49 protein-coding genes and 3 pseudogenes (1 of these 52 running past the window's edge) are annotated in these 57,299 nt (G+C 64.3%); 18 read left to right on the top strand and 34 right to left on the bottom strand.

Annotated features, from left to right (window positions below; translation table 11 throughout):
- Both AC1RQC_RS29225 and AC1RQC_RS29220 read left to right on the top strand, forming a co-directional pair.
- Positions 1-73, top strand: partial view of an MFS transporter gene (locus tag AC1RQC_RS29225; protein ID WP_492885407.1) — the 3' end only. The gene continues 1,145 nt to the left of window position 1, outside the view; the window shows 73 of its 1,218 coding nt (coding positions 1,146-1,218); its start codon lies beyond the left edge, outside the window; its stop codon occupies positions 71-73.
- A 49-nt stretch (positions 74-122) separates the two neighbouring features.
- On the top strand, positions 123-722 hold the full coding sequence (locus AC1RQC_RS29220; RefSeq protein ID WP_492808907.1) for a nitroreductase family protein: 600 nt from the start codon (positions 123-125) through the stop codon (positions 720-722).
- A 54-nt stretch (positions 723-776) separates the two neighbouring features.
- On the opposite strand, the gene AC1RQC_RS29215 is transcribed toward AC1RQC_RS29220, so the two are convergent.
- From AC1RQC_RS29215 to AC1RQC_RS29200, 4 genes are all read right to left on the bottom strand, one after another.
- Complete coding sequence (locus AC1RQC_RS29215) at positions 777-2,141, bottom strand: LLM class flavin-dependent oxidoreductase (RefSeq protein ID WP_492808905.1); 1,365 nt, start codon at positions 2,139-2,141, stop codon at positions 777-779.
- Between the two features lie 148 nt (positions 2,142-2,289).
- On the bottom strand, positions 2,290-2,859 hold the full coding sequence (locus AC1RQC_RS29210; protein ID WP_492885405.1) for a hypothetical protein: 570 nt from the start codon (positions 2,857-2,859) through the stop codon (positions 2,290-2,292).
- Between the two features lie 70 nt (positions 2,860-2,929).
- Positions 2,930-3,247 carry a 4Fe-4S dicluster domain-containing protein gene (locus tag AC1RQC_RS29205; RefSeq protein WP_492808902.1) on the bottom strand — a complete coding sequence of 106 codons (318 nt, stop codon included), beginning with the start codon at positions 3,245-3,247 and terminating at the stop codon, positions 2,930-2,932.
- Positions 3,244-4,863: an FAD-dependent oxidoreductase gene (locus AC1RQC_RS29200; RefSeq protein WP_492885403.1), complete on the bottom strand. Its 1,620-nt coding sequence runs from the start codon at positions 4,861-4,863 to the stop codon at positions 3,244-3,246. The genes AC1RQC_RS29205 and AC1RQC_RS29200 overlap by 4 nt, the downstream gene beginning before the upstream one ends.
- A 240-nt stretch (positions 4,864-5,103) precedes the next feature.
- Here AC1RQC_RS29200 and AC1RQC_RS29195 point away from each other — a divergent pair, with 240 nt between their 5' ends.
- Entirely contained in the window at positions 5,104-6,180 is a 1,077-nt protein-coding gene (locus tag AC1RQC_RS29195) for an ABC transporter substrate-binding protein (RefSeq protein WP_492885401.1), read from the top strand.
- Positions 6,181-6,226: 46 nt separating this feature from the next.
- Here the strand turns inward: AC1RQC_RS29195 and AC1RQC_RS29190 are convergent, their stop codons facing one another.
- On the bottom strand, positions 6,227-6,694 hold the full coding sequence (locus AC1RQC_RS29190; protein ID WP_492808897.1) for a dienelactone hydrolase family protein: 468 nt from the start codon (positions 6,692-6,694) through the stop codon (positions 6,227-6,229).
- 40 nt (positions 6,695-6,734) lie between these two features.
- On the opposite strand from AC1RQC_RS29190, the gene AC1RQC_RS29185 reads away from it, so the two are divergent.
- Positions 6,735-7,025, top strand: coding sequence for a hypothetical protein (locus AC1RQC_RS29185; protein WP_492809103.1), 291 nt, complete (start codon positions 6,735-6,737; stop codon positions 7,023-7,025).
- Here AC1RQC_RS29185 and AC1RQC_RS29180 read toward each other — a convergent pair.
- The 17 genes and pseudogenes from AC1RQC_RS29180 to AC1RQC_RS29100 form a co-directional block, all read right to left on the bottom strand.
- Positions 6,923-7,138 (bottom strand): annotated as a pseudogene (locus AC1RQC_RS29180) (TOBE domain-containing protein). The gene AC1RQC_RS29185 and the pseudogene AC1RQC_RS29180 overlap by 103 nt on opposite strands.
- A gap of 201 nt (positions 7,139-7,339) precedes the next feature.
- Positions 7,340-9,286, bottom strand: a complete 1,947-nt coding sequence (locus AC1RQC_RS29175) for an ABC transporter ATP-binding protein (protein WP_492808896.1) — start codon at positions 9,284-9,286, stop codon at positions 7,340-7,342.
- 78 nt (positions 9,287-9,364) lie between these two features.
- A complete protein-coding gene (locus tag AC1RQC_RS29170) occupies positions 9,365-10,015 on the bottom strand; it encodes a hypothetical protein (protein WP_492808894.1) in 651 nt (216 codons plus the stop codon).
- On the bottom strand, positions 10,012-10,983 hold the full coding sequence (locus AC1RQC_RS29165) for an aldo/keto reductase (protein ID WP_492808892.1): 972 nt from the start codon (positions 10,981-10,983) through the stop codon (positions 10,012-10,014). The genes AC1RQC_RS29170 and AC1RQC_RS29165 overlap by 4 nt, the downstream gene beginning before the upstream one ends.
- Positions 10,984-11,045: 62 nt before the next feature.
- Positions 11,046-12,137: an LLM class flavin-dependent oxidoreductase gene (locus tag AC1RQC_RS29160; RefSeq protein ID WP_492808891.1), complete on the bottom strand. Its 1,092-nt coding sequence runs from the start codon at positions 12,135-12,137 to the stop codon at positions 11,046-11,048.
- 25 nt (positions 12,138-12,162) lie between these two features.
- The gene (locus tag AC1RQC_RS29155; protein ID WP_492808889.1) at positions 12,163-13,089 is read right to left on the bottom strand and encodes an LLM class flavin-dependent oxidoreductase; all 927 of its coding nucleotides are present in this window, start codon (positions 13,087-13,089) and stop codon (positions 12,163-12,165) included.
- A gap of 27 nt (positions 13,090-13,116) precedes the next feature.
- Positions 13,117-13,953: an NADPH-dependent oxidoreductase gene (locus AC1RQC_RS29150; RefSeq protein WP_492808887.1), complete on the bottom strand. Its 837-nt coding sequence runs from the start codon at positions 13,951-13,953 to the stop codon at positions 13,117-13,119.
- 29 nt (positions 13,954-13,982) lie between these two features.
- Positions 13,983-14,804 carry an ABC transporter ATP-binding protein gene (locus AC1RQC_RS29145; protein WP_492808885.1) on the bottom strand — a complete coding sequence of 274 codons (822 nt, stop codon included), beginning with the start codon at positions 14,802-14,804 and terminating at the stop codon, positions 13,983-13,985.
- Between the two features lie 37 nt (positions 14,805-14,841).
- Complete coding sequence (locus AC1RQC_RS29140) at positions 14,842-15,687, bottom strand: ABC transporter permease (RefSeq protein ID WP_492808884.1); 846 nt, start codon at positions 15,685-15,687, stop codon at positions 14,842-14,844.
- A 10-nt stretch (positions 15,688-15,697) separates the two neighbouring features.
- Positions 15,698-16,561 carry an ABC transporter permease gene (locus AC1RQC_RS29135; protein WP_492885483.1) on the bottom strand — a complete coding sequence of 288 codons (864 nt, stop codon included), beginning with the start codon at positions 16,559-16,561 and terminating at the stop codon, positions 15,698-15,700.
- 67 nt (positions 16,562-16,628) lie between these two features.
- Positions 16,629-17,723, bottom strand: coding sequence for an ABC transporter substrate-binding protein (locus AC1RQC_RS29130; RefSeq protein ID WP_492885399.1), 1,095 nt, complete (start codon positions 17,721-17,723; stop codon positions 16,629-16,631).
- Entirely contained in the window at positions 17,720-18,511 is a 792-nt protein-coding gene (locus tag AC1RQC_RS29125; RefSeq protein ID WP_492808881.1) for an ABC transporter permease, read from the bottom strand. The genes AC1RQC_RS29130 and AC1RQC_RS29125 overlap by 4 nt, the downstream gene beginning before the upstream one ends.
- A 10-nt stretch (positions 18,512-18,521) precedes the next feature.
- Positions 18,522-19,403: an ABC transporter permease gene (locus AC1RQC_RS29120; protein ID WP_492885397.1), complete on the bottom strand. Its 882-nt coding sequence runs from the start codon at positions 19,401-19,403 to the stop codon at positions 18,522-18,524.
- A gap of 27 nt (positions 19,404-19,430) precedes the next feature.
- Positions 19,431-20,504, bottom strand: a complete 1,074-nt coding sequence (locus tag AC1RQC_RS29115) for an ABC transporter substrate-binding protein (protein WP_492808877.1) — start codon at positions 20,502-20,504, stop codon at positions 19,431-19,433.
- A 76-nt stretch (positions 20,505-20,580) separates the two neighbouring features.
- Positions 20,581-22,095 (bottom strand): porin, encoded by a 1,515-nt coding sequence (locus tag AC1RQC_RS29110; RefSeq protein WP_492808875.1) that lies wholly within the window; start codon positions 22,093-22,095, stop codon positions 20,581-20,583.
- Positions 22,096-22,413: 318 nt separating this feature from the next.
- Entirely contained in the window at positions 22,414-23,421 is a 1,008-nt protein-coding gene (locus AC1RQC_RS29105) for a sigma-54 interaction domain-containing protein (protein ID WP_492808874.1), read from the bottom strand.
- 1,320 nt (positions 23,422-24,741) lie between these two features.
- A complete protein-coding gene (locus AC1RQC_RS29100) occupies positions 24,742-26,274 on the bottom strand; it encodes an amidohydrolase family protein (protein ID WP_492885395.1) in 1,533 nt (510 codons plus the stop codon).
- A gap of 153 nt (positions 26,275-26,427) precedes the next feature.
- Here AC1RQC_RS29100 and AC1RQC_RS29095 point away from each other — a divergent pair, with 153 nt between their 5' ends.
- The gene (locus tag AC1RQC_RS29095; protein ID WP_492885393.1) at positions 26,428-27,642 is read left to right on the top strand and encodes an ABC transporter substrate-binding protein; all 1,215 of its coding nucleotides are present in this window, start codon (positions 26,428-26,430) and stop codon (positions 27,640-27,642) included.
- Between the two features lie 323 nt (positions 27,643-27,965).
- Here AC1RQC_RS29095 and AC1RQC_RS29090 read toward each other — a convergent pair whose 3' ends face one another.
- Positions 27,966-28,943 (bottom strand): Bug family tripartite tricarboxylate transporter substrate binding protein, encoded by a 978-nt coding sequence (locus AC1RQC_RS29090; RefSeq protein ID WP_492885481.1) that lies wholly within the window; start codon positions 28,941-28,943, stop codon positions 27,966-27,968.
- Between the two features lie 763 nt (positions 28,944-29,706).
- Positions 29,707-29,870 (bottom strand): annotated as a pseudogene (locus AC1RQC_RS29085) (IS6 family transposase); the annotation flags it as partial.
- Between the two features lie 2 nt (positions 29,871-29,872).
- Here AC1RQC_RS29085 and AC1RQC_RS29080 point away from each other — a divergent pair.
- Both AC1RQC_RS29080 and AC1RQC_RS29075 read left to right on the top strand, forming a co-directional pair.
- Positions 29,873-30,175, top strand: a complete 303-nt coding sequence (locus tag AC1RQC_RS29080) for a ProQ/FinO family protein (protein WP_492885391.1) — start codon at positions 29,873-29,875, stop codon at positions 30,173-30,175.
- Between the two features lie 664 nt (positions 30,176-30,839).
- Entirely contained in the window at positions 30,840-31,202 is a 363-nt protein-coding gene (locus tag AC1RQC_RS29075; protein ID WP_492808867.1) for a DUF1304 domain-containing protein, read from the top strand.
- A 25-nt stretch (positions 31,203-31,227) separates the two neighbouring features.
- On the opposite strand, the gene AC1RQC_RS29070 is transcribed toward AC1RQC_RS29075, so the two are convergent.
- Entirely contained in the window at positions 31,228-32,445 is a 1,218-nt protein-coding gene (locus tag AC1RQC_RS29070; protein ID WP_492885389.1) for an alginate lyase family protein, read from the bottom strand.
- A 702-nt stretch (positions 32,446-33,147) separates the two neighbouring features.
- Positions 33,148-33,678, bottom strand: coding sequence for a TetR/AcrR family transcriptional regulator (locus tag AC1RQC_RS29065; protein ID WP_492808862.1), 531 nt, complete (start codon positions 33,676-33,678; stop codon positions 33,148-33,150).
- A 268-nt stretch (positions 33,679-33,946) separates the two neighbouring features.
- Between AC1RQC_RS29065 and AC1RQC_RS29060 the strand changes: the two genes are divergently transcribed.
- Genes AC1RQC_RS29060 through AC1RQC_RS29050 form a run of 3 tightly spaced genes read left to right on the top strand, consistent with a single transcriptional unit; the run spans position 33,947 to position 39,760 of the window.
- Positions 33,947-35,098: an efflux RND transporter periplasmic adaptor subunit gene (locus tag AC1RQC_RS29060; protein WP_492885388.1), complete on the top strand. Its 1,152-nt coding sequence runs from the start codon at positions 33,947-33,949 to the stop codon at positions 35,096-35,098.
- Positions 35,099-35,138: 40 nt separating this feature from the next.
- Positions 35,139-38,300, top strand: a complete 3,162-nt coding sequence (locus tag AC1RQC_RS29055) for a multidrug efflux RND transporter permease subunit (protein WP_492885386.1) — start codon at positions 35,139-35,141, stop codon at positions 38,298-38,300.
- Positions 38,297-39,760, top strand: coding sequence for an efflux transporter outer membrane subunit (locus tag AC1RQC_RS29050; RefSeq protein WP_492808857.1), 1,464 nt, complete (start codon positions 38,297-38,299; stop codon positions 39,758-39,760). The genes AC1RQC_RS29055 and AC1RQC_RS29050 overlap by 4 nt, the downstream gene beginning before the upstream one ends.
- 476 nt (positions 39,761-40,236) lie before the next feature.
- Here the strand turns inward: AC1RQC_RS29050 and AC1RQC_RS29045 are convergent, their stop codons facing one another.
- The 5 genes from AC1RQC_RS29045 to AC1RQC_RS29025 form a co-directional block, all read right to left on the bottom strand.
- Positions 40,237-42,105, bottom strand: coding sequence for an ABC transporter ATP-binding protein (locus tag AC1RQC_RS29045; RefSeq protein WP_492808856.1), 1,869 nt, complete (start codon positions 42,103-42,105; stop codon positions 40,237-40,239).
- A 1-nt stretch (position 42,106) separates the two neighbouring features.
- Positions 42,107-42,985: an ABC transporter permease gene (locus tag AC1RQC_RS29040; protein ID WP_492808854.1), complete on the bottom strand. Its 879-nt coding sequence runs from the start codon at positions 42,983-42,985 to the stop codon at positions 42,107-42,109.
- Complete coding sequence (locus tag AC1RQC_RS29035) at positions 42,982-43,938, bottom strand: ABC transporter permease (RefSeq protein ID WP_174425320.1); 957 nt, start codon at positions 43,936-43,938, stop codon at positions 42,982-42,984. The genes AC1RQC_RS29040 and AC1RQC_RS29035 overlap by 4 nt, the downstream gene beginning before the upstream one ends.
- A gap of 16 nt (positions 43,939-43,954) precedes the next feature.
- The gene (locus AC1RQC_RS29030; RefSeq protein WP_492808852.1) at positions 43,955-45,577 is read right to left on the bottom strand and encodes an ABC transporter substrate-binding protein; all 1,623 of its coding nucleotides are present in this window, start codon (positions 45,575-45,577) and stop codon (positions 43,955-43,957) included.
- 92 nt (positions 45,578-45,669) lie between these two features.
- Entirely contained in the window at positions 45,670-46,950 is a 1,281-nt protein-coding gene (locus AC1RQC_RS29025) for an NAD(P)/FAD-dependent oxidoreductase (RefSeq protein ID WP_492808850.1), read from the bottom strand.
- 434 nt (positions 46,951-47,384) lie between these two features.
- On the opposite strand from AC1RQC_RS29025, the gene AC1RQC_RS29020 reads away from it, so the two are divergent.
- The 4 genes from AC1RQC_RS29020 (at position 47,385) to AC1RQC_RS29005 (ending at position 51,293) form a co-directional block, all read left to right on the top strand.
- Positions 47,385-48,239: a GNAT family N-acetyltransferase gene (locus AC1RQC_RS29020; RefSeq protein WP_492808848.1), complete on the top strand. Its 855-nt coding sequence runs from the start codon at positions 47,385-47,387 to the stop codon at positions 48,237-48,239.
- A gap of 12 nt (positions 48,240-48,251) precedes the next feature.
- A complete protein-coding gene (locus AC1RQC_RS29015) occupies positions 48,252-49,178 on the top strand; it encodes a 2-hydroxyacid dehydrogenase (RefSeq protein WP_492808846.1) in 927 nt (308 codons plus the stop codon).
- A 164-nt stretch (positions 49,179-49,342) separates the two neighbouring features.
- Entirely contained in the window at positions 49,343-50,722 is a 1,380-nt protein-coding gene (locus AC1RQC_RS29010; protein ID WP_492808844.1) for an aspartate aminotransferase family protein, read from the top strand.
- Between the two features lie 76 nt (positions 50,723-50,798).
- Positions 50,799-51,293: an Lrp/AsnC family transcriptional regulator gene (locus AC1RQC_RS29005; protein WP_492808842.1), complete on the top strand. Its 495-nt coding sequence runs from the start codon at positions 50,799-50,801 to the stop codon at positions 51,291-51,293.
- 29 nt (positions 51,294-51,322) lie between these two features.
- Here AC1RQC_RS29005 and AC1RQC_RS29000 read toward each other — a convergent pair whose 3' ends face one another.
- Positions 51,323-51,670, bottom strand: coding sequence for a cupin domain-containing protein (locus AC1RQC_RS29000; protein WP_492808841.1), 348 nt, complete (start codon positions 51,668-51,670; stop codon positions 51,323-51,325).
- A 249-nt stretch (positions 51,671-51,919) separates the two neighbouring features.
- Here AC1RQC_RS29000 and AC1RQC_RS28995 point away from each other — a divergent pair, with 249 nt between their 5' ends.
- The 4 genes from AC1RQC_RS28995 (at position 51,920) to AC1RQC_RS28980 (ending at position 55,763) form a co-directional block, all read left to right on the top strand.
- Complete coding sequence (locus AC1RQC_RS28995) at positions 51,920-52,324, top strand: helix-turn-helix domain-containing protein (protein ID WP_492808839.1); 405 nt, start codon at positions 51,920-51,922, stop codon at positions 52,322-52,324.
- 26 nt (positions 52,325-52,350) lie between these two features.
- The gene (locus AC1RQC_RS28990; RefSeq protein ID WP_492808837.1) at positions 52,351-53,064 is read left to right on the top strand and encodes an HAD-IA family hydrolase; all 714 of its coding nucleotides are present in this window, start codon (positions 52,351-52,353) and stop codon (positions 53,062-53,064) included.
- A gap of 43 nt (positions 53,065-53,107) precedes the next feature.
- Complete coding sequence (locus AC1RQC_RS28985) at positions 53,108-54,208, top strand: tartrate dehydrogenase (protein ID WP_492808835.1); 1,101 nt, start codon at positions 53,108-53,110, stop codon at positions 54,206-54,208.
- Positions 54,209-54,278: 70 nt separating this feature from the next.
- Positions 54,279-55,763, top strand: coding sequence for an NAD-dependent succinate-semialdehyde dehydrogenase (locus AC1RQC_RS28980; protein ID WP_492808833.1), 1,485 nt, complete (start codon positions 54,279-54,281; stop codon positions 55,761-55,763).
- A 39-nt stretch (positions 55,764-55,802) separates the two neighbouring features.
- On the opposite strand, the pseudogene AC1RQC_RS28975 reads toward AC1RQC_RS28980, so the two are convergent.
- Positions 55,803-56,187: pseudogene (locus AC1RQC_RS28975) on the bottom strand (hydantoinase B/oxoprolinase family protein); the annotation flags it as partial.
- Between the two features lie 11 nt (positions 56,188-56,198).
- Positions 56,199-57,299 (bottom strand): methylmalonyl-CoA mutase family protein (locus tag AC1RQC_RS28970; RefSeq protein ID WP_492885384.1); only part of this gene is annotated, 1,101 nt, incomplete at its 5' end.

Here is a 57,299-nt window from a genome sequence, read left to right as displayed (position 1 = left end):
GTTCTGGTTCCTGCGCAAAGCGGATAGCACGCCCGCCGTCGCGCCTTCGTCAAGCAACATGCCGTCGAGCTGAACGCGCCGTTTTTGTCCCTCCCTCGCACTCTTCCCGTTCAGGAGCTTCCATGTCCCAATCCCGCAGCACTGATTACGATATCCATCCGCTCTTCCTGCAGCGCTGGTCGCCGCGCGCATTTACCGGCGAGGCGATCGACGAGGCGACCTTACTGCGCTTCTTCGAGGCGGCCCGCTGGGCGCCGTCTGGCTACAACGCGCAGCCCTGGCGTTTTATCTATGGACGCCGCGACACGCCTGCCTGGCAACCGGTATTCGCGGCGCTGTCCGAATATAACCAGAGCTGGGGGGCGAGCGCCTCGGCCCTGGTGGCAATCCTGTCGCGCAAGGTGTGGACGCCGCCGGGCAAGAACGAGCCGCAGCCCATCGCCACCCATTCCTTCGACGCCGGCGCGGCTTGGGCCAGCCTTGCCTTTCAGGCCACGCTGTCGGGCTGGCATGCGCATGGCATCGGCGGCTTCGACAAGGCCCGGCTGCGCGGATCGCTGGCCGTCCCAGACGACTACGCCATCGAGGCGGTGATTGCCATCGGCAAGCAGGGCGACAAGTCGCAATTGCCGGAAGCCCTGCAGGCGCGCGAGTATCCCAACCAGCGCCATCCGCTGGAACAGCTGGTGGCCGAAGGCCGCTTCTCCTTCGCCGCGGATTGACGCATCGCGCACCGGCCTGCCCGCCGCACTACGTGGACGGGCAGGCAAGCCAGCTTAGGCGACCGAGGCCGCCGCGGCCTCGCGCCGCAACGCGAAGAGGTTGGCGGGCCGCGTCAGCCCAAGGTTCTCGCGCAGCGTGCGTCCCTCGTACTCGGTACGGAACAGGCCGCGGCGCTGCAGCTCAGGCACCACCAGGTCGACGAAGTCGTTCAGCGACTCCGGCAGAACCGGCGGCATGACATTGAAGCCATCGGCGCCTTCATTGCGGAACCAGGATTCAATCTCGTCCGCGATTCGCTCGGGCGACCCCACAACCACCCGGTGGCCGCGCGCGCCAGCCAGGCGCTCGTACAACTGCCTGAGGGAGAGCTTTTCGCGCTGCGCCAGTTCCGTGACAAGTGCCAGGCGGCTAGTATTGCCATTGGTGCTTTGGGCAAACGGCGGCGGCGGCCCGTCCAGGTCATACTGGCTCAGATCCACACCGGGGAAATAGCGCGACAGGATGCCGAGTCCAACCGACGGATGGATCAGCCCCTGCAAGGCGGCGTACTTCTCCTCCGCTTCCTCCTGCGTGCGGCCGATCACTGGCGAGATCCCAGGCATAATCTTCAGCTCGTCGGGATGGCGGCCGTACTTTGCCAGCCGCCCCTTGACGTCCCGGTAGAACTTCTGCGCTTCTTCCAGCGTCTGCCACGCGGTAAAGATCACCTCTGCCGTGCGGGCGGCCAGCTCGCGGCCGGCGTCCGACGCACCCGCCTGCACCACCACAGGATAGCCCTGCGGCGGACGCGAGATATTGAGCGGCCCCTTGACCGAGAAGTGCTTGCCCTTGTGGTTGAGCGTGTGCAGCTTGCCGTTGTCGAAGTAGACACCACCCTGCTTGTCACGCAGGAAGGCGTCGTCCTCGAAGCTGTCCCACAGACCCTTGACCACATCGAGGAATTCCTCGGCGCGCTCGTAGCGCAGCGGATGCGCCGGGTGCTCTTCCTTGCCGAAGTTGCCGGCGGCGCTCTCGTTGCCGGTGGTCACCACGTTCCAGGCGGCGCGGCCCTTGGAGATGTGGTCCAGCGAAGCGAACTTGCGCGCCAGCAGGTAGGGCTCTTCGTAGGTGGTGGAGGCGGTAGCGACAAAGCCGACATGCCGTGTCACCGCGGACAGCGAGGCGAACAGCGTGACCGGCTCGAAATGCGCGATGCGGCCATAGCGGCTGCTCGCCTCGTCGTCACCTCGCTCCACCACGCCAACGCTGTCGGCCAGGAAGACCAGGTCGAACTTGCCGCGCTCTGCCGTGCGTGCGACGTCCTGATAGTGGTCAATATTGGTCCCGGAATCTGCCTGGGAGCCGGGATGACGCCAGGCGGCGATATGGTGGCCGGTAGCCTGTATAAAGGCGCCGAGCTTGAGTTGACGTTCGCTCATGGAAATACTCGCTTGGGATGGTCTGATTGTTTGATCGGCACCACGCGTGTGGCGTGGCGACCATCCCAAAGCGCAAACTCCATGCCATCCTCCAGGACCTCGCGCTGCCGTCGCGACAGCGGAGTAGCTGCTGCGCGGCGAGCAGCGCTCAACGCAGCAACTGTCTCGCGTGTAGCAGCGCGACCACCTTGAGCACGTTATCCTGCAACGCATCTCGGCCGTCCAGCAGCAGGTCCGGCGATTGCCAGCGCAGCCGCGCGCAGCGGCAGGCATCCAGCCATGTGGCCTGCAGGTGTGGCCAGCGCCCCTGTATATTGGTACCCCACAGGCGGTCGCGCATGGCAATGCGTTCGCGCCGCAGCGCAACCGGGGCGTCGACGCGGATCAGCAGGTCGGAGCGAGGATGCGGCCGCATGGCATCGAACAACATCGCCGGGCGGATGGCGAAGCGCAGGCCGCCGCTATCGCTGCGGCGGATAAAGCTGGTGAGGTCCACATCCGGCGTCGACGCCGGGCTGCCGAGTCGGTGCGCCAGCAACCGGTCGATCAGGCCCCAATCGTAGTCCAGTGGCCTCGTCAGGAAGGTGCGCAGGGTCATGCCGGGCGGCCGGGGAAGGAAGAAGTAATCGGTCGGCACGCGCCCCACGCGCCCTTCCCCAAGCGTCTGCGCGATCGCCATGCCAAGCGCGGACTTGCCCGCCCCAGCGGGACCGACCACGGAAATGCGTAGCGGAGGGCAGGGAAGTTGCATAGGCTGACAGTGGAAGTCCAGGGACACTGCGCCGGCCTCACCCGCGCAGCAGCTTGTAGCTCTGGTCATCGTCGCGCCGCGTGCCCGGTGTCCAGCCGATAGAATGCCGGTAGCTGCCAAGCAGGGCGGCGCCGGCCAGTTCCCGTTCGTCCACCGCCTTGCGTTTGTCGGCGAACGGCGCCACGTAGAGCGCATCCGTCGGGCAATAGGCCTCGCACATGAAGCAGGTCTGGCAATCCCGCTGCCGGGCGATCGCAGGGTTCTCGCCCGGCACCGCGTCGAACACATTGGTCGGGCAGATCTTGACGCAGAGATCGCAGCCGACACAGCGATCCTGGCTGATGAGCTCGATCATGCCGCCAGCTCCAGCTGCTGTGCCTGCGGCGCGGCATGCCACGCTTCCCGTTGCGGCCGCACCCAGACTTCGTCCAGGCCGCCGCTCACCACGAAGTGCCGCTGCGCCGCGTCCGGACCGGCGAAGTCGGTGCGCTTATGCATGCCGCGTGTTTCGGTGCGAAACAATGCACTGCGGTACATCCAGCGCGCGTTCGCCAGCATCGCCACGGCTTCGCGTGTGCGCGCCGTCGTGCCCGGAGCGGGTGCCGCGGCGCCGCGCAAGGCATCCCAGCGGGCATCCAGCCGCGCCAGCGCGCTAAGCAGCCCGTCGTGGTCGCGGAAGTAATTACGCGCGTAGGGGAACATTTCGTCCTGCACCGCGCGAATCAGCGCCGCCGCTTCGATGGGTTCTCCACTCCCGCGCAAGTGCTCCGCGGCCGCCCCGCGCACCGGCCGCCCCGCCGCGTCCGCGCCCACCCCAAGCGCGAAGGCCGCGGCAGACTCGCCGGCCCAATAACCCGACGAAGTCGCCCACGCCGCATTGCGGCTGCCGCCCCCCGTAAAGCCACCGCAGATCAGTTCCCGCGTGGCCGCGTCGCCGGCCGCAAACAACCCGGCAACCGTTGTGGCGCAGCCGCGGTCGATGATGCGCAGGCCGCCGGTGCCGCGCACGGTGCCTTCCAGTCGCAGCGTCACGGGGAAAAGCTGGGTGAATGGATCCAGCCCGGTGCGATCGAACGAGAGGAAGAAGTTTGGCTGCGCGAAGCGTGCCAGCCGGCGGTCTTCGTGGGTTGCCTTGTCGAGAATAGCGTAGACCGCCCGGCCCTGCTGCAGCAGGCGCGCGATGGGGCTGCGGCTGCGCCCGCCCGCACCCGGTATCTCGGTGCCGTCCTGGTGCCGGAACGTGGCCCAACGACAGAACGCAGACTTGGTCACCGAGGAAAAGGCTGGCCCCAGTCCATAAGCATTCGAAAACTCCATGCCCGACAATTCCGCGCCCGCCTCGGCCGCCATCAGTTGGCCGTCACCTGTCAGCACGTTGCAGCCGAGCGCCTTGCTCAGGAAGGCACAACCACCGGTGGCGATGACAACGGCGCCGGCGCGTACCGTCCAGGCGCCTTCCGGCTGCCGCCGCGTGCCGCGTGCGCCAGCAACGCGGCCATCGTCATCGAGCAGCAGTTCGGTGACGGGGCTCTGGTCGAGGATCTTCACGCCGGCCTCCCGCACGACCCGCCGCATCAGCCGCATATACTCCGGCCCCTGCAGCGAGCGCCGCTGCTGCTTGCCGTCTTCGTCGACCGGGAAGGGATATCCCCATTCGGCCACCAAGTTCAGGTTGTGGTAGGTCTGGTCGAGTACCCGCGCGCTCCACCCATGATCGGCCAGGTGCCCGCCCAGCGCATCGCGCTCTCGGATAGCCGCCGCCCGCGCCTCGGGCTCCGGGGGGATGTACCAGACGCCAGTGCCGGAGGGCGCGGTGGCGCCAGATGTGCCCACATACCCCTTGTCCGCCAGCACCACGCGCGCGCCTTGCCTAGCCGCGCGCCATGCGGCCCAACATCCTGCCGGCCCGCCGCCGATCACCAGCACATCCGCCGGCTGCGCCGCCGGTCCTTCCCATCCGTTCGTGCCCATACCTTGCTCCCGTGGTTTAGCCTTGCTTGATGGGGAAAATGCACGATGCATGCCACGCGTCCGGCGCGACTTCCTCCGCGCTTGTGGCGTGATTGCATCACCAGTGTTGCTGCGCTCGCAGCAGTCAGGTGCCGCAACTGGTACGCCAGCAACACGCCGGGTGTCGGATCTCGCGGTTTTGCACGCCATTTACGGTGGCATGCGACTTGCGCCTCAGGCCCAATTTGACGAGACCTTTCCATGCGCCTCCTGCCCACCCCTCGCCGTTTGTCCGGCTCGGTTGCGTTCGCCCTGTTTGTATTCGCCATCTCCGCGCTGGCGCAGTCGCCCCAGGTCATACGCATCGGCATTGCCAATGCCCCGTCCGGCAACCCGCCACGGCTGTCCTCGGGCAGTGCCATGGCCATCGCCAACGTGCGCGGCCTGATCGAGGAGGAGTTCCACGCCGACGGCATCAAGATCGACTGGTTCTTCTTCAAGGGCACTGGCCCGGCAGTCAACGAGGCGCTCACCAACCATCAGCTCGACTTCGCGCTGCAGGGCGACCTACCCGCCATTATCGGCCGCGCCAATGGCCTCAAGACCCGCGTGCTGTTGATTCTGGGCAGCCGCACCAATGCCTACCTGCTGGTGCCGCCGCAATCCACGGTGCGCTCGGTGGCGGATATCCGCGGCAAGCGCATCGCCTTCAGCAAGGGCACCATGACTCAGCTACCGGTAAACCGCATCCTGGAAGCCAACGGCATGAATGAACGCGACATCCGCGCCGTCAACCTGGATACCGGTTCCGCGCAGGCGGCCCTGGTCAACAAGGACATCGACGGCCTGTTCGGCGGGGCTGCGCTGCTCAAGCTACGGGACCAGGGCGTGGCGCGCGTGGTGTACTCGACCAAGGTGGCACCCACCATTACCGGACAGTCGGTGATGCTGGCCACCGAGACGTTTGCCGACAAATACCCGAAGCTCACCCAGCGCACCGTCAAGGCGCTCGCCCGCGCAGCGCTGTGGGCCTCCGACGACACGAACCGCGAGGAAGTGTTCAGGATCTGGGCACTGGGCGGCACGCCGGCGTCCGTCTGGCGCGAGGAGTTCGAAGGCACTCCACTGGCGGTAAGGCTGTCGCCGCGCTTCGATCCCTTCGTGGTGGCACGGCTCAAGGACGCGGTGGCCGATGCTTACCGCTTCCGGCTGATCCGCAAGAATTTCGAGGTTACGCAGTGGATTGCACCGGCCTATCTGGATGCGGCGCTCAAAGAACTGAAGCTGGAGCAGGCCTGGCCGCAGTTCGACGCCAACGGCAAGCCGCTGGCGCCTTGATCGCACTCGCGGCAGCCCGACTGCCACCGACGTCAGGCGGCGACCTTCAGTGTCGCCTCGAACAGGCCGAGCAGCTCCTGCCAGTGGCGGGCTTCGGACTCGGCATGGAGGCCGGGTTGTCCGCCACGGCAAAGCCGTGTCTGGCGGGGTAGCGGGTGGCGGTGTGCTCCGCGCTGGCCGCGGCCAGCGCTGCCTCCAGGCGCCCGATATCGGCCACGGGCATCGAGGCGTCATCCTGCGCATGGCCGAAGTGAAGGCGCGCGCGGATCGCGGCGGCCCGCAGATGCGGGTTTTCCGCTGCCGTGGTCGCGAGATTGCCGCCATGGAAGGCTGCAACGGTGGCAATGCGCGCGGGATAGTCCGCCGCCGCATGCAGCGCGATGGCCCCGCTCAGGCAATAGCCTGCGATGCCCACCGCTTCGCCCGCCACGCGCGGGTGGGCGCCCAGCCAGGCCAACAGTGCGGCGTCGACGACGGGCGCCCGGTCCGTGCGGTAGTAGAGATTCGACAGCACCACCACGTAGCCTTGCGCGGCCAGTTGTCGGCCTTTCTCGATGAAGGCCGGGCGCGCCGCGTATGTCGGTATGGAGAATGACGGCCGGCCAGGTGCCCTCGCCGTCAGGCAGGAATACCCAGGCGTCCAGTTCGCCGTCCTGGGTGGGGAAATTGATCTGCTTCTCGCTCATGTTCGCTTCTCATCAATGCCTGCAATGAACTGGGCCATACTGCACGCCGGATTGCTCTACAGGGTCGCGAGGGAAATTTCGGTCGCCTTCACCAAGGCGATGACTTCCGTCACCACGGCCAAGCCAAGGTCGCGCACCGAGCCGGTGGCAATGACCTAGGTTACGATGCCGCCCGGCGTCTCGACATCGACCGCCGAAACGACAGGTCCTCCGATGATGTGCGAGATGCGACCGCGGAACTGGTTGCGAACGTTGATGGCTGCGATGGTCATGCTTTGCGTTTTCCCTTGATCGATAACAGGCAACTGGTGGCTGGCTTGGGCCGGTGCTTACGCCTCCCCGCCCTGCCTTGACTGGCAAGCTCCATGCCAGCCGTCCTGGCCCACGCGGGGCCGGATGGTGTCCCTCGTGCCGCTGCTGGCGCAGCAGCGCCGCGAAAAAGCTGCGCCAATGCGAGCGGTTTCCGCCCCGCCTCAGGCCACAGCAGGCAGCATATCCCCTCGCCCAGCCCGCAATCCATCCCGCACATCCTCATCGACCGCCCGCGGCTCCGGCAGCACCACCGGACCGGGCCGCTCCGCGGGCGGGTTGCGATCCGCGCGCACCCGTTCACCATCCACTTCCTCCGGCAAGAACCCGCCCGCCTGCTTGCTCCACAGCGCAAAATATGCACCGCGCCGCCGCAGCAACTCCGCATGGGTGCCGTCCTCGATAATGCGCCCTGCATCGAACACCAGGATGCGATCCAGGTGTGCAATGGTGGAAAGCCGGTGCGCCACCACGATCACGGTCTTGCCGACCATAACGTCGTCGAGCGTGTCCTGTATCGCCTTCTCGGTGATGGAATCCAAACTGGAGGTGGCTTCATCCAGGATCAACACCGGCGCGTTCTTCAGGATCACCCGGGCAATCGCAATACGCTGGCGCTGCCCGCCCGACAGCTTGACGCCGCGCTCGCCCACCATCGCGTCATAGCCCTCACTCATCTGTATGATGAAATCGTGCGCATGGGCCGCACGCGCCGCCGCCTCCACTTCGGCATCAGTCGCTTCAATGCGCCCGAAGCGGATGTTCTCGCGCAGCGAGCGGTGAAATAGGCTGGGATCCTGCGGGATCAGGCTGAGCTGCGCATGTAGGGAATCCTGCGTCAGATCGCGGATATCGATGCCGTCAATCAGGATCTGGCCACGCTGCGGATCGAACAGCCGCAACACCAAGCTGGTGAAGGTCGACTTGCCCGAGCCGGAAAAACCGACCAGGCCCACCCGCTGCCCCGACGGAATCGACAGGTTCATTTGCCGGAACACCTGCTTGCCGTCGGCGTAGGCAAAGTCCACGTCGCGAAAGGCGATGCTGCCACTTAGCAACGGCACGGCGCGCGCGCCTGGCGCATCGACCAGTTCATGCGACTGCACGACTGTGGCCACGCCGTTGGCCACGTTGCCGATGTACTCGAAGAACTCCAGAAAGCGCCGGCTGAGGTTGCGGGCTTCATTGATGATCAGTAGGGACAGACTCACCGCCATCACAAACTCGCCGACGCCGATCCCTCCCTGCCCCCACAGCGTCAGCGCGTAGTACAGCACGCCGATCTTGAGCGCGGCCGCGGCGGAGAACTGGAACCAGCGTACCCGCTCCGAGTAGCCGTTGGATTTACGGATCGCCGTCATCTCGCGGGTCAGGTACTGCTCCAGGTGTTCCCGCTCGAAGTCCAGGCGAGCAAACAGCTTGACGCTGGTCAGGTTGCTCACCGAGTCGACCACCTTGCCGGTAGTTTCGCTGCGCGCGGACGACGCCTTGAACGCGTACGGTTGGCAGCGCGTCGCCAACCAGTAGGAGCAGCCGACGAACACAACAGCCCACGCCGCCACGAACAGTCCCAGCTGTTCATGGGCCCGGTATAGCAGCGCGATCGATACGGTGAAAACGATGGTGATAGGCCAGAAATCCGTGATGATGGCCCACAGCGTCTGCGTAACGCCCTGCGAGGCTTCGCTGACGCGATGCGCGAGCGAACCTGCGAAGTTGTTGCTGATGTAGCGGTGCGAGTGGTGCTGCAGGTAGTGATAGATCTCGCGCGTGACATTCTGGCGCTGGCGTGGACCCAGCCGGATCTGGATGGCCCCGGCCAGGCGCCCGAACACCACCTCGCCCAGCGAGAACGCCACGAACAGCAGCAGCGGCTGCTGCAGCACCGCCACCAGGGCTATGGAATGGCCGGCCGCGGTGGTCACCTCCTTGATGATGCGCGCCAGCGCATAGGGGATCAGAATGCCGCTGCCAGCGGCGATCCCCTCGAACAACAGCATCATCGCGTACCAGTAGCGGTAGCGCGCCACAAAGTGACAGATAAAGCGAAAGGGCGTGGCCGGCAGGTCGGGGGTGCCCGGCGCACGCTGGAACGTTGGCGAGGAAGACATGATCGTGGTGTGATGATGTGGGGACGATGTAGGGAAAAGGGGCCGAGGTAGCTTGCGCCTCGGCCTCGGCCCCGTGCCTCATGGCTGGGCGAAAGTGAGCGAGCGAATCGCGGCAAGGCCCTCCTCCACCGGCGCGCGCAGTGCAGGGGCCCCACGCGCGCGCAGGTAACGCTCGGTGACGAAGGCCTGCACCGGCGCAGCGCCGGCGGGCAGGCAGAGATACCCCTGATGGGAAACCTCGAAGCGCGGCGCGACAGAATCCGGCGCGAAGCGGTCGACCTGGGTTGCGCGGTACTGGACGCAACGCGCCCCGCCCAGGCTGGCGGCTTGTGCCTCCAGCCCGGCAAGATCGTGGCCATGGTCGGCCAGGCGCGCCACCAGCAAGGCCCGGGCCCATTCGAGCAACACCACTTCCTGCGCAATCGGCGGAAGCGGCTTGCCCGTATCCACCACCACGGCCCCGGCAAGCACCGCGTAGGGCTCGCCGTCCGCGCCGACACGCGCGGCGGCGGCGTTATCGACGAAGACGATGGCGTCGCGCCGTTGCCGGACTACCTTCCAGCCTGCGCCGGCCGGCGCCGCCACGCTGAAACCCGCGGCCTGTAAGCGCGCAGGTGCCGCCCCAGCGGCGGCGCCTGCCGTGGCGAACACCGTCGCGGCCCCGGCTAGCAAGCCCACAAGCCGGCGGCGCGCTGGCATGACAGCCCCGGCCAGGGGGCGCGCCCTCATGGCTCCAGCCCGGCAAACAACCCTTCCAGGCGCTGCGCGATCTCGCTGTCGAGCCGCGGCAGCAGCGCCAGCGCACCGAGGTTGTCGTGCAGTTGCTCCACCCGTGAAGCCCCGGTGATAACAGTGGAGACGTGCGGGTTGCGCAAGGCCCAGGCCAGCGCCAGTTGCCCCGGCGTGGAGTCCAGCGCACGGGCGATTCCCGCCAGTTCCTCGACGGCCTGCCGCACGCCCACATCGCCAATGCGTTCGCGCAGGCGTTCGTTGCTGTTCAGCGCGGCGCGGCTGTCCGGCGCAATGCCTTCCGTGTACTTGCCCGTCAGCACGCCGCCTGCCAGCGGGCTCCAGGTGGTCAGGCCCAGGCCGATGTCCGCATAAAGCCGCGCGTAGTCCTGTTCGACGCGCCGGCGCGCCAGCAGGTTGTACTGCGGCTGCTCGGTGACCGGCTTGTGCAGGTGCGCGCGCTCGGCGAAGTCCCAGGCTGCGCGGATCGAATCGGCGTCCCACTCGGACGTCCCCCAGTAGAGTGCCTTGCCACGCGCGATGATGTCGTGGAAGGCCCAGACGGTTTCCTCGATCGGGGTGTCCGGGTCCGGCCGGTGTGCGTAGACCACGTCGACGTAGTCCAGGCCAAGCCGGGCCAGCGAGCCGTCGATCGCGCCCAGCAGGTATTTTCGGTTGAGAGTGCGCCTCTGGTTGGGGCCGTCGTTGAGGCCGCCATAAAACTTGGTGGCAATGACGAAGTTCTCGCGGGCCCAGCGCAGCTCACGCAATGCGTCTCCCATCACGCTTTCCGCCTTACCTTGGGCATAGCTCTCGGCGTTGTCCAGGAAGTTGATGCCATGATCCCGCGCGGCGGCAAGGATCTCCACCGCTTCGCGCACCCCCACCTGGCCACCGTAGGTCACCCATGCGCCCAGCGACAACGCGCTCACCTTCAGCCCGGCACGCCCCAGTCTGCGATATTCCATTTTCCTTGTTTCCTTTCGCTTCGTGATCAGTCCTGGCGCGGCCCCCTTGGCCGCGCGTAGCTTCATGCGTGCCCCACCAGCGGCACCACCTCTTGCCCCACCAGCAGCGCTTCTTCCAGGTTCGGATAACCGGAAAAAATAAAGCTGCCAATGCCAAGCGAGATGTACTCTTCGATCCGTTGCGCCACCTGCCGGTAGGAACCGATCAGTGCCGTGCCGGTACCGCCTCGCACCAGCCCCACGCCGGACCAGATGTTCGGGTAGATCTCCAGGTCGCGCGCCCGGCTCACCGCGCGCCCGGGATGCAGGCTGCGCATGCGCGCTTGCCCGACCGACTCAGATTCCGTCAACTGGCGCTGCGCGACGTCGATCAGTTCCGGCGGCACCTCGCCGAGCAGGCGTTCGGCCTCGCTCCACGCCAGTTGCTCTGTCTCACGTGCAATCACGTGGATGCGCAAGCCATAACGCAAGGTGCGGCCATGGCGCGCCGCAAGCGCATTGGTGCGCGTCAGCCGCTCGCCCAGCATGGGCGGCGTCTCGCCCCACATCAGGTACACATCGGCGTGTTCGGCGCCGGTGCGCTCGGCTGCGTCCGACGCGCCGCCGAAATAGATCGGGGGCAACCCGGCCAGCGTCCCGGCCAGTGCCTCGCCATCCACCACGTAGTACTTGCCTCCGTGGACCTGCCCGACACCGCCAAAGGCGTCGCGCAAGACCTGCAGGTACTCTCCCGCGCGCTCGTAACGCGCGTCATGGCCAAGAAAATCGCCCAGCGAACGCTGCTCGGTGCTGCTACCGCCGGCCACCGCCTGCAACAGCAGTCGCTGGTTGCTAAGCACCTGCAGCGTGGCTGCCTTCTGAGCAAGATGCATGGGCAGCTCTAGCCCCGGCCGGAACGACACCAGGAACTTCAGCCGCGCGGTTTCGTGCGCCAGCGCAGCCGTCACCAACCAGCCGTCTTCTGCGGTCAGGCCGGTCGGCAGCATGACCGCATTGAAGCCGGCGTACTCGGCGGTACGCGCCACGCTGGCCAGGTAGTCGATATCGGGCGAGCGCGTGCCGCGCGAGCCGTGCCGTACGCTGCGCACCCCAGTATTGACGAGGTGCCTGCCATCACCGCTGGTGGGCAGGAACCAGTTGAATTCGATGCTCATGGAAATCGCATTCCTTGTGAACAGTTCAGACGGCAAGCGGGGCCTGTGGCGTAGCGAGCGGCCTTTTGCGCAGCAATGGCAAGACTTCCTCCCCAAGGCGAAGCAGCTCCTGGAGTTCCGGCTCGGCGGAAAGCACGAAGCTATCGAGCCCCAGCGCGTGCAGCGCCTCCAGCCGCTGCGCGACCTGCTTGTAGGACCCCACCAAGGCAGTGCCTGGCACGCGCCGGGAGCGCGCGGCATCGTCCGTGGCCTGCCGTTCGGTCTCCCGCGCGATCACATGCACGCCATAGGCGAAACGCAGGCTGCGCCCGAACCCGGCTGCCAACTCGCGCAACCGGCGGATGCGTTCGCCAGCCTGCGCGTGGGATTCGTTCCAGCGCAAGTGCACGTCACCCAGCTCGGCCGCGACCTGCTCGGCTTGGGCCGAGCAGCCACCCAGGTAGATGGATGGCGGGTTACGCAGCGGCTTGAGCAGGCCGGCGTTCTCGACACGGAAATATGACCCGTGGAAGTGCAATTGCCCGGCAAAGACCGCCCGGCCCTTCCACGTATGCCGCAGCACCTGCAGGAACTCATGCGTGCGCTGGTGACGCTCCTCGTGCTCGAGCAGGTCGCCGTAGGCGCGGCGCTCGGCCTGGCTGCCGCCGGTGACCACATTGAGCAAGAGCCGGTTGCCGGAGATCGATTGCAAGGTCTGCGTGCTTTGCGCCGCCACGGCCGGCTGCACCGAGCCCGGCCGGCAGGCCACCAGGAAGCGCAGCCGCGCAGTATGGCGCGCCAGCAGGGCAGCGGCCAGCAAAGGCTCCAGGCTGCCCGGCCCCGTCGGCAGCTGGATGCCGTGAAAGCCGGCATACTCCGCCGCCCTGGCGACGTTGATCAGGTATGCCGCATCTCTGTAGTACAAGGCTGCGCTGCCGTGCGACGGCACATGCCAAGTGAATTCCAGGCTCAAGATGTCTCCTCCCCTCGTTGGCCGCGGCTATAGCAGCTCGAAGCCCTGGCCGGCCAGTGCCTCGCGCAGGCGATCGCGGCCTTTCAGGCTGTCCGGGCCGCGCAGGCGGGCCACCGAATGGACACTCCAAGCGTCCGATGGCAGTTTCTGCGAGCCATAGAAGGCTTTCATGATCTTGTCGTAGGCGGCAACCTCCTCGCGCACGGACGCCGGCGCGTATTGCTCGCGGTACAGCACGGTGCGTTGCGACAGCCGCGGCTTGACCGCGGCGGGCCGGGCCAGGTCGGGAAAGCCAATGCAAAGTCCGAATACGGGGAACACGCTGCTGCCTGTGTTCAGCTCCCGCGCCACCGCTTCGGGCTGGTTGCGAAAGGCGCCGATGTACACCGTGCCCAGACCGAGCGACTCGGCCGCGGTCACCACGTTCTGCGCGGCCAACGCGGCATCGATCACCGCCATCAGGAAGGTATCCAGGTAGCGCAAGCCCTCGGCCCGCTCATCCCGGTGATCGGCGATACCGCGCAGGCGCGACAGGTCAGCCAGCCACGCCAGCACCAACGGTGCCTCGCGGACCTGGGCCTGGTTTCCGGCCAGCGCGGACAGGCGGCGGCGCCGGCCCTCGTCCTCGATCGCAATCACGCTCCACGTCTGCAGGTTCGACGAACTGGGCGCGGACTGGGCCGCGCCGATCAATAGCTCCAGCGTGCCGGCAGGCAACGTCTCCGGCAGGAAGGCGCGCACCGAGCGATGCGCCAATATGGTCTCTAGCACCGGGTTGAGCGCCTCTATCGCAGGCATGTTGCTCACCCCGTCCACCTTTTGCTCGCCATAGCGGGTGGCAAGCAGCTTCAACAGTTTCGACATTGCGAGGTTCTTCCTTTTCGTCGTTCGGCTTACCAGGCGAATTTCCAGTCGGACAACGCCGGCTCCGGCAATGCGGCCGTCAGCAGCTTTTCCGCCGGCGAGTCGGCAAACTCGCTCATCACGTCTTCCTTGATCGCCGAGAAGGCATAGCTTCCCCGGTCCCGCGGGCGCAGCAGCGGAACGTCGACAATGCGCTTGATGCGCCCGGGGCGCGGCTGCATCACCACCACCCTGTCGCCCAGGTAGACAGCCTCCTCGACGTCGTGCGTCACCAGGATCGCCGTAATTCCCTCCAGCTCCCAGATGCGCTGCAGCTCCTGTTGCAGGTAGGCCCGGGTCAACGCATCGAGCGCGCCAAATGGCTCGTCCAGCAGCAGCACTTCAGGCCGGTTGACCAGCGCGCGCGCGATCGCCACGCGCTGCGACATGCCGCCCGAGAGCTGATAGGGATAGGCGGTCTCGAAGCCCTTGAGCCCGACCAGCTCGATATGTTCCTGCACCGAGTTGCGCTTGCCGGATTCCGGAATCCGGGCGTTGAGCAAGCCCAGGCTGATGTTTTGCTCGACAGTCAGCCACGGGAACAGCCGGTGCTCCTGGAACACGATGCCGCGGTCCAGGCTGGTGCCGACGATGCGGTTGCCGTCCAGCAGGATCTCTCCCTGGTAGTCCTCCTCAAGTCCGATAATCAGCCGCAGCAGCGTGGATTTCCCGCAGCCGCTGGAACCGACGATGCTGACGAACTCACCCGGCTGGATGGTGAGGTCGATGTGTTCAAGCACGGGTAATGGCTCGCCCTTGACCTGGTATTGCTTGGAGAGGTCCTTGATCTCCAGTGTTGCGACTTGTGGCATATGCGTCCTTATTGCCTTTTTAGACTTTCAGTCTGGTTTAATACTGCGCAATCGATTTGCCGCGCCAGCGCAGCAGGCGCGCCTCCAGGCGCGCGGCGATTCCGTTCAGCGCAAAGCCCACCGCGCCCACCACGACCACGCCAAGCAGCACCTGGTCCATCCAGAAATGCTCGCGCCCATCGGTCAGCAGGTTGCCGATACCGGCACCGGCGCTGAGCAGGTATTCAGCGCCCAGCGTAGCCAGCCAGGAATAGATCAGCGCCAGGTAGATGCCGGTGAAGATCGACGGCAAGGCCGCCGGCAGCACCACGCGGCGCCACAATTGCCAGCGGCTGAAGGTCAGCACGCGCGCCACTTCCAGAAACTCGCGCGGCACGCTGCGGATGCCCTCGAAGGTATTGAGGAACATCGGGAAGAACGCCGCCAGCGACAGGAATACCACCTTGGCCGGATCGCCCAGCCCGAACCACACCGAGATCAGCGGAATCCACGCCAGCAGCGAAACTTGCTTGACGGTGTGCAGGGTCGGGCCGACCAGGTTCTCAAACAAGCGGGAAAGCGCAAGGGCGGTGCCAAACGCCAATCCGGCGGCGGTACCGATGGCAAAGCCAAGCAGCATCCGGTTCACGCTGGCTGCCAGCGAGGCCTGCAGATAGCCGTTGCCCACCAGGCGCACCGCGGTATCCCAGACCTCGCCGAGCGGCACGAACAGCCTGGAATCAGTCCAGTGAAAGGCATAGGCCGCCCACCACAAGGCGAAGACCAAAGCCGGCACGGCGATGCCGCGCCGGAATTGCCGCCATTGCACGCGGCGGCGTTGCCGGCGCGCCTGCCGGTGCCAGGCGCGGGTGCCGCTCGGGGTGTCTTGATACGAAGTCTTCATGGCATTCCCCTCAGAAGCTCTCGCGGCGCCAGCGCAACAGGTGGCGTTCGACCAGCGCCAGCAGCCGGTCCAGCATGAACCCCACCGCGCCGACCACCACCACCGCGGCCAGCACCACGTCCAACTGGTACAACTGGCGCCCGTAGACCATCAGGAAACCCAGCCCTTCGGACGAGGCCAACAACTCGACTGCCACCAGCGCCAGCCAGGCATGCGTGAGTCCGTAGCGCACCCCGTTCCAGATCGGCGGAAAGGCCGCAGGAAAAACCACCTTGCGCAATAGCTGCCAGCGGCTGAAGCGGAACACGCGTGCCACTTCGACAAACTGGGCCGACACGCCCTGGATGCCCTTGAAGGTATTCATCGTCACCGGCACAAAGGCAGCTTTGGCGATCAGGATGATCTTGAGCGCCTCATCGATGCCGACCAGCATCATCAGCAAGGGCAGCCAGCCCAACGATGGCACCTGCGCGAACAGGCGGAAGGTGGGATAGAGGTACTCCTTGATCACAGTAGACAACCCCATGCCCACCCCCAGCAGCAAGCCCAGCGCGCTGCCCACCAGGAAGCCGTAGACCACGCGTTCCAGGCTGATGGCCAGGTGCATCTGCAACTCGCCGCTGGCCGTCAGGTCGCGGAACGTCTCGGCCACTGCCGGTGGCGCCGGCAGGATCTGCGAAGGCACCCACTCGTTGGCCGCCGCGACCCACCATAGCGCCAGCACCACTAGCGGGAAGGGCCAGGCCAGCAGCAGGCGCCAGAACCTGGCGCCGTTGAACCAACGCGCAGCACGACTTGGCCAGGTGCGCGAGCCCCACGGCGCGCTTTGCGCCGGGCGCCGCTTGGCTGCCTCGGCAAGCGGCCGCGACGGCATGTGCTCAAGGATGGGTACGGATGACATGGGGCGATTTCCTCTTTGCTTTGGAATGAGATCGGGGCGATCAGCGCGCTTCCGCCAGCGCCCTGCCTTGGGCGTCGTTGGCGGTCCAGTAGTGCTCGAGCTTCAACTCCGCCAGAGCCCGGTCGAGGAAGCGCCGGTCGATCCAGGGTTCGACCGCGAAACGGGTGCGGGTCAGGCGGTAGCGCGGCGCTTGCTCGACGGCATCCTTGTAACGCGTTACCAGGAAGGGATCGAACAGCGGACTCAAGCACTCGCGCACCGGACGCCCGCCAAGGTCCTCCAACAGGTGCGCCTTCGGCACGCCCATGCGGGCCCACAGCGCCAGCGTCTCGTCGCGGTGGGCATCCTCCGAGCCCCAATGCGCGGCCCGCACCACTGCCGTCACCACGCGTTGGGTAGCGTCGGGATAGCGGCCGGCGAAACTCTCGGTCACCAACAGATGACTTTGCCGGGTGAAGACCGGCGAGTCGCCGCGGCTGCTGTAGACGATCCGTGCCTGGCCAGCATCGCGCAGTTGCAGCAGGTCATAGCTGCCGAACACGGCATCAATGTCGCGCGTCACCAGCGCCGCCTTGGCCGATGCGTTGTCCAGGTTGACCGCGCGAATATCCCGCTCGCTCAAGCCGTAGGCTTCGAGCAGCCGGTTGATCGGCAATTGCGAGTTGGTGCCTTTGAATAGGGCCACGCGCTTGCCGCGCAGATCCGCGAGCGAGCGCACCGGCGAATCCGGCGGCACGGCCAGGTAGATGTTGACCAGCGTGCCGCTGGCCAACAGCAAGCGCGTTTTCAGCCCGCCCGCGCGCCCGATGATGGACGGCAGGTCGCCCTGGAAGGCGAAGTCGATCTGGCCGTTGGTCAAGGCTTCGTTGACGGCCGGGCCCGCACCCTTGAAGAAATGGAAGTCCACGCGCGTTCCCGTGCCAGCAAAGGCTTCCTGGACCCAACCCTTGGTGTATGCCAGCCCCACAGCGCCCGAGGTAAACACCGGCGGGTTGCCCGGCGCTGGCGCAGCCACGCCAATGCGCACTGCCGCGGGAACCGCCTCGGCCCGGACAGTGCCAAGCGGCACAGTGCTGAACGCCAACGCCAACAGCCCGCGCGCGCACGCGCTAATCAACCGGATCACGGCATTCATCCCTGGCCCCCCCGCCAGCGCAGCACGCGCCGCTCAAGCCGCCGCGCGGCCAGGTTGAAGCCAGTCCCGACCAGGCCGATCGCCAGCATGCCGAAGACCACAAGTTCGACATTGAATGCTGCCCTGCCGCGTATCACGATATTGCCCAGCCCCTCGCCAAAATTCGCCAGCAGGAATTCGGCACCAATGGTGGCCACCCAGGCGTAGATCAGGCCCAGGTGGATGCCTGCCAGGATTTGCGGCGCGGCGGCGGGCAGCACCAGGCGCAGCAGCAGTTGCAGGCGCGTAAAGCGGTAGACCCGAGCCACCTCTGCCTGAGCCCGCGTGACCGCGCGTACGCCTTCGAAGGTACCCAGTACCACCGGGTAGAAGGCAGACAGTGCAATGAAGGTCAACTTGGAGAGTTCACCGGTGCCCAGCCACGCGGTCAGCAGCGGCAGCCAGGCAAACAGCGATATCTGCTTGAGCGTATGGAAGCTCGGCCCGATCAGCCGCTCGGCCCAGCGCGACACCCCCAGCAAAACGCCTAGCCCCACCCCCGCTAGCGTGCCCAGGCCGAAACCGCCAAGGTCACGCAGCAAACTTGCGGCCACACCACGATAGAAAGCGCCCTGCGTCAACGAGTGCCACGCAACCCGCGCAACGTAGTCCGGCGGCACGATCAGGCGCGTGTCCACCCAGCCGAAGGTGGTGGTCGCCCACCAGGCACCCAGTATCAGCGCCGGCAGCACCATCCCGCGCCAGTCGCGTGTTGCCAGCCCGCGCCACAATGAATCGAATGAAGTCATCGTCCTCTCCTCAGAATGCTCCGCGCCGCCATCCCTGCAGCCGCGCTTCCACCCCGCGCAGCGACAAGTCCAGCGTCACCCCGACCATACCGATCGTCAGCATGCCGACCACCACCACATCCAGTTGCAGCAATTGCCGGCCCCACACCATCAGGTACCCGATGCCCTCGCTGGATGCCAGCAACTCGACGAACACCAGCGACAGCCAGGCCTGCATCACGCCCTGACGGATGCCGTTGAACAGACTGGGCGCGGCCGCCGGCAGCACCACCAACCGCAGCACCTGGGCACGGCTGAAGCGACACACCTGCCCCACTTCCAGCCACGCGCGCGGGATATTGGCGATGCCCTTGTAGGTGTTGACAGTCACCGGCACCACCACTGCCAGCGAGATCGCCGAGATCTTCAGACCCTCGTCGATGCCCACGAAGATGATCAGCAATGGAATCCAGCCGATCACCGGAAACTGCGACACGACCTCGAAGGTGGGATAAAGATAGGCCCGCACTGACCGCGAAAGGCCCATGGCCCCCCCCAGTAGCAGCCCTGCGAATCCGCCGATCAAGCAACTCCAGCCCACCCGCGACAGGCTCACCAGTAGGTGTTTCTGCAACTCGCCGCCCTGCCAGAGTTCCACGGCGGACCGCCACACCAGTGCAGGCGCAGGAAGAATCTGCTCAGGCAACCAGTGCCGTGTCACGCCGAGTTGCCACAAGCCGAGCAGCAGTAGCGGCAGGACCAGCCCAGCCACGCCATAGGCGACCCTAGCCAGCAGCGGCACTGCCAGACGGTGGAATCCGGGCCAGGAAAATGCGGGGGCACGGTGCGCGCCGCGCAGATCGCGCAAGCCGCCCATTGCGGCGGGATGCGCTTCACGCAATAGCTCACTCATCGGCATGCTCCCGGTTGCGCCGCGCGATCATCTTGCCGCGGTGCTGGTGCTGGCCTTGCCGCCAGCAGGCCAGGCCGCCCAATAGGTCTGCAGGCCAAGCTCCTTGAGTGCGACCTCCTGGTACTTAGGCTCGATCCAGCCTTCGATGGACACCTCGCGCCGCGTCAGCTTGAATTCCTTGGCTTCGCCAATGGCCTTCCTGATGGCGGCCACGTAGTACTCGTCGAGCAGCGGCGAAAGCCTGTCCTTGAGCAACTGGCCATCCCAGCTACGCTTGAAATCGATGTACGGGGTCGATCCTGCCTTGGCCCATATCTGGAACTGCCCGTCGCGGTTCTTCTCGTCGCCAGCCCAGGCCGCCGTGCGGTACAGCCGGGTGACGACGCGCTGCACGATTTGCGGATACTTCTTCTCGAACTCCTCAGACACCCAGAAGGTGCTCGGCGAAGTCAGCGTGGGATCATCCACATAGGTCTCTAGGATGCGTGCCACGCCCCGCGCTTCCAGGTCAAACGGTGCGGCGCTGATGGTGCCGTCGATATCCTTGGTCGCCAGCGCGGCCTTGGTGGTGTCATTGTCCATATTGACCACCTTGAAATCCTTCTCGCTAAAGCCGGCGCGAGCCAGCACGCGGTTCAGCGTGAGCTGACCGGCGGTGCCCTTGAAGACCGCCAGGCGCTTGCCCTTGAGGTCCGCCAGCGACTTGGCGGACGAATCGGATGGCACCACCAGGTACTGGTTGCCTCCACGGCCATAGCTGGCGATGATGTGGTGCTTCAGGCCGGTGGCGCGACCCACGATCAGGGGCAGGTCACCATGGCCAGAGAAATCGACCAAGCCATTGGCGAAGGCTTCGTTGACTCCCGGACCGGCGGAAGGAAAGAACACCCATTTCACCTGGATGCCATCCTTCTTGAATTCCTCCTCGAACGCGCCGGTCTGGTGCAGCGTGGCCAGCAAGCCCGTGGTCAGCGGCCTGCCGCCGGTTCCCGCACCAGGCACGGCAATGCGGATAACGGACGGCTTCTCTTGCGCCTGCACGGCAGGCAGCACCGTGAAAAAGGCAATGAAGAGGCCCAGCAGGGCAAAGAGTCGTTTCATGATCGAGTCCTTCGAATAGCGGTAAGGAGGTTGATACGGTAAATGCAGTTGGCGCGGAAAACAGGGGCAAGCACAATCAGAACCCATACTGGAACTGCGCCAGCACGGCGGTGGAATTCTTCATGGATGGGTCCTGGTAAAAAGTCCTCAGCAGGTTGAGCTGCAACTTGGTGGTTTCGGCGAAGAACACGTTCAGGCCCAGCGTGGCCACCTTGATCTGGTCGTTCCCCACCGCCGTATTGGGGTCGTAAAGGTCGTAGCGCAAGAAGGCCTGGTATGTCTTGGGCCACCAATCGTCGTACTTGGCCTGGCCGCGGTAGCTACGCAGAAACTGTTCGCCCCACTGGTAGTACAGCGTCACGTACTGGCCGCGCGACTTGATAGTGGATTTGCCGGTACCAGTGGATCCCGCCAGCAACTCGGTTTCGCCATCGGCGTATTCGTAGGTGATGCCGTACGGGTTGTGGTTGTAGTAGAGATCGAGACCGCGACGGGTGAAGTTGTTGCTCGCTACCGTGGTGGTCGTGGTGCCAACGGTGCGCGTCAGGTTGCCAGAGCCCTTGAGGTAGGAAACGCCGAGTTTCAGTTCACGGAATACGCTGTTGTAGTCGACCGGCAGCGTAAAGGCGAGACGTCCGATAAAGTCCTTCGCGCTGTTGTCATCCGCCTTGTTGGGGCCATTGCCGTTGAACACGCCAAAGGCGTATTCGACCAGCGGCGCTCGGTAGTTGAAGCCGTAGTCCACATAGGAGTTGTAGTCGCCACGGAAGACCACGCCGATCTGCCGTGTACCCACGCCGAGCGCGTTGACGAACTGCGCGTTGTTGATCACGGGCCGCAGTTCCTCGCTGGTCTGCGCTTCCAGGCCGAACGGGATCTGCTGCTGGCCGAAGCGCACCGTCAGCTTGTCCTCCTCCAACCCGGTTGTGGTCGGCAGAAAGCTGTAGTCGAGGTAGGCATCGGTCAGGTTGAACTGGCTACCGCTGCTCTGCGCGGTGGTGGTCAGGCCCGAGCTGACATTCTGCGCGTAGGCCAGCGCCAGCCGATAAGTCAGGTTGCGCCCTTCCGCGTAGTCCCTGTACAGGCTGCCGCTGAGATTCAATTGCGCAGAGGCGATATCGAAGCTGCTACTGCGTGCCTTGGCGCCCGGTGTGGAAGAGCCGGTAGCGCCCGGGTTGAAGTAGCTGCCGCGCACGGCCACCGTGCCGCCGATGGTAGTGCCGCGTGTGGTCAGCGCGGTCCTGGTTTCGCGGCTGCGGGTCTGCTCGTATTTGTAGTTTTCAAGATCACCGCGAATGCCATCGATATCGGCCTTGGTGGCGTAGTCGCCTTCAGGGGCCGTCGACGCAGCCGTTGGTGTCTGCGGGGCTACCGTGACGTGTTCGGCAGTCAACGCGGGATTGCCTGCCACCACGGGCTTTGGCCTGGATGCCGCCAGTTCTTGCCTGAGGCTCTGTACCGCGGCTTTCAGTTCTTCGACTTCCTTTTGCAACTGCTCCGTACTGGGTGCCGCCGCAGCGCAATGCCCGGCTATCGCCAATAGGCCCGCCCCCAGCAGGTAATTGGCTCGTCTTGTTTTGGAATGATGCACGACATGTTCCATGAATTATTCGCAAAGCGTGTGCACCGCAATGCGTGGTTGACGTGAATGGCGCCCTAAGTGAGGTCTGTCGCAGACTTTCCGATTTCTAATTGCGAAATCCATGCCATGCCGAAAACCCACTTTTCAAGGAGATAACGCAGCGATTTCCTGTTGACCTGTTAGCAAGACAACAAGGGCCTTGCTCTCGGTGTTGCCCACGCAGCAATAGAGAAGAACATTGAATTTGCAAAGAACAAAGGCCCGCATAAGCGGGCCCGTTCTTCGTTGTAGTGCATCATGCGACTGACGATGGTCAGCAATTTTCTCCTAGTCCACCGAAACCATGAAAGACTCTCCAAGCAGGCCGAAGCGCTTGAGTTGCGCGCGCAGGACATTGCGTGAGATATCCAGACTACGTGCTGCGCGCACCTGATTTCCCCCGCAATGATCATAGGCAACTGTTACTAGCGCCCGTTCGACGACCTCATGCAAGCGCGGATGCTTCTGCTCCAGCAATTGCCGCAGAATCTCCTGCATCGACTCCATCAGCACCTCCGGCCCGACATCGCGCATTCGTGGCGCCAGCGCTTCCCGCGCGATCTGCTCCGGCAAGCGCAGGTCTGCACTTTCGATGCACCCGGTGCGGCTGATGATCAGCGCGTAGTGCACGACGTTCTCCAGTTCACGAATATTCCCAGGCCAGTCGTAGCGCAACAGCGATTGCTCTGCCGGCACGGATATGGACACCTCCGGCAGGCTCAGCTTGCGTCCGTATGTCTCCGCGAAATAGCGAGCCAGCGGCATGATGTCGCCGCGCCGCTCGCGCAACGGCGGCAACTTCACCGGTGCCACATTGAGCCGGTAGAACAGATCCATGCGGAAATTCCCCGCCTGCACCGCCTTCATTAAATCGACATTGGTCGCGGCAATCAGCCGCACATTGACGGGAACCGGCGCGCGCGCTCCGATGCGCACCACCTGCCGCTCCTGCAGCACGCGGAGCAGCTTCACCTGCAGCGCGAGCGGCATATCGCCGATTTCGTCGAGGAACAGCGTGCCGCCATTGGCGGCCTCGAACCAGCCCTGGCGCGCATGCGTGGCGCCTGTGAAGGCGCCGCTTTCATGCCCGAACAGTTCGGCGTCGACCAACGCCTCGCTGAAGGCACCGCAATTCACGGCGACGAACGGCCCGGCGCGCCCGCTGCACTCATGGATATGGCGAGCCACAAGTTCCTTGCCGGTGCCGGTCTCGCCAACGATCAGCGTGGTGACATCACTGGCACCAACGCGCTCTACGTGCGCCAGCAGTTGCTCGGATACCGGATCGTTGAACACCAGCGCCTTGGCTCGGATCGACAGGGCCATTTCCTCCGGCTTGGCGAACTTCAGCAATTTGTTCTGGGCGACGCCTCGCGCCGTTCCATGCCGATCGGGATGATATTCGCTCATTCTTTTCCTGCCCTACCTCTGATTCTGTCCGGACGGTTAACAGTGATGACGTGCACGCGGCATCCTCCATGCGAGCCGCGTAGGCCAAAGGGATGTTGGCTGCGCGACACGACGGTCATCGACAACGTTGCGGCATGGGCATCGGAGTGCTCCCTGGAAACGGTCCATCGCCATTGTGGTCGTTTTGTCGCAAAGTTTCACAACCCATTTGACATATGAATATTCGCGCAGTGTCAGGAAGCCGCAAGCGCTATACCGAGGAACGTTCCGTAGGCCCATCGGCGAGCCCCGCCGTCTCGAGCCGCGTTGCTACCGCATCTGCAGCAGTCGCCGCGTCTGTACTGCGCGCAGTAGTCTCTCGGCGGGGCGCGCTGGGCACTGGAGTTGACTGCTGGAACGCGCCTTGCTCACACGTACGGTAGCCACCACGCCCAGCAAGGGAACGGACTTCCCCACCAACCACCGAAATCTGCCAAGATGACCATCTATCGGAGAGCACCGAGTGCTCCCACGTAAGCGAGCCATGATCATGTGCCCGTGTAGCAGGGCAGCTCGGAACCCGCACCACTGGGCGCGAGCTCCGCGCCTTCGTCACGGACTGGACGCCAAACGGCCGCTGGATACGGCACCGATCCTGCAGATCCGGCAACTGTTGCAGGCGCATCGCACGCCGATATTCCCAGGCCAGACGTTGGACAAGTCGGCACTGCCGGATTTCGCCAGATGCTCGACCTGACACGCATCGACACCGACCCCTACGTGGACGCGAAATGGCTCCTCCCCCACCATCAATTTCCGGCCAGTGGGCCCTTTGCACCGAAGCGGCCGGGCATGCCGGACGCGGTAGCAAGCACGGATGGCTGGGGATTTGCGTGGGCGAGCCAACAACGATCCGGAGACTGACACGAACCGATCTGGAACCAGGCAGTCCTTTGCTCCTCCCTTCCTCGCGGTGGGGGTGCAGATTTGCACGGCATCGAAGCAGACGCTGGCCACGCCCCGATCGGGCGGCACCACGCACATATTGCCAAGCCGCCGTTCCGCGATGCGCACCGATGGCGGTGAGGCGACCTGATCTGGTGGGACAATCAGGCCGTGCTCTATGCGCACGCCGGCGCGCGAGAGGTTCGACCTGGCTGGTACCAGGCCCTTCCAGTGCTGCGACGCGGGGGCGGTTTCCAATACATAGGCACCGCCCGGCAAGACTCAACCTCGCGATACAGCGCCGGCTCCGAGTTGCTGCGCCACCACCGTACCGTCGAAGAAGCTGGTATTCGCTTGCGTGTAGAACTTGTAGGGATTGCCGAAGACGTAGGCCTTGAAGTCCTCCGCGCTGAGGATGCCTTGCTCGACTAGCCCCCAGCTATTTGACAAGGCATGCTGCAGATCAGGTACGTCCCAGTGGCCAACGTCGGAGGAATAGATCGCATTGATCTTGACCCCTAGCGGGTTCGCTTTGTCGTTGAATGCCGCTGCGATAGTGCGGTCGTCGGACTCCGAGCCGAAGAAGAAATTGTCCACCCAGCGGTCACGGATGTCCTCCGGCTTGTTGATGCCCGCAGCGGCAAAGTCTTCCAGTTCCGTGCCGGTGGGCTGGCGCGCGCCGCTGGTGTAAGCCGCGCCTAGCGTATCGCGGATCAGGTCCTCGCCCTCGATAGAGCGGCCTTTACTCAGGTCCGCGCCGTACTGGCGGAACAAGTCCGTGAGCAAGGCACGGTCCGTGGCGGCGGGATCGTATTGCTTCAGCCCTTCCAGGCCGCGTTTCTCGAAACGGTCGATCAGGTGGATGAACACATTGGCGCCCCAAGCCGCACCGCCTTCTAGCAAGGCCACACGCAGGCTCGGGAAACGCCACGTCACACCACCAAAGAACAGCGCCTTGGCGAACGCCTCCGAGGCATCGGCGAAATGGCCGATGTGGTTGTTCATGTAGTTGCTGATCGAGCTGCGGCCGGTCCAGCCCTGGCTGCCATAGTGGGTGGTGACGGGCACGCCCAATTCGGTCACCTTTGCCCAGAAGGGGTCGTAGTCATACTCACTGTCGATACCGTAGAAGTCGATGTACGAGGCATACTTCGCCACCTCCGGATGCTCCGCCGCCGGATACTTGTCGGCGATGGCCTTGATGGGTCGGCGCACACCGCCGCTGATATTGATCACCTTGAGGCCCAGCGTCTTGACGGCGAACTCCAACTCTTCAATCCCTTCCTGCGGTGTATTCAGCGCGATGCCGGCCACCGGAGTCAGGCGGTCGCTGTATTTGCGGTAGAGGTCAGCGTGGTAGTGATTGACCGCACGCTGCAGCGCCTGACGCATGTCGGCGTCCTTCTCTGCCAGTGGCGCCAACACGTTATTGGGAAACAACACGGAGTAGTCCGAGCCCTGCTCGGCCTGCCGTTCGTAAAGCAGTTCAGGCAAGTGATAGGTGGCCACGTCCAGCGTGTTGCGCGTGACGCGTGCCCACCACGGCGAGCGGATGGTACGGTAGTACTGGCGCTCCTCGGGCGTCTGCTCGTACCAGTTCTTGCCGTTGCCGACACCTTCTTGCGTGCGGCGCCGGGACGCCGATGCCTTGCGCAAAGCGTCGACCAGCTTCACGCCGCCGTAATTCGCCACATAGTCCTCCAGCGCCGGGGTGTAGTCGTTGGTATGGACGTCGGTGTCGATGACGGGATAGTCGAGGGCAGCCTTCACTGCCACCGACGGCGATGCGTTGTACCGGCTGAGACGGTCGTTCATGTGGGATCTCCGATTTAAATTGGATAGCACGGCAAGCCCAGTCGAAAAGGGACGATGGTGCCGGCCCGCGGACCTGTTTGCATAGTTCATGCCATCCGCGATTTCATCCATCAGGTAGCACATGCCCGTCCGCGGGGCCTCCGCGCTGCTGCGGTGACAACACTTGCGCGCACGATCCCTGCCCGGATCGAAGCATCTTTCAGCGCGCAAAGGCCGTATCTCCGGCTGGCCGGCAGGCATGCGTTTTGCAGCGGCCTTCCTTACCACTGTCCTCCATCAAACAACATGATCGCGCTTAGGCTGCCTGTGTTGCTCCACCGTCTTATCGTGCTTGCACTGATGCTGGTTCTGGCTCCCGCATTTGCAGAGAAGCTGCCAGCCGAGGTGCGCTTCGGGGTTTCCAACGCGGGCGTAGGTACGCCGCCGCGCGTCGGCACGGGCTGGCTGGCGGTAGCGCAAGCCAAGGGCTTTATCGAGGAGGAATTGAAGAAGGACAACATCAAGGTGCAATGGATCTTCTTCAAGGGACAAGGTCCGCAGGTCAACGAGGCCTTGACCAACGAGCAGCTCGATTTCACCACGCTGGGCGACCTGCCATCCGTGATCGGGCGTTCGGTCGGCATCAAGGCCAAACTGGTCATGGTGGCCAGCACGCGCGGCTACAGCTATGTTGCAGTGCGCCCGAACTCCGTCATCAAGACGATTGCCGAACTGCGCGGCAAGCGCGTGGGCTTTCACAAAGGCACGGCCACGCAGCTCGCCGTGGATCGGATTCTGGAGCAACATGGCATGAGCGAGCGCGATATCAAAGCGATCAACCTGGAGCCCGCCAGTTCGCTGGCGGCGTTCCAGACCGGTGACCTCGATGCGATCATCGGCACGCTGAACCTCAAGGTGCTTGAGTCCCGGGAACAGGCCAGGATCATCTACAGCACACGCAACAATCCAGTTGCGAGTGGGAACGGCCATGTGCTGGTGACAGACAAATTCTCGAGCACCTACCCAGAGCTAACCCAGCGCGTGGTTGCCGCGCTGGTCCGCGCCGCCAGCTACGCCTCGCAGGAAGCGCATCGTGGCGAAGTGCTGAAACTCTGGGCCTCTTCGGGGAGCATTCCCGCGGCGATCTACGACGAGGAACTGCGAGGGACTCCCCTTACCCATCGGCATTCACCGCGCTTTGACGACTATGTGCGTGCGTCCAACCAGCGCTCGATGGAAGACGCCTATCGCTTCAGGCTGATCCGAAGCCGCTTTGACGTGAATGCCTGGACTGACGACCGCTACGTGAACCGGGCCATCAAGGATCTCGGCCTGGATGCTGTTTGGCCGCTCTTCGATGCCGCAGCGCGACCTGTCGCGGCAAAATAGGAGCGCCAGCGTGGCAGCACCCGAAACGCAATGTGCGGACATTGTTTCTACTGCAACAACTAGGCCAGTTCGACGGCGCGATACTCCGTAGCCTCAGGATTTGCCATCACTTAGCACAATGCAACGCGATAGTCCTACCGGTCAACCGCAACGGGGAGAAAAACTAGTTGGGACTTGCGGTTCTCAGGTACCCGGGTAGACCGCTCACACTATTCTCGTCATCTACGCGCTGCGTTCCGATGCCGTGTGGAAAAGCGCTCGCGCCCCAAGCCCCAGACGCCTATTTCAGCAATCTCTCCGCGATCTCGAATAGCATGTCCACGTCAGTCAATGCGGATGCCGGCCCGCTGCGCAATGGCCCGCATTTGCGGGAGTTCCCGCTCAATAAGGGCCGACGCCGATGCCGCATTGCCATAGGCGGGTTCAAAACCATTCGCGATCAGCTGTCTCTGGATGGCGGGGTCGTTGACCGTGTCGGACAACGCCTTCTCCAGCCGTGCCTTGACTGTCGGCGGCAAGCCTCTCGGTGCTACAAGCACAGACCAGGCATCGACATCGACGCCGGGATAACCCTGCTCTTCCACGGTGGGCACATTCGGCAGCAGCGCCGAGCGGCGCTTTGTGGTGACGGCAATCGCCTTCACGGTACCCGCCTTGATCTGCGGCGCCGCTGCAGTGACCGTGTCGATAGCAAGCGGAATCTGTCCGCCGATCAGATCATTCATGGCTGGAGCGCTACCCTTGTATGGCACATGGACGATCTTTTCGCCTACTGCGTACCACAACAGTTCGCCCGCGAAATGCGCCGTACTTCCCTCTCCGAACGAACCATAGTTGAGCTTGCCAGGCGTAGTCTTACTCGCCTGGACGACGTCTTTCAGGGTCTTCGCAGGGAACGAAGGATTGGCAATCACTATCAGCGGCAGGCGCGTTGCAAACCCGATGGGCTCGAAGCTCTTCACCGGATCGTACTGAAGCTTTGACTGGATGGCCGGGTTGATGGTAAGGGTGGTTGTGCCAGCAGTAATCAATAGTGTGTAGCCGTCGGGCGCGGACTTGGCGACATAGTTTGCGCCGACGACCGTGCCCGCACCAGCTCGGTTCTCAATCACGACCGGCTGCCCGAGCAACTCGCCAAGCTTCTTGCCGAGCAAGCGACCCAGGATGTCCGTAGCACCACCCGCCGGATAAGGCACAACCATATGGATGGGGCGAGATGGGTATGTCTGAGCCAAAGCGCCGGCACTCAGGACGGAAAACATGATGGCAAAAGATACATTCGCCCGGAATCTATGCGTCATATCAGGATTGGTATCGACAGTTCCCCGCGTTGGCGGGAAATCAGCCATATTTTCGGTTGGGGGCGAGTCTAACGGTCTTTTCGCATCGGCAAACGAAAAAGAACGAATATCGATCCTCATACTCGACCTCGAACGCGTCCGTTATGCCGCGCATACGGAAGATGCGTAACTAGGAACACACCCACAACTACCGCAAACTGGCACTGCGTTGGTGGTGCCTGACTAGACTCGGGCATAGCTACAATCCATCCGTCGCTCCGCCGACTCCATTTACGGCATAGGAACTATGTGCAGCCAATATGTCGCGACGACGATACCCATCTCGTGCACAACACGCCTTCATGAGCGCTTACGGATCGGGAATGTGCATGAATACGGTAGCTCAAGCAGTTGAATACTCACTGGCTCCCGCCGCTAACTTCCGGCATCTGAGCTGGCGGTACCTTCCGCCGGGCTCATCCGCCTCGATAGCGCCGGAGCAGCCCTATTGGGAATGCGATAATGCAAACGGCGTCACGTCGTTTTCCTGACAGGCCGCGTAAGTACTCTGCACGCGGCCGCGTGGCATTCTCCCCGCACACTGGCCGCGCCCCATCAAGCCGTCGGCGCAGCGGCGTCGGGCGGTGCCAACGAAGCGCAAGAAGTCGTGAAGGCGGCCGGACTGGCTGCGTTACGCAGCTCCGTTGCTGAGTCGGACCTCGCGTCATTAATGTAGCTTCTTGCGGGAGAGAGCACTAGACCTCATGTTGCTATGATCTTGCTAGATCAATCTGTTCAAGTACGTTGACGGTTGTAACGTTGTGTTCTCAGGTAGCAACTCTTCATTTCGCGCACCGCGCTGTGCGACGCCGCGTAGCCGGCCAGCGTAGTGATTTTCGGAGCGAGTCCTTGACAATCTTGAGCTGATCGAACCGCTGCCACAAACCATCATGAAGCTGCAAAAGCGCTTCCCACAAACCTCTCCAAGGAATGCTGCGCCCAAGGTAGCGTTCAAGATCTGCATCTTCAACGACCTTGTCGAGCACGCACAGGAACTTGGCCTGCCAAAGGCGGTTGTGCGTGACGCAATCCGGAACTTGTGCCGCGGCACCCGCTATCGGACTTGCCTGGTGGATGGCGCCCCGCGTGTGGACCTGACGGGTCAGGAGGCGGGACATGTTTTAAAGGCCGATGCAGAACAGGCACAGCAACTGCAAGCCCATCATGCGGCGCAAGCGCTTTCTCAATCCTAGACTGCGTCTAAGCCCGACTGATTTGTGGTGGAGTGCGGTCGGCGCGGAGTTCCTGCGCCGACGGCACTCACGGAACCACGCGCGGCGATCGCCACTTGGCCTGCCTTCGTGTCGTAAGCGCCATCACCACCGAGGACTTCGATGTTCTCGTCGGTGGAATCTGATCCTGCAAGCCGCAGCAACGCTGCTGGCATCATCCACATCCCCGTGCGTCATAACGGCTGCGCGCACATTCCCAGTTTTGACGGCCAATCCCAGATGCACTTTGCGCCAACTGCGCCGCTTCGACTGGCGGTGCTTGCACACCTTCCATTCGCCTTCACCGAACAGCGCCCCCTGCTCTCGACCGCCAGGCGCAGTAGCTCATCGTTGCGATCCACCGTCGGCTGACCGCACCAGTCTTGTGCGCGACAGCTCATTCTCGAGTAATTGGGCACCGACAATGCCGGGGATGCCAGGAGGCACAAGCTCCGGGCGTGAAGCGCACGCAGTGGCAACCAATAGACCTGCTTGACCGCCAGCAGCATCTACATCGTGCCCCCGGGTAGGCACATGCCCTGCCGCGCTTAGGTTGGCCTGCATCAGCCGCCGCCGCTCCTCGAAACCATGGCCATGCACGCGAGGTGCCGCTATCATTGGCCCATCCAATCTGCCGACCAATGCCATGCTCCGAACCTTCGCCTTAATCGCCTACCTGCTGGTGCTGCTGATCCACGCCTATATCATGGTTCTGGAAATGGCGCTGTGGAAGACGCGCGGGCCGAAGGTATTTCACATGACACCCGCGAAAGCCGCCGAAACTGCTGCGATGGCGTCCAACCAGGGCCTGTACAACGGCTTCCTGGTGGCGGCTCTGGTACTGGGGCTGGTGGCGCGCGATGCCACTGTGGCAACGGCGTTCTCCATGTTCGGGCTAATCTGCGTGGCAGTGGCGGGCATTTGGGGCGGCATCACCATCAGCCGCCGTATCGTCTTGGTACAGACGATACCTGCAGTCTTGGCGCTGGCGCTCCGCGGATTTACCTGACGCCAGCTTATGGGGAAGTACCCCCCTATTTCAAGGTAAAAGTCAGCGTTCCATATCCAAGCTGGTCGAAACCCCCGCTGTTAGGACCATAGTCACCGCCACCACCTTCCACCCGCACCTTCTCTGCGAAGGCTTTCACATTGGGGGCGTTCATGCCTTTGAGTACCACATAGTGGTTGTACAGCAGTTCCCAGATCGGGCGCGTATCGCCACGAGACTTGTTTGAGATCGTCGCCTGCGTGACATCGCTGTTAGCAAACGGCGTGTAGGGCACGTCGTGGCCAAGGTTGTAACGGGCTACGTATTCAGCGCCAAGCAGGACGCGACTGCCGTCATAACCGAACAGATCGTCTCCCTGGCTCCATGCCATCTGGCAGAACGTACCAAGCAGCGCTATGTCGAGCATGGTGTGTCCCTGGTCACGTCCGCTCTCCTGCACCTGCCCGATTTCGTCATTGTGGACTTTCCACACGACGTGCCCAACGGAACCGTTACCAGCGCCATGCCTAAAATACTCGATCGCCTCATCGTATATGTCGCGGCGATCCGCGAGCACGCCAATGGCCAGCATCGAGTTCATGTTCGCGAGGTCCCAGTTCGCCCAGTAGTGGTCGATCTTCGCGCCGTTGTGGCGAACCAGGAAGTCGTGGTTCATTGGATAGAAGACGGCCAGCATCATGGCCTGGAAGCGGCGGAAGTCGGCTGGGTTCCAGTTCGAATAGCCCCGCAGAAGCTCTGCCGCGTTCGCTAGCTGGTAGCCATAGATCCCCGAGGCCAGGAACTTGTCCGACGTGCCGTCAATGGCGGTTAAAGTCGATGACCAGGAGTTCAGAATCCCGACTGCCTTGTCGGCATATGTGTCGTCGCCTGAAATCCTCCAGCGCAATGCCAAGGCATAGACAGCTGCGGCATCATTGAAGAGCGCCGCATAGTTCTCCGCATGTTGCCCGTCCGCACCCCGATATACGATCGGCTCCGGGTTCGGTCTCCAACCCAGCGACGCATGTCGATTGGTGACGAGCTTCTGCCAGCCGGCGGCCCAGGGCTGATTCCCGCTAGCGACCTTGACGCGCATCCGGTCGAAATCCTGCTGTGTGTGAAGCATCCCTGGATGTACAAATGGACGGGCGTCGTTTGCCAGCGCTTTCGGGCTGGAACCGACAAGGACGCAGGTCACAAGGACCGCGCAGCCAATTGTCGCGAAGCGTGGGAATCGGCGGAGAGTGGACTTTGAAGACTGCACGATGACTCCAAAAGGCGTTGGCCCACAAGAGGAAGAACCCCTATAACGCTGGTGGCAGCGTAGAGGTTTACTGGCACGCGCGATCAGGTTGTCCTCTCCCCTTGGCTATGGAAGATATGGAAGAGGGCAACAAGCCGTTGGTCAGCTGTGATGCTAAAACCTTTCAGGTCCCCACGCGGATGGCTTGGCCGACGAGCCGGTACCGGAGATGGGGTGTAAGCGCAATCCGCACACCAGGGGCACGCACGGCCTCCGGCAGGTCGGCGGGAACGTCCAGCGCGAAGTGGTCGATGCGGAAGCACGGCGTCTCGGCCGGCAGTGTCGGGGATTCCGCCACGCTGCAAACCTATCGGCACGAGGTTGGAGCGACTGCTATTACATGTTATGGGCCGTCATGCAGCACAAGCAGGTTGCGCGTCAGCACCGCTCGGTTTTTGAGGCTGTAATCCAGCCCTTTGGCCGTGACGCTGCCCTCGGCAGCGCTCGATTTGCAGCCAAATGCAGTTACTCCTACAGCGGCTGTGCGTCGCCACGCGTTCTGGCCAGTCGCTGCTCTGCATGGCCAGCTCCCGTGGAAGCATCCTGGATGCCCTCACGGGTGGCTTGTTCATCCATCTGGGCATCCATCCGGAATTGCTCGCCCACTCTCGGCGCATCCGCTGCCTATCGCAGCGGCCATGCGTACCTAGGATGAAATAGACATCACGCGGCGGACGCGCCATTGAGAAACACGCGCTCCACCAAGGCCACCATACCAGCTCTGGCGACGCGGCCGCGGCGTTCGGCATCCACCAGCCCGATAAGGATGGAGACCCAGATTTCGGTCAGTGCGGGCGCTGTGATGTCAATGCGAAACACGCCCTCATGCTGCCCGCGGAGGAAGAACGCGTCCAGCGCGTTCTCCCAATCGGCCTCCGCACTCGGTTCGGCCGAGGCATCTTTCCAGTAATACATCAGGAATGCCATCAGCTCCCGATGTTCCAGGTTGTTGGTGATCAGACGCTTGAGCGCCTCCAGCGGGGGCGACGCATTCAGGTCCGCCGTCTGGATAGCCTCGGTGATAAGCGTGGCGCTGTGCCTCATCAGCCGCTCAACCAACTGCTCGCGGCTGCGACAGAAACGGTAGAGCGTCGCCTTGCTGACGCCAATCGCTTTGGCCAGCTCTTGCAGGGTGGCGCGCGGTCGCTCGACCATCGCAAGTGCCAGGGAGGCCAGGAGCCTGTTGTCTTCCATTTGCGCGCTTGGAGCCGTCATTCATTCCTCAAAGATTTGATAGTAGATCAAATGAGTCTCTTTTGACTCATTCTGAGCCGCCGTCCGCATAGTCTCATCTCAGTAACGAATCTTGTTCATGGTTTTTGTCAAACGTCAACATTATTTGATCAAATGAATCTATTTTGATTCATTAGGAATTTTAAAGTACTATTTGACGCATAATTTTTCATTTCCAGTCTGAGGGATTCCAGTGATCATCGAACGACAAAGAGGGGGGTGGCGACCCATGATTGCGCTCGCTGCGGCGGTGTTGGCAAGCGGTTGTGGGGAGGCGGTGGACCATGCTAGGAACGTCGCAACGCCTTCCGTCGAAGTTGTGACAGTGCAGCCGCAACCATTCGAACTGGCCAGCGACCTGCCTGGGCGTATCGAGCCGGTCCGTGTAGCCGAGGTGCGTGCTCGCGTGGCGGGGATCTTGCTGAAGCGCCATTTCGTAGAGGGCGCCGATGTAAAGGCTGGTGATGTGCTGTTTCGTATTGATCCGGCGCCGTTCAAGACAACGCTGTCGCGGGCGCAAGGCGAACTGGCCAAAACAGAGGCCGCGTTGTTCGAAGCCCAGGCCGTGGTCAAGCGCTACGAGCCGCTTGTGAAGATCGACGCCGTGAGCCAACAGGACTTCGATGCCGCGCAGGCCAAGTTCAAAAGCACGCAGGCCGCTCGGCAGTCGGCCCAGGCTGATGTCGAGACGGCTCAGTTGAATCTGGACTACGCCACGGTCAAAGCACCCATTTCCGGGCGCATCGGCCGGGCTCTAGTGACTGAAGGCGCACTGGTTGGGCACAACGAGGCCACTGCGTTGGCGACAATCCAGCAACTCGATCCGATCTACGCCGATTTCAAGCAGCCGGTTGCCGACGTGGTGCGCATGCGCGCCGCCTTGGCCGACGGTCGTGCGGCCCACGGCGGTAAGGGCGCACCCATCTCGATCACCCTCGAAGGCACGGATCAGAAACGCGACGGGCAACTGCTGTTCTCCGACATCACCGTGGACCGTGGCACTGGCCAAGTCTCATTGCGCGGTCAGTTCGCCAACCCAGACGGCCTGCTATTGCCCGGTGCGTACGTACGCGTGCATACCAGTCAGGGTAGCGATCCGGAGGCAATCCTAGTGCCTCAGCGCGCCCTGCAGCGTAGCGCAGACGGTAAGGCGCAGGTGCTGGTCGTGGACCAGGACCAGGTCGTACAAGCGCGTCCAGTTCGGACCGGCGCGATGCGTGGCTCGGACTGGCACGTTCTCGAAGGCCTGAAGCCGGGCGAACGGGTAATCGTCGGTGGTGTCACTGCGGTCCGTCCAGGCGCAAAGGTCAGCGTCGCCGCAGCGACGGCTCCCGCAGGCAAGTTAGCCGCCTCCCCCTCTCTCAGCGATGCGCGCAACTGAACCCAAACGCCGCCAACGCGCGCATTCGCGAGGATCGAGCATGCCCAAGTTTTTCATTGATCGACCCAACTTCGCGTGGGTCGTCGCAATCTTCATCTCTCTCGCCGGCCTGCTTGCGATCCCGTCGCTGCCGGTCGCCCAGTTCCCGACAGTCGCGCCCCCCCAGATCACGATCAGCGCGACCTATCCCGGTGCCTCGGCAAGCACCGTGGTCGACTCGGTGATCAGTGTCATCGAGGAGGAGCTCAACGGCGCCAAGGACCTGCTGTATTACGATTCGTCCAGCAGTTCCTCCGGCATCGGCGAGATCGTCGTTACCTTCCAGCCCGGCACCGACCCGAGACTGGCCCAGGTGGACGTGCAGAACCGTCTAAAGAAGGCAGAGGCCCGGCTGCCCACCGCGGTCACCCAACAGGGCATTCAGGTGGAGCAGGCCAGCGCCGGCTTCCTGATGATCTACTCCCTGACTTACAAAGGGGACGCTGCCGGCAAAGACGTGGTCGGCTTGGCGGACTACGCCGCGCGCAACATCAACAATGAGATCCGCCGCGTGCCCGGCGTTGGCAAGCTGCAGTTCTTCGCGGCCGAGGCGGCCATGCGGGTGTGGATCGATCCGCAGAAGCTGCTGGGCTACGGGCTGTCGGTGGCGGACGTCAATGCCGCAATTGCCGCTCAGAACACGCAGGTGCCCGCTGGGGCCTTCGGCAGCCGCCCAGGCGGCGCCGAACAGGAGCTGACCGCCACCATCGCCGTCAAGGGCACGCTGGACAACACCGACGAGTTCGGTCGGATCGTGCTGCGTGCAAACGCCGACGGCTCCAAGGTGACGTTGGCGGACGTCGCACGCATGGAGGTTGGCCGCCAGAACTACAACTTCGACTCGCGCATGAACGGTAGGAATGGCGTAGCGGCAGCCGTGCAGCTGAGCCCTGGCGCTAATGCCCTGCAGACCGCAAAGGCCGTCAAGGCCCGCCTGCAGGAACTGTCGAAGACGTTCCCGGCCAACATCGAGTACTCGGTGCCTTACGACACTTCGCGCTTCGTCGACGTGGCCATCGAAAAGGTGATCCACACCCTGGTCGAGGCAGTGGTGCTGGTGTTCCTGGTGATGTTCCTGTTCCTGCAGAACTTCCGCTATACCCTGGTGCCCACTGTCGTGGTGCCGGTGTGTCTGCTGGGCACGCTGGCGGTGATGTACGCGCTGGGCTTCTCGGTCAATATGATGACCATGTTCGGCATGGTGCTCGCCATTGGCATCCTGGTCGACGATGCCATCGTGGTGGTGGAGAACGTCGAGCGGCTCATGGCTGACGAAGGACTGTCGCCGCGCGACGCCACGGTCAAGGCAATGCAGCAGGTGTCCGGCGCCATCGTGGGCATCACCCTGGTACTGTCTGCGGTTTTCTTGCCACTGGCCTTCATGAGCGGGTCAGTGGGTGTGATCTACCAGCAGTTCTCGCTGTCGCTGGCGGTCTCGATCCTGCTCTCCGGCTTCCTCGCCCTGACCCTGACCCCCGCACTGTGTGCCACCCTGCTCAAGCCGATTCCCCGGGGCCACCACGACGAGAAGAAAGGCTTCTTCGGCTGGTTTAACCGCAAGTTCGCCCTGCTTACCAGCCACTTCGAGCGCATGAACTCGCGCCTGCTGCGGCGCACCGGGCGCTACATGATGATCTACGCGAGCATCGTGGTGGTGCTGGGATTCTTCTATACGCGACTGCCTGAGTCATTCGTGCCAGTCGAGGACCAGGGCTACTACGTCGTTGACGTGCAGTTGCCCCCCGGTGCTGCCCATGCACGCACTGAGGCAGTGGTGAAGAAGCTGGAGGACTACATAATGGCACGTAACGGCACGGCCTCGAGCACCCTGCTCATGGGCTTCAGCTTCTCCGGCACCGGCCAGAATGCCGGATTGGGCTTCCCTACACTCAAGGACTGGTCCTTACGTGGTGGAAAAGGGAAGTCGGCCTCGGACGAGGTGGCGGCCTTCAACACGCATTTCGCTGGACTATCGGATGGCAAGGTGATGGCTGTGGACCCGCCGCCCATCGAAGGCCTGGGTAACTCCGGTGGTTTCTCCCTGCGCCTGCAAGACCGGGGCGGACTCGGCCGGAAGGCACTGATGGCCGCCCGCGATACGCTGCTGTACAAGGCCAACACATCGCCGGTCTTCCTCTACGCGATGATGGAAGGTTTGGAAGACGCGCCGCAACTGCGCTTGAACATTGACCGGGAGAAGGCCAAGGCACTGGGCGTCGGTTTCGACACCATCAATCATGCGATTTCCAGCGCCTACGGCTCGGCTACCGTCAACGAATTTGCCAATGCCGGTCGCCTGCAGCGCGTAGTGGTGCAGGCCGATGTCAGTGACCGCATGACACCCGAGAGCCTCCTCAAGCTCAACGTGCCCAACTCCAGCGACGAACAGGTGCCGCTGAGCGCCTTTGCCACCATTGCCTGGGAGACCGGCCCGGTCCAGATCTCGCGCTACAACGGATATCCCGCCTTCAAGATATCTGGCAACGTCGCCCCAGGCCACAGCACAGGTGAAGCGATGGCCGAAATCGAGCGCATTGTCTCCGAGCTTCCCGAGGGTATCGGCTACGAGTGGTCCGGCCTGTCCTACCAAGAGAAGTTCGCCGGCGCCCAGGCACCATTCCTGTTCGGATTGGCCATTGTGGTGGTGTTCCTGCTATTGGTGGCTCTGTACGAGAGCTGGGCCATCCCTGTCTCGGTGATGCTAATCGTTCCGATCGGCGCATTGGGCTCGGTGCTAGCCGTGACGGTGCTGGGCATGTCTAACGATGTCTACTTCAAGGTCGGACTGATCACCATCATCGGTCTGGCCGCAAAGAACGCCATCCTGATCGTGGAGTTCGCCAAGGACCTGCGCGAGCAAGGCCATACGCTGGTCGAAGCGGCGATCGAGGCTGCGCGGCTGCGCTTTCGTCCCATTGTGATGACCTCGCTGGCATTCATCCTCGGTGTGGTACCGTTGGCAATCGCCACCGGCGCCGGCGCGGCCAGCCAACGGGCGATCGGCACCGGCGTGATTGGCGGCATGCTGACCGCTACCCTGCTAGGCGTGATCTTCGTCCCGATCTTTTTCGTCTCCGTGCTGTCGCTGTTCGCGCGCAAGAAGATGCAGAAGCAACAACCCAATGAGCCTGCGCTTCCAGCGAGCCACGAGGGCGCGGAATGAAACCCATCAAAACCATCTCCAAACATCTGCCGCTGTGCGCGCTGGCCGCGAGCCTGGTGCTTGCGGGCTGCTCGCTTGCACCGACCTACCAACGTCCTGCAGCGCCCATTCCTGAGGAATGGAGTTTCGCGGAAAAGAACTCTACGCAGGCCCCCTCCGCGGCCACCATGGATTGGCAAACCTTCGTTACCGATGAACGGTTGCGCAAACTGATCGAGCTAGCGCTGGACAACAATCGCGACCTCCGACAATCCCTGCTCAACATTGAGGCGGCACGCGCCCAGTACGGCGTGCAACGCGCTGACCAACTACCGGGACTCAGTGCGCAGGGCGGCGGCGCGCGGCAACGTGTGCCCGCCGACCTGGGTGCCTCAGGACGCACGGTGATCCAGGAAAGCTACCAGGCGGGAGTCGGGCTGACAGCGTTCGAGCTCGACTTGTTCGGCCGCGTGCGCAACCTGTCGGAAGCGGCGCTGCAGGAATACCTGTCCACCGAAGAAGCCGCCCGCGGTGTTCAAATCACCCTGGTAGCCGAAGTGATCCAGACCTACCTAATGCGCGACAGCACGCAGCATCGATATGTCCTGACCGTACAGACGCTGGAGTCCAGGGAGGCCTCGCTAGGGTTGATCAGGCGTCGACGTCAAGCCGGAACAGCGACGGCGCTGGACTACCAAGAGGCGCTAGGGCTGACAGAACAAGCGAAGGTCGAACTGGAGCGCATCGATCGCGAATTCCGGCAAACCAGCAACGCACTTGGCCTGCTGGTGGGTGTGAGAGACCTGAGTGCCTACCTGTCGAAGTACCCGGCCACCAGCTCTCTCCTGGTACAGGATATTGCCGCCGGAACTCCCTCCGATCTTCTGATATACCGTCCCGACATCCGGGCCGCGGAATATCAACTAAGCTCACGCAACGCCAGCATCGGTGCCGCGCGCGCAGCGTTCTTCCCGCGCATCACGTTGACGGGACAGTTCGGCAACTCTAGCGCGGACCTGGTGGACCTGTTTAGTGCGGGGCAGCGCGCTTGGTCCTTCGCTCCGCAGATCATCTTGCCAATCTTCGACGGTGGCCGCAACCGCTTCAATCTAGATCTGGCCACGGTCAGGAAGGACATGGCCATTGCCGCGTATGAGAAGAGCATCCAAACTGCCTTCAAGGAAGTCTCCGACGCACTGGCAGCCACCGGCACGCTGCGCCGCGAAGAAGCGTCGCAGCGCGCGCTGGTGCAAAGCAGCCAGGAAGCGCTGCGATTGGCCCAGGCACGCTACAGTGCCGGAGTCGACGACTACCTGCGCTACCTGGACGCCCAACGCAGCGACTTCCTCAACCAGACCGCACTGATCGAAGTGGGCGCGCAGCGACAGATCGCATTGGCGACCTTGTTCAGAACATTGGGAGGCGGCTGGCGTGCCGAGGCGGCGGCCCAGGACAAAACGACGCATATCAAGGAGCGGTGAGAATGCGACGGCCAGTCTCAACCGCGTCTTCTGGCGTCTTGGCTGCACGGGACTAGGTGCGGCCTCCGGTTATTCAGCCGGGGATGAGGGCCGCACATGATCAGATGACACAGCGCCACCCGCTGTTCGCGACGTCAGCCGGGTCCGTTGTTTGATCTCGACGGCAGTCAAACGATACCAATACCCAAGGAGATTCCATTCTGCCCAGCCTCAAGAGCGGCCCCATTGTCCTTCGCTGTATAGGCCTGAGACAAGCGTCACCCGTGGCTAGTGTCGTGCTCCGTTGATTCGCTCGCAAAATCTACCGAGCTTGACGAGAATTGCATCGGCGGAAGGCGTGTCATGGAATGCGGCCGCAATCTTGGTTTGTCATAGTGGCCCGCCGACGCGGGCTGAAAACCATACACATTGCACAAGTGCATCCCCAATGGCCTGTCCGCGCTGGCATATGCACTTCACCCCAACCTTCACAACCTTCAATTCAATGCGGACGCAGCTATGGCCGCCCTACTCAGCGCCAACAGATCTTCCCTCGTGTGATGACACAAGACTTCCACCTCGCCTCCGATCTGCCGGCGTGGCGGCGTCTGCGCATCGCACACACCCTGGATACGCACCGGACAGCGATCGAAGAACGGACAACCCGCGGCGGGCGCACCCGCGCCGGCCTCCGTAGCTTTGACGGCCAATGCATCGAGCCAGCCAAGCCGCAATTGGGGCACGGAAGCGCTGAGCAGCTCGGCATACGGATGATGCGGCGGATGAGCCAGCGCATCGCGCGGCGCCACCTCCACAACCCGGCCGGCGTACATCACGACCACCTCGTCGCAGATCGAGCGCACGGTGTTCAGGTCATGGCTGATGAACAGGTACGACACGCCCAGCTCGCGCCGGAGTTCCGCCATCAGCTCCAGGATAGCGGCGCCCACCACGGTATCCAGCGCCGACGTGACTTCGTCGCACAGGATGAGGTCCGGCTCAGCCGCCAGGGCACGCGCCAGGTTCACGCGCTGCTTCTGCCCGCCCGAGAGGCCTTGCGGCGAGCGTTGCGCCACACTGGACGGTAGCTGGACCAGCCCTAGCAGCTTCGCGACGCGCTGGCGCAGCGCGTCGCCACGCAACCCGTGGTAGAGCTGCAACGGCCGCGACAAGATGTCTTCGACCGTCTGGGCCGGGTTGAGCGCGGTATCCGCATTCTGGAACACGATCTGGATGCGGCGCAGCTGCTCGCGACTGCGATGTGCGAGTTCCGGTGGCAATGGCTTGCCGTCGAACGTGATCTCGCCACGCGCCGGCGGCATCAGGCCGGCGATCACGCGGGCCAGCGTGGTCTTGCCCGATCCGGACTCGCCGATCACGCCGATGGTCTGGCCGCGCCCCACGCTCAGGTTGATGTCGTAGAGCACGCGCTTGGCCGGCAAGCCGTCGGCACCGGGCCGGCCGTACCCGGCCTCCAGCGCGGCGATCCGCAGCAGTGGCTGTGCCGCCGGCTCCGCGGCGGACGTGGCCGGATGCGGCAGCGGCCTGGCGGCCGCCAGCAGGCTGCGCGTGTATTCGTGCGTGGGCGCCTCGATGATCTGCTGCGTGGAGCCGGTTTCCTGATGGTCGCCGCGGCGCAGCACCATGATGCGGTCCGCGATCTGCGCGACTACGGCGAGATCGTGCGTGACATAGACCGCCGTGGTGCCGCGGTCCCGCACCACGCTGCGAAACGCGCGCAGCACTTCAATCTGCGTGGTGACGTCCAGCGCGGTGGTCGGCTCGTCCATGATGACCAGCGCCGGATCGGTGATCAATGCCATGGCGGCCATCAGGCGCTGCAATTGCCCGCCGGACACCTGGTGGGGATAGCGCTCGCCAATATGGTCCGGATCGGGCAGCGCAAGATCGCGGAACAGTGCGATAGCTTTCTTCTGGGCCTCGCTGCGCGGCATGACCTTGTGGATCAGCGCAGCCTCGACCACCTGGTCGAGAATCGTCCTGGACGGGTTGAACGATGCCGCCGCGCTCTGCGCGATGTAGGCCACCGTACGGCCGCGCAATGCCGAAAACTGACGTGGGGACAGTGCGAGTACGTCGGTCTGCCCGATGCGGATATGGCCGCCGGCGATGCGGCAGCCCTGCCGGGCATAGCCCATCAACGCCAGCGCCGTGGTGGTCTTGCCGGAGCCGGACTCCCCGATCAGCGCCAGGACTTCGCCCTTGCCGATCGAGAAACCAACCTTGTTGACGATGGTCTGCTCGGACCCGTCCGCCGCCTTCGCGACGATATGCAGGTCCCTGACTTCAACCAGATCGCTGGAAGCGCTGGACAGGCCAGACGGATTGGACTGGTTCGCGCTCATCTCAGTGTCCTTGCTCGTCACGCCGTGCGTGCCCGGGAAGATTGTCGATCAGGAGGTTCACGCCGATGGTCAGCGTGGCAATGGCAATGGCCGGGGCGATCACGGCCACGGCGCCCTGGTCCAGGCCGCCGATGTTCTCCCGCACCAGCGAGCCCCAGTCCGCAAACGGCGGCTGCACACCCAGCCCCAGGAAGCTCATGCCGGCCAGCAGCAGCACCACGTAGACAAAGCGCAAGCCGAAGTCGGCCAGCACCGGGCCCATGATGTTGGGCAGGATCTCGCGGCGCATGATGTAGGCAAGCCCCTCGCCTCGGGTGCGCGCCACCAGCACATAGTCCATCGTGTTGATATTGACCGCGAGCGAGCGCGAGATGCGGAACGCGCCGGGTGTATAGGCGAGGGCCGCGGTGAGGATCAGCGTCGGGATCGACGAGCCGAACGCTGCCACCACCACCAGCGCGAACATCTTGCTGGGAATCGCCACCAGCACATCCAGGCTGCGGCTCAGCGCCCCGTCAATCCAGCGGTTACTCACGGCTGCCAGCAAGCCCAGCGTCACGCCCAGGCCGCTGGCAACCAGCGTGGCGATCAGCGCCACACCAACCGTGTAGCGCACGCCCATCAGCACCCGGCTGAGCATGTCGCGACCGAGATAATCGGTGCCGAACCAGTGCGCCAGACTCGTCGGCGCGAACACGTCGACGCCGTTGAGCATCTCGCCGGGGTCATATGGCGCGAGCACGGGGCCGAACACGATCATGGCCAGCCAGAACGCCACGATCGCCGCACCGATCCAGGCTGTGGCCGACAGGCGCGGAAAACGGCGCGGACGAAGGACGGCCTCGGCATCCTTCGCTGCGGGAGTGAGAGCGTGGTTCATTGGTGGCGCAGTTTAGGGTTGGAGACAATGCTGAACACGTCGGCGACGGTGACCAGCATCAGGTACGCGGCGCAGAAGATCATGGCGCAGGATTGCACCAACGGAATGTCGCGCTGGGAAACGCCGTCGACCATCAGCTTGGCAATGCCGGGGTAGTTGAAAATCGTCTCGATGATGATCACACCGCCGAGCAGGTAGGACAGGCTCAGCGCAACCGCGTTGGCGATAGGGCCCACCGCGTTGGGCAGGGCGTGCAGCAATACCGTGCGCGCCGGGGAAGCGCCCTTGAGGCGCACCATCTCGATATACGGCATGCGTAGCTGGTCGATCACCGCCGCGCGGGTCATGCGCACCATCTGGGCAATGATGACCAGGCACAGGCATAGCACCGGCATCGCAAACGCGCGCAGCATCTGCCCGAATGAATAGACGTCGCTCATGCTGGAAAGCGCCGGCAGCCAGTGCAGCTTCACGGCGAACACCAGCACCGCGAGCGTGGCCACCAGGAACTCCGGCACCGAGACCACGGCGACCGAGCCGACGCTGATCGCGCGATCGAACCATGTACCGCGCCATACCGCCGCCGCGATGCCGAGCAGCAGCGCCACGGGCACCGAGATGAGCGCGGTGGCCGCCGCCAGCATCAGCGAGTTCGGCAGGCGGCGGCCGATCAGCGTGGCCACCGGCATCTTGCTCACCAGCGAATCCCCCGGCTGCCCGGCCACCACGCCGCCAAGCCACCTGAAGTAGCGTACCGGCGCGGGGCTGTCCAGTCCCATCTGCTGACGCAGCGCGGCGACGGCCTCGGGCGTGGCGGCCTGGCCAAGCTGCTCTTGCGCGGCGTCGCCCGGCAGCAAGGCGGTAATCGCAAACACGAGCACAGACACGGCTGCCAGCGACACCACGGCCGCGCCCAGGCGCGTCGCGAGAAGTCTGAGAATGAGTAGATTCATGAGCGTCTGCCGGTGATCAGGCGTCTAGCCAGACATGTTCAGCAAAGGAGTAGCCCATCAGGCCGCCGAGCCCCATCGGGGCCAGGCCCTTAAGCTTGGAGGTATGGCCATCGAGGCTGTTGAGGAACATCGGGATGCCGATGCCGCCCTGCTCGCTGACCATCACCTGCATGTCGGCGTACAGCTTGCGGCGCTTGGCCTCGTCGATCTCGGCGCGCGCCGCCAGCAGCATCTGGTCGAACTTCTCGTTCTTCCAGCCGGCTTCGTTCCAGGTGGCATCGGATTTGAAGAACAGCGTGAACAGGGTATCGGCGCTGGGGCGCGGGTTCACCGTGCCGAAGCCGAGCGGGCTCTTCATCCAGTAGTTGGACCAGTAACCGTCCGGCGGCATGCGCTTGACGTCCAGGTTCAAACCCGCCTTCTGCGCAGTCTGCTGCAGTACCAGCGCGATATCCACGGAGTAGAGCGCGGCCGTGGACGCGACCAGGGGCAGGTTGGCACCGGCGAGCCCCGACTTCTTCAGATGGAACTTGGCTTTGTCCAGGTCGTAAGGCCGTTGCGGCAAGCCGGGGAAATAGAAGCGGTTGGTCGGGTCGATCGGCTGGTCGTTGCCGATCACGCCATGGCCGAGCAGCACCGCGCGCCGCATCTGCTCGCGGTCGAACATGTACTTCATGGCCAGCACGAAATCGGGATTGTTGCCCGGGGCCGCGTCGCGCCGCATGACGAGATCGGTGTACTGCCCGGACGGCGTCTCGAAGATGCCAAAGCCCGGTGTCTGCGCGATGCGTTGCACCGAGCGCGGATTGACCGAGCCGATCAGTTGCAGGTCGCCGGAGAGCAGCGCGTTGACCCGTGCCGCATCGTCGCCGATGCCCACGTATTCGATTTCGTCCAGGTAGGGCTTGCCGGGCTTCCAGTACGCCTCGTTGCGCACGCCAATCGAGCGCACGCCGGGATTGAACTCCTTGCATTTGTAAGGGCCAGTGCCGATGCCCTTGCTGAAGTCCTTGGTGCCGTCCTTGACGATATGGAAGTGGAAGGTGCCCACCACCACGGGGAAGTCGGCATTGGGCGAAGTCAGCTTGACCCGGATTTCGTTCGGGCCGGTGGCCTTCACTTCCTCGATCTGGTCGGCCAGCGCCTTGGCCTTGGAGCCGGTGGCCGGGTCCTTATGGCGCATCAGCGAATACACGACGTCGGCCGGCGTGAGCGGCTTGCCGTCGTGGAACATCACGCCCTTGCGCAGCTTGAAGGTCCAGACGGTCGCGTCGCTGCTATGGAATTCCTCGGCAAGCGCGGGCTGCGGCGCCAGCCGCGAGTCCAGCGATGTGAGGCCGTTGTAGAACATGGTGCCACGCACGTAGTCCGTCTGGTTCGACTGCTTGGCGGGGTCCAGCGTGTCGGAGACCGAGGCGGTATTACCCGCCACGCGGATCTTGCCGCCGCGCTTGGGGGTCTGCGCGAAGACGGAAGTGGCCGTCGAAGCCAGCCCGCCGGCCAGCGTGGCCTGCATGCCGCAGGCCGTGAGGATCCGCAGCACGTCACGGCGCGACGCACCCTGCTGCAGCGCACGTAAAATCAGCGAGTTGTTTTCGCCACCAAGCAGGTCCCGCAGTTTCTTGGCATCTGTAGTCATGATAGGCGCTCCAGGGGGGATGGAAGACATAGCCGCCTCGCGGCCTTGGTTTCAAGTCATCAACAACGTGTCTGGCTGTTACCGGCAGGCGGTCATCGCAGGCGGTCTTTCAGCTTGTAGTAGATCCCGACCACGGGCAGGAACCAGGGCTGCCCGAAATAGGCGGGAATGGCGGGCCACGGCAACCCCTGCCAAGGATTGGCGCCCATGGTGCCGTTCATCAATTCGGCCATGCACTGGCCCATGTGCACGGACATCTGCGTGCCGTGCCCGCTGTAGCCCATGGCGTAGTAGACGCCGCGGCGCTCGCCTGCCCGCGGCAGGCGGTCGCGCGTCATGTCGACCAGGCCGCCCCAGCAGTAGTCGATGCCAACCTCCTTGATGACCGGGAAGATCTGCGTCAGCGCGGCGCGCAGGATATCCCCGCTCGCCTGGTCCGACTTGATCCCCGACATGGCAAAGCGCGCGCGTCCGCCAAAAATGATCCGGTTGTCGGCGGTAAGGCGGAAGTAGTTGTGCAGGTTGGCGGTGGTGACATAGGTGCGCCGTCCCGGCAGCAGCGTGGCGGCGATCTCTTGCGCCAGCGGCTCGGTGACGACGATAAAGCTGCCGATCGGCACGATGCGCCGGCGCCAGTAGCTGAACGTGCTGAAGGGGCCGTGGCGCGTGGTGCCGGTGGCTACCAGCACCTGACTGGCGCTCACGCTACCCCGCGCGCTGTGCACGCGAAAGCCGCTGCCGCCGCGCTCCCAGCCGCTGACCGCAGCCTGCTGGAAGATCCGCGCGCCATGGCGCTCGGCGGCCTCGGCCAGGCCGGCGGCAAAGCGCCCCATGTGCATCTGCCCGCTCTTGCGCTGGAGCAGCCCGCCATGGAAGCTGTCGCTGCGCGCCTCGTCGCGCACCTGGCTGGCGTCGAACAGTTCGACGTCGGGATCCACGTTGGCGCGCAATTGCTCATAGGTGCGGGCAAGCGCTTCATAGTGCTCCGGCTTGCTGGCCAGCTTCAGCTTGCCATTGCGCTTGAAGTCGCAAGCGATGCCTTCCTGGCCAATGATGCGTTCCACCGTGTCGACGGCCGCATCGTAGCTGCGATACATCGCGCGGGCACGATCGGCGCCCAGCTTCGCGGCCAGGCCGGCGTAGTCCACCGCCAGGCCATTGTTCACATGCCCGCCGTTGCGGCCGGAGGCTTCGCTGGCCACGTTGCCCGCTTCCAGCACGACCACCGAGGCGCCCTTGCGTGCCAGGGCCAGCGCGGCGGACAGGCCGGTGAAGCCGCCGCCAATGACCACCACATCGGCCCTGGCGGGCAATTCCTGTGCTTGCGGCTGGAAGCGCGGCGCGGAATCGAGCCAGTAGGACTCAAGCTTCATGAACGTGCTCTCCGTGGATTCTGACGGGCCATCTGCCAGGACACCCGCATCGATAACAGGGGCTCTGTGCAACTGCACCATGCGAACGCGGCAGGCTGGCTGCCTCGTCATGCGTTCGTCATGAATGCATTGGAGCATGCTCGACACACAAGGTTGTAGCGTCTTCCTTCCCCACGAAGAATGAAACTATGGTTTGAGTGGCCTGTTTCGGCATGGCGTGCTCAGGCGTGCGCCAGGCTGGTTCATTGCACGCTTAACGGTACTTTTCGCTAGGGATTTCCCGGATCGGGTGCAGCGCATCCCGTTTTGCGTGCCCGCCGCCAGCGCGCTTGCCGCATCGCCGCAATCCAGCAAGTTCGTTCTAGCGCGGATGCGCCATCCACGCTCACAATGCGGGTTCGAATCGAATCACGGGATCACGGGAGGCGTACTTCATGACCGAGGAGATCGACGGTTTTGCGTTCCGGCCCTTTGGCCCGGCGGACCTTGAAGCCGCGGTGGAACTCTCGCGCAGTTCGCGCTGGCCGCACCGCATGGACGACTGGCGGCGCTTGCTGATGCTTGGCGACGGCATCGCCGTGGAGCATCAGGGCAAGCTGGTGGGTACGGCCCTGGCGTGGCGATTCGGCCCGGCCTGGGCAACGCTGGGCATGGTGCTCGTTGCCCCCGCCTTCCAGCGCAAAGGCATTGGGCGGCGCATGGTGAGTCTGCTGCTCGAGGATCTTGGTGAGCGCTCCGTGCTGCTGCACACCGCCGCCGGCGCGCGCAAGCTCTATGCGTCGCTTGGCTTCCAGGCGGTCGGCGAGATCCACCAGCATCAAGGTATCGCGCAGTCGGCGCCGATCATCGGCCTGGCGCCAGGCGCGCGGCTGCGTCCACTCGGCCGCTCGGATGCCACGGCGCTTCAGGCGCTCGATCAACTGGCCACCGGCATGCCGCGCGACGCGCTGCTGGAACGGCTGATCGAGCGCGGCGACGGCGTCGTGCTGGACCGCGACGGCACCGCACTGGGCTTCTCGTTCCGGCGCGACTTCGGCAAGGGACAACTGATCGGCCCCGTGGTGGCGCCCGACCAGCCCGGCGCGCAGGCACTGATTGCGCACTGGGTGAACCATGGCGTGCGCCGCTTCGTTCGCATCGATGTACCGGCCGAAAGTGGGCTGAGCGTATGGCTTGAGGCGCTTGGCCTGCAAAAAGTCGACACGATCACGGCCATGGTGCGCGGCGCACCGCTGGCGCGGGCCGAGTCGCCGCTGTTGTGGGCGCTGACAGCGCAATCCCTGGGTTAGCCGGAGCAAGCCTTGACACTGTTATATAAAGCCGACCCCGAGCGCGGCGCCGAATGGGCCTGCCTGATTGCCGAGCGCGCACCCGAACAGGCATTCCGGCTCTGGCCGGACGTGGGCGATCCGGCGGACGTGCGCTTTCTTGCCGCCTGGGAACCACCGCCCGACATCGCCCGCACCTTCCCCAACCTGGAACTGGTCTTTTCGGTCGGCGCCGGCATCGACCAGTTCGATTTTTCCGCGCTGCCGCCATCACTGCCTGTCGTGCGGATGGTGGAGCCCGGGCTGGCGGCAGGCATGGTGGAGTACGTCACAATGGCGGTGCTCGCCCTGCACCGCCAGCTCACCGATTATCGCGAGCAGCAGCAGCGCGAGCAATGGCGCGTGCGGCGCATCGTGCCAGCGGCGCGGCGGCGCGTGGGCGTCATGGGGCTGGGCGAACTGGGCAAGGCATGCCTGCACGCGCTTGGCGCTTTTGGCTTCGAGCGGCTGGGCTGGAGCCGCTCACGGCACGCACTGGATGGCGTGCGATGCCATGCCGGCGACGGCGAGCTCACGGCCTTCCTGTCCGAGACGGATATCCTGGTCTGCCTGCTGCCACTGACCCGCGCCACCCAGGGCATCCTGAACAGCGAGCTGTTCTCCCGCCTGCCGCGCGGCGCCTCCATCGTCAACGTAGGGCGCGGCGGGCACCTGATCGAATCCGACCTGATCGCGGCCCTGGATGCCGGGCACTTGTCCGCAGCCGTGCTCGACGTGTGCGCCGAGGAACCGCTGCCGCACGGGCACGCGCTGTGGCGCCATCCCCGCATCTGGCTGACGCCGCACGTTGCCAGCATGACGCAGCCGGAGACCGCCGTCGACGTCGTGCTGGACAATATCCGCCGCCACCGTGCGGGCGAACCGCTCGTCGGGCTGGTCGACCGCGGGCGCGGCTATTGAGGCTGCCGTGCAGCATTTCCTGCTGAATGCGCGCGCATAACCCCACGGCCTTCCGCGCCGGGCCCGCTTTCCAGCAGCACCCGCCTGCCCTCCGGGAATAAGCTGACAGCAACCATCCATTGCCCACAGCCCATCGTCCATCGTCCACTGCCCGGAACCCGAACATGCAATCCGACCAGCTCATCGCCCTTGACCGTGCCCACCTGATCCACCCGGTATCGCCGTGGCGCACCCACGAAGAACGCGGCCCCACCATCCTCAGCTCTGGCCGTGGCGCCTACGTGACCGACGCCAACGGCAACGAGCTGCTGGACGCGTTCGCGGGGCTGTGGTGCGTCAATATCGGCTACGGCCAGCAGAGCGTGGTGGAGGCCGCGGCCCGGCAGATGAGCCGCCTGCCCTACGCCACCGGCTACTTCCATTTCAGCAGCGAGCCCGCCATCGAACTCGCCGCCAAGCTAGTGCAACTGGCCCCCGCGTCGCTGCGCCACGTCTACTTCTCCCTTGGCGGCTCCGACGCCGTGGACTCGGCCGTGCGCTTCATCACGTGCTACTACAACGCCACGGGCCGCCCGTCCAAGAAGCAATTCATTTCGCTGGAGCGCGGCTACCACGGCTCGTCGTCGTTCGGCGCGGGGCTGACGGCGCTGCCGGCCTTTCACCGCGGCTTCGACCTGCCGCGCCAGGAACAGCACTACATCCCGTCGCCTTACCCGTATCGCAGCCCGGTGGGCGACGATGGCGCTGCGGTCATTGCTGCCTCGGTCGCCGCCCTGCGCGCCAAGGTCGCGGCGCTCGGCGCCGAGAACGTGGCGGCCTTCTTCTGCGAGCCCGTGCAGGGTTCCGGCGGCGTGATCGTGCCGCCGAAAGGCTGGCTCAAGGCCATGCGCGAGGCATGCCGCGAGCTCGATATCCTGTTCGTGGCCGATGAGGTCATCACCGGCTTCGGGCGCACCGGCCCCATGTTCGCGTGCGAGCACGAAGGCGTTGAGCCGGACCTGATGACGGTGGCCAAGGGGCTGACCGCCGGCTACGCACCCATGGGCGCGGTACTGATGTCCGACGCCATCTACGCTGGCATTGCCGACGGCACGCCGCGTGGCGTGCCGGTGGGTCACGGCATGACCTACTCCGCGCATCCGGTCAGCGCCGCTGTGGCGCTTGAGGTACTCCGCCTTTACCAGGAGGGCGGGCTGCTGGCCAACGGCCAGGCGGTGGAGCGGCATTTCGCCGAGGGCCTGCAGGCCTTGATGGCGCATCCGCTGGTCGGCGACGCCCGGCACCTGGGCTTGCTCGGCGCACTGGAACTTGTCAGCGACAAGTCCAGCAAGCGCGGCTTCGATCCAGCTCTCGGGCTGTCGGACCGGCTGTTTGCCGCGGGCTATCGCAACGGACTGATCTACCGGGCGTTCGGCGACAACATCCTCGGCTTTGCCCCGGCGCTGTGCTTCACGGCAGAGGACTTCGAGCTGATGTTCTCCAGACTGAAGAAGGCACTAGACGAAGTCCTGGAAGCCCCCGACGTGCGCAAGGCGCTGGCCTGAGCGAGCGCAGAAAAAATGGCCGGAGGCCGCCGCAATCCAGCAGAATAGAGCCGTGCAACCTGGCGCATAGACATCCATGAACGACTCTAAAAAGCTCGATCGGCTGGACCTCCGGATCCTCTCGCACCTGCAGAAGAACGGCCGCATCACCAATGTGGACCTGGCCGAAGCCGTGGGGCTGTCTCCCAGCCCCTGCCTGATCCGGGTCAAGCGCCTGGAGCAGGCGGGCTATGTCGTTGGCTACGGTGCGCAGGTCCAGCTGGAGAAGCTCGGCGACACGCTTACCGTGTTCACGGAAATCACGCTGTCGAACCATCGCCGGGATGACTTCGTGCGGTTCGAGACCAGCATCCGCAGCATCGACGAGATCATGGAGTGCCACCTGGTCAGCGGCGGCTACGACTACCTGCTCAAGTTCATCACGCGCGGGGTCAATCACTACCAGTCCATCATCGACGAACTGCTGGACCGTAGCATCGGCATCGAGAAGTACTTCAGCTACATCGTTATTAAGTCGCCGTTCATCAAGCACCACTATCCCATCGAGAAGCTGATCACCCCGGCCGCCTGACGGCCGCCGGGGCGTTGGCCTTACCGCCCTTACATCAGCACGTATACCTTCCGGACCGTCTCCCGGATCTCCCACGCACCACGCGTGTTGGCCGGGAAGAACAAGGTATCGCCGGCGCTGAACCGCACCACTTCACCCGCCTCGGGCTTGAACACGCCGCTGCCGGCAAGAATGTGCATAACCTCGGCCTTCTCCACCTGCCGCGCAAAGCTGCCCACGCTGCACTCCCAGATCCCGGTATCCCTGTCCTCGCTCCCCGAGATGCGCACTGCCCGCGTGCGGACCTGGCAGGCCGGCTCGCTCAGCGGCACGGGAACCACCCCCGGCTCGCCCAGGCCCTCGTACTGCGCGCTCTGTCTGATCACTTGTATAGCCATGGTGTTTCGCACTCCTGTCAATCGCATAGTCGAAGCGCCAGCTTAGCGACGGCAGCCGCGCGTGGATTGCACAATCTTGCCGCTTTTGCGCCTGCGCCAACGCCCCGCGCGGCCCCAGGCGAGTGCAGCGCGTCGGCGCTCGCACCCCGGCGCAGGAACTGCTGAAAGCGCGCGGATAACGCAATTCGCTGCTGAGCCAGGGGGGGTGTACGGTGCCATCGATTGGCGCTCTGCTCCTATCCTTGAGCCATGCCCGACACGCTTGCCACCCTCCTGCCACCGCCCGCCATGCATGCCCATGCGGCCTCGCGCCGCTCGGCCTTGTGCATCGAGCGTGCGCTGCACCATATTCATTGCCACCTTGCGGAGCGGCTGTCGCTGCAGGATCTCGCCACCGTTGCCGGGCTCAGCCTGTTCCGCTTTGCCACGGCGTTTCGCAGCCGCGTCGGGCTGCCGCCTCACCAGTACATCTGCAAGCTCCGGATACGACATGCCCAGCAACTCCTGCGCGCCGGCCTTCCCGCAGCGAGCGTCGCCAGCGAAGCCGGCTTTTGCGACCAAAGCCATTTGCAGCGCCACTTCAAGCGCGTCTGCGGCATGACCCCCGGGCAGTATGTACAAGCGCTCCGGACTTCCACCACGCTAGTCGCCTGATTCCACCCACCCTAAAGGAGTATCCCGTGTCCCTCAATGCATTCAAGGTCCTGAGCTTCGACGTCGTCGGCACGCTGATTGATTTCGAGCGCGGCATGCTGAACTACCTCCATCAGGCCGTGCCCGATGCAGGCATCTCCGACGAGGCGTTTCTCGATGCCTACCGGCGCGCGCGCGGCAACAACAACGCCCTGCGCTTCCCCGACGACCTGGTCCGGGTCTGGAGCGAAATCGCCCGCGAGGCCGGTCTGCCCGATACGCCGGAACTGGCCAACGGATATCGCGACTCGGTGGCCAACTGGCCGGCCTTCCCGGACTCGGTGGCGGCACTGAAACGCCTCAAGGCCCGCTTCAAGCTGGTGGCCATGACCAATGCGCAACGCTGGGCCCTGCGCCATTTCGAGCGCACGCTGGACATGCCGTTCGACGACAGTGTCACCGTGGACGACGCACAAACCGAGAAGCCCGATCCGGTGTTCTTCGCCTTCACCCGCGGACGGCTCAGCGCGCGCGGCTATACCCAGGCCGAGACGCTGCACGTGGCGCAAAGCCAGTATCACGACATCGGCGTGGCGCGCCAGCTTGGCTACACCACCTGCTGGATCGAGCGCCGCAAGGGCATGCCTGGCTTTGGCGGCACGCTGGCAGTGCCCCAGCTGACCAAGCCCGACTATCACTTCGCCACGCTGGCAGAGTTGGCCGACGCCGTGGACGCCGCCGCGCAGCAGTCCGCCGCCTGAGCGCGAACGATATGCCCTCCGCCCAACCCGACCAAGAATTGCCATGAGCCACCCCTACACCATTGCCGTGATCGCCGGAGACGGCATCGGCAATGAAGTCATGCCCGAGGGCCTGCGGGTACTGAAGGCAGCGGCAGAGCGCTTCGGCTTGCCGCTGCGCTTCGTGACCTTCGACTGGGCCAACTGTGCCTACTTCGAGAAGACCGGAAAGATGATGCCGGACGACTGGAAGGCCCAGCTGCAGTCCTGCGACGCAATCTACTTTGGCGCAGTCGGCTGGCCTGCCACCGTGCCGGACCATGTCTCGCTGTGGGGCTCGCTGCTGAAGTTCCGCCGCGAGTTCGACCAGTACATCAACCTGCGCCCGGTACGTCTGTTCGAAGGCGTGCCCTGCCCCCTGGCCAATCGCCGCCGTGGCGACATCGATTACTACGTGGTGCGCGAGAACACGGAAGGGGAATACACCGCGATCGGCGGGGTCATGTACGAAGGCACCGATCGCGAGGTGGTATTGCAGCAGTCAGTGTTCTCCCGGCTGGGCGCCGACCGCGTGCTGAAGTTCGCCTTTGAGCTAGCACAGAGCCGCGAGCGCAAGCATCTGACGGTGGCCACGAAATCCAACGGGATCGCCGTCAGCATGCCATGGTGGGACTCGCGCGCGGAAGCCATGGCACGCGACTACCCCGAGATAACGGTCGACAAGCAGCACATCGACATCCTCTCGGCGCGCTTCGTACTGCAGCCCAACCGCTTCGATGTGGTGGTCGCCTCCAACCTGTTCGGCGATATCCTGTCGGACCTAGGCCCCGCAACCACCGGCACCATCGGGCTTGCGCCCTCGGCCAACCTCAACCCGGAGCGCGCCTTCCCCTCGCTGTTCGAGCCCGTGCACGGCTCCGCGCCCGACATCCATGGTAAGAACATCGCCAACCCCGTGGCGATGATATGGTCCGGCGCGTTGATGCTGGACTTCCTGGGCAACGGCAAACCAACGTTCCGCGCCGCGCACGATGCCATCCTGCGGGCGATCGAAATCGTGCTGGCCGAAGGCCCGCACACACCCGACCTGGGCGGCAGCGCCAGCACCACCGATCTCGGCAAGGCGATTGCCGAACGGGTGGCCGCCGCCGCATTGCCTGCCTGATGCGCCCCCGCCTGGGCCGCGCAGGAAGCGCGGCGCCAGGCAACCGCCAAGCATTTCCGGACCCTAAGCCATGACCGCCCTGAAACAGACCTGCGCCGCGCTGCTGCGCGACAAGAACTTTATCCAGCACACCTGGTGCGACGCACGCGACGGCCGCCGTATGGACGTGAGCGACCCGGCAAACGGCGAGACCATCGGCAGCGTGCCGGACAGCGGCGCCGCCGACGCGCTGGCGGCAGTGGATGTCGCGCAGGGCGCCTTCCCCGCCTGGGCCGCACGCCCGGCAGCGGAGCGCGCACGCCTGCTCAAGCGCTGGCACGCCTTGATCCTGTCGAACCAGGAGGCACTGGGCAGCCTGATCTCCCTGGAACAGGGAAAACCGCTCAAGGAAGGCATTGGCGAGGTGCTGTACGGCGCCGCCTATGTGGACTGGTTCGCGGCCGAAGCGACCCGTGGATACGGCGACATCATCCCCGAAGCTGTGCCCGGCAGGAAGATGATGGTACTGAAAGAACCAGTCGGCGTGGTGGCCGCCATCACGCCGTGGAACTTCCCGCTGGCCATGATCGCGCGCAAGATCGCGCCGGCGCTCGCCGCCGGCTGCACGGTGATCGCCAAGCCGGCGGAAGACACGCCGCTCACCGCGCTGGCGCTGGTCTGGCTGGCCGAACAGGCCGGATTCCCGGAAGGCGTGCTGAATATCGTCACGGCATCGCGCGAGCGCGCGCCCGAGGTGGTCGATGTCTGGCTGGCCGACTCCCGCGTGCGCAAGATCACGTTCACCGGCTCAACGCCGGTTGGCAAGCACCTGGCGCGCGAATCCGCCGGCACCCTCAAGCGGCTGTCGCTGGAACTCGGCGGCAATGCACCGTTCATCGTGTTCGACGATGCCGACCTCGACGCCGCGGTGGAAGGCTTGATGGCATCCAAGTTCCGCAATGGCGGCCAGACCTGCGTCTGCCCCAACCGGATCTATGTGCAGGACGGAGTCCATGACGACTTTGTCGCCCGGCTCTCGAAAAAGGTGGCCGCCCTGGCGATCGGCCCGGCCACGCATCCGGACTCGCAGATCGGTCCCATGATCAACGCCCGCGCGGTGGAAAAGATCGAGCGCCACGTGAAGGACGCCGTCCGCCTCGGCGCGCGCGTGATGGCGGGCGGCGAGCGCGTGCGCAATGCGGTGGCCGACGGTCCCAACTACTACCTGCCGACCGTGCTCACGCAAGCTACCCCTGAAATGGCGCTGTCGTGCGAGGAAACCTTTGGCCCGGTAGCGCCGGTGTTCCGCTTCCATACCGAGCAGGACGTCATCGCGCAAGCCAACGACACGCCGTTCGGCCTGGCCGCTTACTTCTACTCCAACGACGTGCGCCGCATCTGGCGCGTGGCGCAGGCGCTGGAGACTGGCATCGTCGGCATCAACGAGGGCGCCATTGCAGCGGAAGCCGCGCCCTTTGGCGGCGTCAAGGAATCGGGCTATGGGCGGGAAGGATCAAAGTACGGGTTGGATGACTACACGCAGACGAAGTATCTTTGCCAGGGCAATCTGGGTTAGCACTTTCCTGATAAACGCCGGCTCCGGTACCGCTTGATAGACGCACCCCAACATTCGCCCGATGTGCGCCCAGCCGAGTGCACCGGCGCCACCGCTCGCCGCGCCAAGAAGGCGCGAGTACCCGTTTTTTCGACAGGATCGGGGCGATCATTGGCGTCAGGAAGCGCACGCGCCGGATCGCGCCGTTGCCGCGCCGCCAGCGCCCGCCGCCGCCCGAGCCGTGGCGGATCACGTGGCTGTCGAGCCTGACCGGATAGCGCCACGCGAGAATCTCCGGATCCGTCAGCCGCGAATTGGTCATATGCGTCTAGACCGTATCGGTACCATGGTAGCCATCGCCTGCGCCACTCCCGCTGGAGATGGTCTCGTAGTACGCAAACGTGAAGTTGTTCATGGTTCCCAGGCTCAACGCCACAACACCCAGCGTACTGGGCGCTATCCGGCTTGATCCAGCGAAGCATCTGGCAAGCGTGCCTTGCCCGCGTGCCGCAGCAATGCGTCCGAGATCCCCATGACGATGGCCGCCATGGTCGCACCCGGCCCGAAGATCGCGCTCACGCCCTGGGCGCGCAGCCGCCGGGCGTGGCTGGCGGGAATCACGCCGCCCGCGAAGACCAGCGCGCCTAGCCGGCCATCGCACAGTCCATCGCGCAGTCCATCGATCAGGCAAGGCAGCAACGCCAGGTGCGCGCCCGCCAGGGAAGATGCGCCCACCGCGTCGACCTGCCCGTGCAGGGCCATCGCCACGGCGTCTTGGGGCGACTGGAACAGCGGCCCCAACGTGACCGCAAACCCGGCATCGGAGAGCGCCGCGGCCACGGCCTTGGCGCCGCGGTCATGCCCATCCTGCCCCAGCTTGGCAATGAGGATGCGCGGCGCCCTGCCCAGGCGCGCGGCCAGCACGCGGACCTGCTCGCAGGCCGCGTCCCAGGCCGGGCTGTCGTGCAATGCCTCGCCATAGGCTTGGCGGGCGTAGCGAGGCGCCATCGCATGGCGCGGCCACACCCGTTCCAGCGCCTGCGTGCACTCGCCGAGGGTCGCGCGGCAGCGGATGGCGTTCATGGTCAGGGACAGCAGGTTTTGCTCGCCGCTGCGTGCGGCGGCCGTTAGCGCACGCAACGCCTGTGCCACGGCCGCGCCATCGCGGCTTGCCTTCAGGCGGGACAGCCGCTCGCCCTGCTGCGCCCGGACCTGCCGGCCATCGATCTCCAGGCAGGCCGGTTCCTCGTCCACGGGGGCCTGGTAACGGTTGACGCCGACTATCACGCGCCGCCCTTCGTCGATATCGGCCTGTGTGGCCACGGCGGCGCGATGAATCCGCTCATGGACCCAGCCCGAGCCGATCGCCGCCAGCACGCCACCGGCAGCGGCAATCTCCGCCATCAGCGCACGCACCTTGTCCGCCATTTGCGCCGTGAGCGCTTCCATCATGTAGGAGCCCGCCCATGGGTCGGCCACGTCGCACAGGCCCATCTCGTGCTGCAGGATCAACTGGGTGTCCCGCGCGAGGCGGGCCGATGCGGCGCTGGGCAATGC

This window comes from Cupriavidus sp. GW822-FHT03E04 (assembly GCF_058801495.1).
The sequence above is the reverse complement of the archived record's forward strand: the minus strand, read 5'-3'. Positions and strand labels throughout refer to the sequence as shown.

What these genes read in the sequence shown, in the direction of transcription:
- AC1RQC_RS29195 (WP_492885401.1), top strand. Translation starts at nt 5,104, where the DNA reads ATGCGCCTCCTGCCCACCCCTCGCCGTTTGTCCGGCTCGGTTGCGTTC.
- AC1RQC_RS29050 (WP_492808857.1), top strand. Translation starts at nt 38,297, where the DNA reads ATGAAACCCATCAAAACCATCTCCAAACATCTGCCGCTGTGCGCGCTG.
- AC1RQC_RS29145 (WP_492808885.1), bottom strand. Translation starts at nt 14,804, where the DNA reads ATGCCACAAGTCGCAACACTGGAGATCAAGGACCTCTCCAAGCAATAC.
- AC1RQC_RS29090 (WP_492885481.1), bottom strand. Translation starts at nt 28,943, where the DNA reads ATGACGCATAGATTCCGGGCGAATGTATCTTTTGCCATCATGTTTTCC.
- AC1RQC_RS29055 (WP_492885386.1), top strand. Translation starts at nt 35,139, where the DNA reads ATGCCCAAGTTTTTCATTGATCGACCCAACTTCGCGTGGGTCGTCGCA.
- AC1RQC_RS29170 (WP_492808894.1), bottom strand. Translation starts at nt 10,015, where the DNA reads ATGAGGGCGCGCCCCCTGGCCGGGGCTGTCATGCCAGCGCGCCGCCGG.
- AC1RQC_RS29080 (WP_492885391.1), top strand. Translation starts at nt 29,873, where the DNA reads ATGAAGCTGCAAAAGCGCTTCCCACAAACCTCTCCAAGGAATGCTGCG.
- AC1RQC_RS28995 (WP_492808839.1), top strand. Translation starts at nt 51,920, where the DNA reads ATGCCCGACACGCTTGCCACCCTCCTGCCACCGCCCGCCATGCATGCC.
- AC1RQC_RS29040 (WP_492808854.1), bottom strand. Translation starts at nt 42,985, where the DNA reads ATGAACCACGCTCTCACTCCCGCAGCGAAGGATGCCGAGGCCGTCCTT.
- AC1RQC_RS29065 (WP_492808862.1), bottom strand. Translation starts at nt 33,678, where the DNA reads ATGGAAGACAACAGGCTCCTGGCCTCCCTGGCACTTGCGATGGTCGAG.
- AC1RQC_RS28980 (WP_492808833.1), top strand. Translation starts at nt 54,279, where the DNA reads ATGACCGCCCTGAAACAGACCTGCGCCGCGCTGCTGCGCGACAAGAAC.
- AC1RQC_RS29115 (WP_492808877.1), bottom strand. Translation starts at nt 20,504, where the DNA reads ATGAAACGACTCTTTGCCCTGCTGGGCCTCTTCATTGCCTTTTTCACG.
- AC1RQC_RS29215 (WP_492808905.1), bottom strand. Translation starts at nt 2,141, where the DNA reads ATGAGCGAACGTCAACTCAAGCTCGGCGCCTTTATACAGGCTACCGGC.
- AC1RQC_RS29045 (WP_492808856.1), bottom strand. Translation starts at nt 42,105, where the DNA reads ATGAGCGCGAACCAGTCCAATCCGTCTGGCCTGTCCAGCGCTTCCAGC.
- AC1RQC_RS29135 (WP_492885483.1), bottom strand. Translation starts at nt 16,561, where the DNA reads ATGCCGTCGCGGCCGCTTGCCGAGGCAGCCAAGCGGCGCCCGGCGCAA.
- AC1RQC_RS29200 (WP_492885403.1), bottom strand. Translation starts at nt 4,863, where the DNA reads ATGGGCACGAACGGATGGGAAGGACCGGCGGCGCAGCCGGCGGATGTG.
- AC1RQC_RS29175 (WP_492808896.1), bottom strand. Translation starts at nt 9,286, where the DNA reads ATGTCTTCCTCGCCAACGTTCCAGCGTGCGCCGGGCACCCCCGACCTG.
- AC1RQC_RS29220 (WP_492808907.1), top strand. Translation starts at nt 123, where the DNA reads ATGTCCCAATCCCGCAGCACTGATTACGATATCCATCCGCTCTTCCTG.
- AC1RQC_RS29005 (WP_492808842.1), top strand. Translation starts at nt 50,799, where the DNA reads ATGAACGACTCTAAAAAGCTCGATCGGCTGGACCTCCGGATCCTCTCG.
- AC1RQC_RS29165 (WP_492808892.1), bottom strand. Translation starts at nt 10,983, where the DNA reads ATGGAATATCGCAGACTGGGGCGTGCCGGGCTGAAGGTGAGCGCGTTG.
- AC1RQC_RS29150 (WP_492808887.1), bottom strand. Translation starts at nt 13,953, where the DNA reads ATGTCGAAACTGTTGAAGCTGCTTGCCACCCGCTATGGCGAGCAAAAG.
- AC1RQC_RS29120 (WP_492885397.1), bottom strand. Translation starts at nt 19,403, where the DNA reads ATGAGTGAGCTATTGCGTGAAGCGCATCCCGCCGCAATGGGCGGCTTG.
- AC1RQC_RS29130 (WP_492885399.1), bottom strand. Translation starts at nt 17,723, where the DNA reads ATGAATGCCGTGATCCGGTTGATTAGCGCGTGCGCGCGCGGGCTGTTG.
- AC1RQC_RS29020 (WP_492808848.1), top strand. Translation starts at nt 47,385, where the DNA reads ATGACCGAGGAGATCGACGGTTTTGCGTTCCGGCCCTTTGGCCCGGCG.
- AC1RQC_RS29035 (WP_174425320.1), bottom strand. Translation starts at nt 43,938, where the DNA reads ATGAATCTACTCATTCTCAGACTTCTCGCGACGCGCCTGGGCGCGGCC.
- AC1RQC_RS29125 (WP_492808881.1), bottom strand. Translation starts at nt 18,511, where the DNA reads ATGACTTCATTCGATTCATTGTGGCGCGGGCTGGCAACACGCGACTGG.
- AC1RQC_RS29025 (WP_492808850.1), bottom strand. Translation starts at nt 46,950, where the DNA reads ATGAAGCTTGAGTCCTACTGGCTCGATTCCGCGCCGCGCTTCCAGCCG.
- AC1RQC_RS29185 (WP_492809103.1), top strand. Translation starts at nt 6,735, where the DNA reads ATGAAGGCCGGGCGCGCCGCGTATGTCGGTATGGAGAATGACGGCCGG.
- AC1RQC_RS29010 (WP_492808844.1), top strand. Translation starts at nt 49,343, where the DNA reads ATGCAATCCGACCAGCTCATCGCCCTTGACCGTGCCCACCTGATCCAC.
- AC1RQC_RS29140 (WP_492808884.1), bottom strand. Translation starts at nt 15,687, where the DNA reads ATGAAGACTTCGTATCAAGACACCCCGAGCGGCACCCGCGCCTGGCAC.
- AC1RQC_RS29000 (WP_492808841.1), bottom strand. Translation starts at nt 51,670, where the DNA reads ATGGCTATACAAGTGATCAGACAGAGCGCGCAGTACGAGGGCCTGGGC.
- AC1RQC_RS29075 (WP_492808867.1), top strand. Translation starts at nt 30,840, where the DNA reads ATGCTCCGAACCTTCGCCTTAATCGCCTACCTGCTGGTGCTGCTGATC.
- AC1RQC_RS29205 (WP_492808902.1), bottom strand. Translation starts at nt 3,247, where the DNA reads ATGATCGAGCTCATCAGCCAGGATCGCTGTGTCGGCTGCGATCTCTGC.
- AC1RQC_RS28985 (WP_492808835.1), top strand. Translation starts at nt 53,108, where the DNA reads ATGAGCCACCCCTACACCATTGCCGTGATCGCCGGAGACGGCATCGGC.
- AC1RQC_RS29060 (WP_492885388.1), top strand. Translation starts at nt 33,947, where the DNA reads ATGATTGCGCTCGCTGCGGCGGTGTTGGCAAGCGGTTGTGGGGAGGCG.
- AC1RQC_RS29030 (WP_492808852.1), bottom strand. Translation starts at nt 45,577, where the DNA reads ATGACTACAGATGCCAAGAAACTGCGGGACCTGCTTGGTGGCGAAAAC.
- AC1RQC_RS29160 (WP_492808891.1), bottom strand. Translation starts at nt 12,137, where the DNA reads ATGAGCATCGAATTCAACTGGTTCCTGCCCACCAGCGGTGATGGCAGG.
- AC1RQC_RS29100 (WP_492885395.1), bottom strand. Translation starts at nt 26,274, where the DNA reads ATGAACGACCGTCTCAGCCGGTACAACGCATCGCCGTCGGTGGCAGTG.